Annotated in this window: 47 protein-coding genes, 5 tRNA genes and 1 other RNA gene; 17 read left to right on the top strand and 36 right to left on the bottom strand. The window is 70.5% G+C overall.

Annotation, left to right across the window (positions count from 1 at the left end; all coding sequences use genetic code 11):
• Nucleotides 1–903 precede the first annotated feature (903 nt).
• On the top strand, nt 904–1101 hold the full coding sequence (locus tag ACZ7M3_RS47175; protein ID WP_054235117.1) for a hypothetical protein: 198 nt from the start codon (nt 904–906) through the stop codon (nt 1099–1101).
• Between the two features lie 45 nt (nt 1102–1146).
• Here ACZ7M3_RS47175 and ACZ7M3_RS47170 read toward each other — a convergent pair whose 3' ends face one another.
• The 9 genes from ACZ7M3_RS47170 to ACZ7M3_RS47130 all read right to left on the bottom strand — a co-directional run bounded on the left by ACZ7M3_RS47170 (nt 1147) and on the right by ACZ7M3_RS47130 (nt 6790).
• A complete protein-coding gene (locus ACZ7M3_RS47170; protein WP_472072160.1) occupies nt 1147–1437 on the bottom strand; it encodes a hypothetical protein in 291 nt (96 codons plus the stop codon).
• Between the two features lie 495 nt (nt 1438–1932).
• Nucleotides 1933–2841, bottom strand: coding sequence for an RNA polymerase sigma factor SigF (locus tag ACZ7M3_RS47165; protein WP_472072158.1), 909 nt, complete (start codon nt 2839–2841; stop codon nt 1933–1935).
• Between the two features lie 244 nt (nt 2842–3085).
• Nucleotides 3086–3895, bottom strand: a complete 810-nt coding sequence (locus ACZ7M3_RS47160) for an RNA polymerase sigma factor SigF (protein WP_388400404.1) — start codon at nt 3893–3895, stop codon at nt 3086–3088.
• Nucleotides 3896–4226: 331 nt separating this feature from the next.
• The gene (locus tag ACZ7M3_RS47155) at nt 4227–4520 is read right to left on the bottom strand and encodes a Dabb family protein (protein ID WP_472072156.1); all 294 of its coding nucleotides are present in this window, start codon (nt 4518–4520) and stop codon (nt 4227–4229) included.
• A gap of 40 nt (nt 4521–4560) precedes the next feature.
• Nucleotides 4561–4740 carry a hypothetical protein gene (locus ACZ7M3_RS47150; protein ID WP_067377012.1) on the bottom strand — a complete coding sequence of 60 codons (180 nt, stop codon included), beginning with the start codon at nt 4738–4740 and terminating at the stop codon, nt 4561–4563.
• Between the two features lie 152 nt (nt 4741–4892).
• Nucleotides 4893–4977 (bottom strand) — tRNA-Ser (locus tag ACZ7M3_RS47145).
• Nucleotides 4978–5039: 62 nt separating this feature from the next.
• Complete coding sequence (gene tadA, locus ACZ7M3_RS47140; RefSeq protein WP_355309099.1) at nt 5040–5471, bottom strand: tRNA adenosine(34) deaminase TadA; 432 nt, start codon at nt 5469–5471, stop codon at nt 5040–5042.
• A gap of 166 nt (nt 5472–5637) precedes the next feature.
• Nucleotides 5638–6183 carry a tRNA adenosine deaminase-associated protein gene (locus tag ACZ7M3_RS47135; RefSeq protein ID WP_054235064.1) on the bottom strand — a complete coding sequence of 182 codons (546 nt, stop codon included), beginning with the start codon at nt 6181–6183 and terminating at the stop codon, nt 5638–5640.
• A 298-nt stretch (nt 6184–6481) separates the two neighbouring features.
• The gene (locus tag ACZ7M3_RS47130; RefSeq protein WP_472072173.1) at nt 6482–6790 is read right to left on the bottom strand and encodes a hypothetical protein; all 309 of its coding nucleotides are present in this window, start codon (nt 6788–6790) and stop codon (nt 6482–6484) included.
• Nucleotides 6791–6886: 96 nt separating this feature from the next.
• Here ACZ7M3_RS47130 and upp point away from each other — a divergent pair, with 96 nt between their 5' ends.
• Nucleotides 6887–7522, top strand: coding sequence for a uracil phosphoribosyltransferase (gene upp / locus ACZ7M3_RS47125; RefSeq protein ID WP_054235115.1), 636 nt, complete (start codon nt 6887–6889; stop codon nt 7520–7522).
• A gap of 209 nt (nt 7523–7731) precedes the next feature.
• On the opposite strand, the gene ACZ7M3_RS47120 is transcribed toward upp, so the two are convergent.
• Both ACZ7M3_RS47120 and ACZ7M3_RS47115 read right to left on the bottom strand, forming a co-directional pair.
• Nucleotides 7732–8376 carry a LytR C-terminal domain-containing protein gene (locus ACZ7M3_RS47120; protein WP_472072170.1) on the bottom strand — a complete coding sequence of 215 codons (645 nt, stop codon included), beginning with the start codon at nt 8374–8376 and terminating at the stop codon, nt 7732–7734.
• A 189-nt stretch (nt 8377–8565) separates the two neighbouring features.
• Nucleotides 8566–8862, bottom strand: coding sequence for a type II toxin-antitoxin system VapB family antitoxin (locus tag ACZ7M3_RS47115; protein WP_003999914.1), 297 nt, complete (start codon nt 8860–8862; stop codon nt 8566–8568).
• Nucleotides 8863–8967: 105 nt separating this feature from the next.
• Between ACZ7M3_RS47115 and ACZ7M3_RS47110 the strand changes: the two genes are divergently transcribed.
• Nucleotides 8968–10572: a helicase HerA-like domain-containing protein gene (locus ACZ7M3_RS47110; protein WP_472072153.1), complete on the top strand. Its 1605-nt coding sequence runs from the start codon at nt 8968–8970 to the stop codon at nt 10570–10572.
• A gap of 140 nt (nt 10573–10712) precedes the next feature.
• Here the strand turns inward: ACZ7M3_RS47110 and ACZ7M3_RS47105 are convergent, their stop codons facing one another.
• The 5 genes from ACZ7M3_RS47105 to ACZ7M3_RS47085 all read right to left on the bottom strand — a co-directional run bounded on the left by ACZ7M3_RS47105 (nt 10713) and on the right by ACZ7M3_RS47085 (nt 13540).
• A complete protein-coding gene (locus tag ACZ7M3_RS47105; protein WP_179436518.1) occupies nt 10713–10859 on the bottom strand; it encodes a hypothetical protein in 147 nt (48 codons plus the stop codon).
• Nucleotides 10860–10930: 71 nt separating this feature from the next.
• Nucleotides 10931–11221, bottom strand: a complete 291-nt coding sequence (locus ACZ7M3_RS47100) for a hypothetical protein (RefSeq protein ID WP_355309053.1) — start codon at nt 11219–11221, stop codon at nt 10931–10933.
• 176 nt (nt 11222–11397) lie between these two features.
• Entirely contained in the window at nt 11398–12042 is a 645-nt protein-coding gene (locus tag ACZ7M3_RS47095) for an HdeD family acid-resistance protein (protein ID WP_351531196.1), read from the bottom strand.
• Nucleotides 12043–12193: 151 nt separating this feature from the next.
• Nucleotides 12194–12778 carry an HhH-GPD-type base excision DNA repair protein gene (locus ACZ7M3_RS47090; protein WP_097225427.1) on the bottom strand — a complete coding sequence of 195 codons (585 nt, stop codon included), beginning with the start codon at nt 12776–12778 and terminating at the stop codon, nt 12194–12196.
• Between the two features lie 36 nt (nt 12779–12814).
• A complete protein-coding gene (locus ACZ7M3_RS47085) occupies nt 12815–13540 on the bottom strand; it encodes a siderophore-interacting protein (RefSeq protein WP_472072150.1) in 726 nt (241 codons plus the stop codon).
• Between the two features lie 77 nt (nt 13541–13617).
• Here ACZ7M3_RS47085 and ACZ7M3_RS47080 point away from each other — a divergent pair, with 77 nt between their 5' ends.
• Together ACZ7M3_RS47080 and ACZ7M3_RS47075 are read left to right on the top strand one after the other, a co-directional pair.
• Complete coding sequence (locus ACZ7M3_RS47080; protein ID WP_472072148.1) at nt 13618–16398, top strand: GNAT family N-acetyltransferase; 2781 nt, start codon at nt 13618–13620, stop codon at nt 16396–16398.
• Nucleotides 16399–16530: 132 nt separating this feature from the next.
• The gene (locus ACZ7M3_RS47075; RefSeq protein WP_472072146.1) at nt 16531–18477 is read left to right on the top strand and encodes a copper resistance CopC/CopD family protein; all 1947 of its coding nucleotides are present in this window, start codon (nt 16531–16533) and stop codon (nt 18475–18477) included.
• A gap of 18 nt (nt 18478–18495) precedes the next feature.
• Here the strand turns inward: ACZ7M3_RS47075 and ACZ7M3_RS47070 are convergent, their stop codons facing one another.
• Genes ACZ7M3_RS47070 through ACZ7M3_RS47060 form a run of 3 tightly spaced genes read right to left on the bottom strand, consistent with a single transcriptional unit; the run spans nt 18496 to nt 21246 of the window.
• Entirely contained in the window at nt 18496–19599 is a 1104-nt protein-coding gene (locus ACZ7M3_RS47070; protein WP_472072144.1) for a CU044_5270 family protein, read from the bottom strand.
• Nucleotides 19596–20252 carry an RNA polymerase sigma factor gene (locus ACZ7M3_RS47065; protein ID WP_261688622.1) on the bottom strand — a complete coding sequence of 219 codons (657 nt, stop codon included), beginning with the start codon at nt 20250–20252 and terminating at the stop codon, nt 19596–19598. Before ACZ7M3_RS47065 ends, ACZ7M3_RS47070 begins: the two co-directional genes overlap by 4 nt.
• A 58-nt stretch (nt 20253–20310) precedes the next feature.
• Nucleotides 20311–21246, bottom strand: coding sequence for a phosphorothioated DNA-binding restriction endonuclease (locus ACZ7M3_RS47060; protein WP_472072142.1), 936 nt, complete (start codon nt 21244–21246; stop codon nt 20311–20313).
• Between the two features lie 183 nt (nt 21247–21429).
• Here ACZ7M3_RS47060 and ACZ7M3_RS47055 point away from each other — a divergent pair, with 183 nt between their 5' ends.
• Nucleotides 21430–22416, top strand: a complete 987-nt coding sequence (locus tag ACZ7M3_RS47055) for an SMP-30/gluconolactonase/LRE family protein (RefSeq protein WP_472072140.1) — start codon at nt 21430–21432, stop codon at nt 22414–22416.
• Between the two features lie 43 nt (nt 22417–22459).
• On the opposite strand, the gene ACZ7M3_RS47050 is transcribed toward ACZ7M3_RS47055, so the two are convergent.
• The 3 genes from ACZ7M3_RS47050 to ACZ7M3_RS47040 form a co-directional block, all read right to left on the bottom strand.
• Nucleotides 22460–22942: a GtrA family protein gene (locus ACZ7M3_RS47050; protein ID WP_472072168.1), complete on the bottom strand. Its 483-nt coding sequence runs from the start codon at nt 22940–22942 to the stop codon at nt 22460–22462.
• A 304-nt stretch (nt 22943–23246) separates the two neighbouring features.
• Entirely contained in the window at nt 23247–23924 is a 678-nt protein-coding gene (locus tag ACZ7M3_RS47045) for a hypothetical protein (protein ID WP_472072138.1), read from the bottom strand.
• A 174-nt stretch (nt 23925–24098) separates the two neighbouring features.
• The gene (locus ACZ7M3_RS47040) at nt 24099–25484 is read right to left on the bottom strand and encodes an alpha/beta hydrolase-fold protein (RefSeq protein WP_472072136.1); all 1386 of its coding nucleotides are present in this window, start codon (nt 25482–25484) and stop codon (nt 24099–24101) included.
• A 260-nt stretch (nt 25485–25744) separates the two neighbouring features.
• On the opposite strand from ACZ7M3_RS47040, the gene ACZ7M3_RS47035 reads away from it, so the two are divergent.
• On the top strand, nt 25745–27154 hold the full coding sequence (locus ACZ7M3_RS47035; protein ID WP_472072134.1) for a hypothetical protein: 1410 nt from the start codon (nt 25745–25747) through the stop codon (nt 27152–27154).
• Nucleotides 27155–27166: 12 nt separating this feature from the next.
• Here ACZ7M3_RS47035 and ACZ7M3_RS47030 read toward each other — a convergent pair whose 3' ends face one another.
• The 5 genes from ACZ7M3_RS47030 to ACZ7M3_RS47010 form a co-directional block, all read right to left on the bottom strand.
• A complete protein-coding gene (locus ACZ7M3_RS47030; RefSeq protein WP_472072132.1) occupies nt 27167–27376 on the bottom strand; it encodes a hypothetical protein in 210 nt (69 codons plus the stop codon).
• A 1082-nt stretch (nt 27377–28458) separates the two neighbouring features.
• Nucleotides 28459–29448, bottom strand: a complete 990-nt coding sequence (locus ACZ7M3_RS47025) for a hypothetical protein (RefSeq protein WP_472072130.1) — start codon at nt 29446–29448, stop codon at nt 28459–28461.
• Nucleotides 29449–29470: 22 nt separating this feature from the next.
• Nucleotides 29471–30763, bottom strand: a complete 1293-nt coding sequence (locus ACZ7M3_RS47020; protein WP_472072128.1) for a WXG100-like domain-containing protein — start codon at nt 30761–30763, stop codon at nt 29471–29473.
• Nucleotides 30760–30927, bottom strand: coding sequence for a hypothetical protein (locus tag ACZ7M3_RS47015; protein ID WP_355487162.1), 168 nt, complete (start codon nt 30925–30927; stop codon nt 30760–30762). Before ACZ7M3_RS47015 ends, ACZ7M3_RS47020 begins: the two co-directional genes overlap by 4 nt.
• A 572-nt stretch (nt 30928–31499) precedes the next feature.
• A tRNA-Ser gene (locus tag ACZ7M3_RS47010) sits at nt 31500–31587 on the bottom strand.
• A gap of 71 nt (nt 31588–31658) precedes the next feature.
• On the opposite strand from ACZ7M3_RS47010, the gene ffs reads away from it, so the two are divergent.
• From ffs to ACZ7M3_RS46980, 6 genes are all read left to right on the top strand, one after another.
• Nucleotides 31659–31757, top strand: an RNA gene (gene ffs, locus ACZ7M3_RS47005) — signal recognition particle sRNA small type.
• 93 nt (nt 31758–31850) lie between these two features.
• Nucleotides 31851–34184, top strand: coding sequence for a DNA polymerase III subunit gamma and tau (locus ACZ7M3_RS47000; protein ID WP_472072126.1), 2334 nt, complete (start codon nt 31851–31853; stop codon nt 34182–34184).
• A gap of 97 nt (nt 34185–34281) precedes the next feature.
• Nucleotides 34282–35559, top strand: coding sequence for a phosphoribosylamine--glycine ligase (gene purD / locus ACZ7M3_RS46995; protein ID WP_472072124.1), 1278 nt, complete (start codon nt 34282–34284; stop codon nt 35557–35559).
• A 329-nt stretch (nt 35560–35888) separates the two neighbouring features.
• Nucleotides 35889–37754, top strand: a complete 1866-nt coding sequence (locus ACZ7M3_RS46990; RefSeq protein ID WP_472072166.1) for a hypothetical protein — start codon at nt 35889–35891, stop codon at nt 37752–37754.
• A gap of 186 nt (nt 37755–37940) precedes the next feature.
• Nucleotides 37941–39494 carry a N,N-dimethylformamidase beta subunit family domain-containing protein gene (locus tag ACZ7M3_RS46985; RefSeq protein WP_472072122.1) on the top strand — a complete coding sequence of 518 codons (1554 nt, stop codon included), beginning with the start codon at nt 37941–37943 and terminating at the stop codon, nt 39492–39494.
• Between the two features lie 126 nt (nt 39495–39620).
• Nucleotides 39621–40520, top strand: a complete 900-nt coding sequence (locus ACZ7M3_RS46980) for a phosphoribosylaminoimidazolesuccinocarboxamide synthase (protein ID WP_095853830.1) — start codon at nt 39621–39623, stop codon at nt 40518–40520.
• A 61-nt stretch (nt 40521–40581) separates the two neighbouring features.
• Here the strand turns inward: ACZ7M3_RS46980 and ACZ7M3_RS46975 are convergent.
• The 8 genes from ACZ7M3_RS46975 to ACZ7M3_RS46940 all read right to left on the bottom strand — a co-directional run bounded on the left by ACZ7M3_RS46975 (nt 40582) and on the right by ACZ7M3_RS46940 (nt 45347).
• Nucleotides 40582–40654 (bottom strand) — tRNA-Gly (locus ACZ7M3_RS46975).
• Between the two features lie 22 nt (nt 40655–40676).
• Nucleotides 40677–41333, bottom strand: a complete 657-nt coding sequence (locus ACZ7M3_RS46970) for a response regulator (protein ID WP_472072120.1) — start codon at nt 41331–41333, stop codon at nt 40677–40679.
• Complete coding sequence (locus ACZ7M3_RS46965; protein WP_472072164.1) at nt 41330–42646, bottom strand: sensor histidine kinase; 1317 nt, start codon at nt 42644–42646, stop codon at nt 41330–41332. The genes ACZ7M3_RS46970 and ACZ7M3_RS46965 overlap by 4 nt, the downstream gene beginning before the upstream one ends.
• 20 nt (nt 42647–42666) lie before the next feature.
• Nucleotides 42667–43485, bottom strand: a complete 819-nt coding sequence (locus ACZ7M3_RS46960; protein WP_472072118.1) for an ABC transporter permease — start codon at nt 43483–43485, stop codon at nt 42667–42669.
• Nucleotides 43482–44519, bottom strand: a complete 1038-nt coding sequence (locus ACZ7M3_RS46955) for an ABC transporter ATP-binding protein (RefSeq protein WP_472072116.1) — start codon at nt 44517–44519, stop codon at nt 43482–43484. Before ACZ7M3_RS46955 ends, ACZ7M3_RS46960 begins: the two co-directional genes overlap by 4 nt.
• 130 nt (nt 44520–44649) lie before the next feature.
• Nucleotides 44650–44725, bottom strand: a tRNA-Gly gene (locus ACZ7M3_RS46950).
• Nucleotides 44726–44804: 79 nt separating this feature from the next.
• Nucleotides 44805–44876, bottom strand: a tRNA-Gly gene (locus ACZ7M3_RS46945).
• A gap of 153 nt (nt 44877–45029) precedes the next feature.
• Nucleotides 45030–45347 (bottom strand): histone-like nucleoid-structuring protein Lsr2, encoded by a 318-nt coding sequence (locus tag ACZ7M3_RS46940; protein ID WP_060898437.1) that lies wholly within the window; start codon nt 45345–45347, stop codon nt 45030–45032.
• A gap of 361 nt (nt 45348–45708) precedes the next feature.
• Between ACZ7M3_RS46940 and purS the strand changes: the two genes are divergently transcribed.
• Genes purS through purL form a run of 3 tightly spaced genes read left to right on the top strand, consistent with a single transcriptional unit; the run spans nt 45709 to nt 48928 of the window.
• Nucleotides 45709–45972 carry a phosphoribosylformylglycinamidine synthase subunit PurS gene (gene purS, locus ACZ7M3_RS46935; RefSeq protein ID WP_060898438.1) on the top strand — a complete coding sequence of 88 codons (264 nt, stop codon included), beginning with the start codon at nt 45709–45711 and terminating at the stop codon, nt 45970–45972.
• Nucleotides 45969–46673, top strand: coding sequence for a phosphoribosylformylglycinamidine synthase subunit PurQ (gene purQ, locus ACZ7M3_RS46930; protein WP_261688641.1), 705 nt, complete (start codon nt 45969–45971; stop codon nt 46671–46673). Before purS ends, purQ begins: the two co-directional genes overlap by 4 nt.
• Nucleotides 46670–48928 carry a phosphoribosylformylglycinamidine synthase subunit PurL gene (gene purL / locus ACZ7M3_RS46925; protein ID WP_472072113.1) on the top strand — a complete coding sequence of 753 codons (2259 nt, stop codon included), beginning with the start codon at nt 46670–46672 and terminating at the stop codon, nt 48926–48928. Before purQ ends, purL begins: the two co-directional genes overlap by 4 nt.
• A 78-nt stretch (nt 48929–49006) precedes the next feature.
• Here purL and ACZ7M3_RS46920 read toward each other — a convergent pair whose 3' ends face one another.
• A complete protein-coding gene (locus ACZ7M3_RS46920) occupies nt 49007–49591 on the bottom strand; it encodes a Uma2 family endonuclease (protein ID WP_472072111.1) in 585 nt (194 codons plus the stop codon).
• Between the two features lie 204 nt (nt 49592–49795).
• On the opposite strand from ACZ7M3_RS46920, the gene ACZ7M3_RS46915 reads away from it, so the two are divergent.
• Nucleotides 49796–50593 (top strand): maleylpyruvate isomerase family mycothiol-dependent enzyme, encoded by a 798-nt coding sequence (locus ACZ7M3_RS46915; protein ID WP_472072109.1) that lies wholly within the window; start codon nt 49796–49798, stop codon nt 50591–50593.
• Nucleotides 50594–50820: the final 227 nt, after the last annotated feature.

Here is a 50820-nt window from a genome sequence, read left to right as displayed (position 1 = left end):
CCACCCCCCGGATCATCAACAACAGGAGGGGGAAGTCATGCCGGACCCGAAGGCCGGAGGCCCCATTGCGGAGCCACGAAGACGGTAACGGGGGGGGCGGGCTCCGGTCACCTGGGGGCGGGGCTGTGCGTCCGGCCTCCGTGGGGCTGCGTGTCCGACCCCTGCAGGGTCGAGCGTCTGACCCCTCTGACCTCTGCGGAGCCGAGCTCTGGTCACCTGCGGGGCTGTGCGTCTCACCCCTGCGGGGCTGCGCGTCTGGCCCCTGCGGGGTCGAGTTCTGGTCACCTGCGGGGCTGCGCGTCTGGCCCCTGCGGGGTCGAGCTCTGGTCGCCTGCGGGGCTGCGCGTCCAGCCTCCGAGGAGTTGCGCGCTTGCCCTCCCCCCGCGGGGCTTGCGCGTTCGACCCCCGCGGGGCCGCGCCCTGATCGGGCGGGGACTGTGCGCCGGGCTTGTGGTTGGGGCTGTTCTTCTGCGCCCTCGCTTCTGCCGCCTGCGGGGCCCGCGCTCGGCGTGCTCGCAGGTGGATGGGTCCCTGCTGCTCCTGCGGGGGCATGGCCTCGGGGTACGCGCTGGGTGGCGTACCACCCGGGCGGGGGCCGGGGGGCGGCTCCGTCTGGGGCCGCGGCTTCGCACTCGTGGGGCCGCCGTCCTGCTGGGCTGTGCGGTCTTGTCGAGTGGGGCGGGGGCCCCGGGCCGCCGGGCGGGTGACCGCGTCCGTCCGGACGTCTCCGGCTGTCGGCCGATGGGGGCTGGGCGCGCGGTTCCTCGCGTCCTTGGCGGGGCGCTGTCGGCGGGGCGTGCGGCATCCGGCTCGCCGCCCAGGCCATCCAGAACCGGGGGAACGGGAGAACGAGGGGAACCCGGCGCTTGGGTGGGGGGCATGTATTCGCTAGGGTCCTGGGCCATGGCAAACACCCAGGGCCCCGAGGGCAACTACGACCCCGCGGGTAGCACCCAGATGTTCCGCGCTTTCGTCGACGAGGGCCCCCAGGCCCGGCAGCAGCAGGCGGCCGCCCCGGCGGGCCCCCGCATCGGCCTGATCATCGGCATCGTCGTCGCCGTGGCGGTCGTCGCCGCCGTGGCGTGGCTCGCGCTGGCGTAAGGGCAACAACCCGCCCGCCCCGCCGGTAGGACCGGTGGAGGCGGGTCACTTCCACTGGACGGACACGTCCCGCGTCTCGATGTGCATGCCGAGTGGTACGCGCCAGTCGTCGACGCACACCGTCCAGGTCTTTGTGCTGCCCGCCCCGGCCTCGATCGGCACGGGCAGATCCCGCGTCGAATCGATCGTCGCCCAGTCGATGCCGAGCGCCCCGATGATGTGCGTCCCGAGGGTCACCGTGCCCGAACGCACCGCGCTGCCACCGGTGTTGCGGAAGGAGACCGTCACCTTCTCGCACCAGCGCTTGTCGGTGGCCTCCCGCATGGGCTCGCTCACGTCGAGAACAGCGGGGCCGATGGGACCGGGAGGGCTGGGGGTACCGGGGGGACCGGTACCTGCCGTGGAACCCGGGGTCGGCCGAGCGGAGGGCGCCGACGTCGCGCCCGAACCAGCACCCGTGCGGGGCGAGTTGTCGCCGCCGGTGTCCGTTGCCGTGCCGGGCGAAGCGGAGAGCGGGGACCGCGGGGGCGAACTGCCCTGCCGAGAGGCTCCCTTGACGGCGTCCGCGAGTGGCGTGGACTCGGGCAGCGGGGACAGCGAGACGTCCCCGGTCGGGGCCACCACGGGCCCCGAATCGGCCGGCGCCCCCACCGCCACGTATCCGCCGCCGCTCCCACCGTCCCCGCACGCGGCCAGAACCGCACCCAGGCAGACAACAGCCGTCGAGGCGCCCACCAGGGCGCCTCGACGGCCATGGAGCCAAGTCGCTCGACGCATCGCGCCAGTGTGGCTGACGATCCGTCAATTATGAAGGGTCGAGCGCGGGAGGTCTCAGTCGGAGATCAGGCCCTCGCGGAGCTGGGCCAGGGTGCGGGTGAGAAGGCGGGAGACGTGCATCTGCGAGATGCCGACCTCCTCGCCGATCTGCGACTGGGTCATGTTGGCGAAGAAGCGCAGCATGATGATCCGGCGCTCGCGGGGCGGGAGTTTGGCGAGCAGCGGCTTCAGTGACTCGCGGTACTCGACGCCCTCCAGCGCCGTGTCCTCGTAGCCGAGGCGGTCCGCGAGGGAGCCCTCGCCGCCGTCGTCCTCGGGGGCCGGGGAGTCGAGGGAGGAGGCGGTGTAGGCGTTGCCGACCGCGAGGCCGTCGACGACGTCCTCCTCCGACACGCCCAGGACCGCGGCGAGTTCGGCGACGGTCGGGGACCGGTCGAGCTTCTGGGAGAGCTCGTCGCTGGCCTTGGTGAGGGCCAGGCGCAGCTCCTGAAGGCGCCGCGGGACGCGGACGGACCACGAGGTGTCACGGAAGAACCGCTTGATCTCGCCCACGACCGTCGGCATCGCGAACGTCGGGAACTCCACGCCGCGTTCGCAGTCGAAGCGGTCGATCGCCTTGATCAGGCCGATGGTGCCGACCTGGACGATGTCCTCCATCGGCTCGTTGCGGGAGCGGAAGCGGGCCGCCGCGTACCGCACGAGCGGGAGGTTGAGCTCGATGAGGGTGTCCCGGACGTAGGCACGCTCGGGGCTGTTCTCGTCGAGTGCGGCGAGCCGCAGGAACAGGGAGCGGGACAGGGTGCGGGTGTCGATGGCTCCCGAGGTCTCGGGGGCCGCCGGGACGGCTTCGAGGGCCGGAGCGGCATCGGGGGCCGGGAGGGCCGGGACATCGTGAAGCGCGTCGGGCGCGGATTCGCTCTTCGTGAGCGTGAGCACCTTCGAGCTGCCCTGGTCTGCGGACATGCCACCCCCTTTGGGTCGCGGACGGTCGCGGCGGACGCTCCCGTCGGAGGAACGCAGCCTCCACCTGAATACCGGAGGCGGGGCTGCGCCAAACGCTCTTCCGGCAGAATGTCACATGTCGGCAACACGCTGTAGTGACATGTCGACATGGAGGGGGTGAATCGGCCCTGGAAAAGGGGGGTCTGACGGTTTTTCGACGCTGAACTGTCGGAAAAGGAGACGTTGAGCGATTCGCTCTTGCCGGTTACGCCTCGATCCTGTTTGCGGATCGAAGCCGTGCGAAGCTCCGGGCGAGCAGCCTTGACACGTGCATCTGGGAGACTCCCAGCTCGGCACTGATCTGTGACTGCGTCAGATTGCTGTAGTAGCGAAGGAGAAGGATCCGCTGCTCGCGCTCGGGCAGTTGTACGAGGAGATGGCGGACCAGGTCGCGGTGTTCGACCCCGTCGAGGGCCGGGTCCTCGTAGCCGAGCCGGTCGAGCAGTCCGGGCAGCCCGTCGCCCTCCTGGGCGGCTTCGAGGGAGGTCGCGTGGTACGAGCGTCCGGCCTCGATGCAGGACAGCACCTCCTCCTCGCTGATGCGCAGCCGCTCGGCGATCTCGGCGGTCGAGGGGGAGCGCCCGAAGGCCGTCGTCAGGTCCTCCGTCGCGCTGTTCACCTGCACCCACAGCTCGTGCAGCCGGCGGGGCACGTGGACGGTGCGGACGTTGTCGCGGAAGTACCGCTTGATCTCGCCGACGACGGTCGGCATCGCGAAGGTCGGGAACTGCACGCCCCGGTCGGGGTCGAAGCGGTCGATGGCGTTGATCAGGCCGATGGTGCCGACCTGGACCACGTCCTCCATCGGCTCGTTGCGGGAGCGGAAGCGGGCGGCCGCGTAGCGCACGAGCGGCAGGTTCGCCTCGATGAGCGCCCCGCGTACGCGGTCGTGCTCCGTGGTGCCCGGCTCCAGCGTCTTGAGCTGGCCGAAGAGCAGCTGGGTGAGGGCCCGGGTGTCGGCGCCGCGGCGTCGCTCAGGGGTGACCTGCTCAGGGGTGACGCGTTCGTGGGCGATGTGCTCCGGGGCGAGGGGTTCCGTGGCGGTGCGTTCCGTGGTGACGCGTTCCTGGGCGAGGGGTTCCGTGGCGATGTGTTCCTTGGGGATTTCCTGTGGCGGTGCTTGAGGCGCAGTACTGGCCGGCACGGTCAACTCCACCTCTATGATCCGTCAGATCCATCAACTCATCCGTCAAAAGCGGTCATAGCATCACAAGACATGTGCACTGTGTGCAAGCACCGTATAACCCCGTGTTGAACAGGATTTAGGGAGAGTTGGGGCATAGGAAACAGAAAAGCCCCCCGCCGGTTTCCGGCGAGGGGCTCAGAGCGTGTCGGCTCGGATCGGTTCAGAACGGATAGTCGGCGATCACCCATGTCGCGAACTCGCGCCACAGCGCGACGCCCGTCTGATGCGCGGGATGCTCCAAGTACCGCTTCAGGGCGTCGGTGTCGTCGACCGCGGAGTTGATCGCGAAGTCGTACGCGACGGGCCGGTCGGTGATGTTCCAGCCGCACTCCCAGAACCGCAGCTCGGGGATCCGGTCGCCGAGCGGGCGGAAGGCGGCCACGCCCTCGACGACGCGGGGGTCGTCACGCTCGACGCCTTCGTTGAGCTTGAAGAGGACCAGATGGCGGATCACGGGTACTCCCTGGTGGTACGGGCCGTGCGGGGGCGGCCGGTCAGTTCTTGGCCCCGTCGGCGATCCACGTCATGAAGTCGCCGATGGACCGGGCGGCGGTCGAAATGCCCTCGAACCCTATCTGGACGTAATCGGCCGCCTTCGCCGGATCCGTGATGATCACGTAGAGCGCGAAGACCACGAGTATGTAGACGGCGATCTTCTTCGAATTCACCGCCATCGCGGCCTCCCTGTGACTGCTGCGCCCACTGGGCCCCCTGTGCCGGCGGCGAGTGTAACCTTCACCCCACTTTTTTGGACCAACGGCCCGCTGGCCGAAGTCCTTTGCCGTACGCACGAAGGGCCCCGTCTCGCGACGGGGCCCTTCTCAAGCGGTAGCGGAGGGATTTGAACCCTCGGTGACTTGCGCCACACTCGCTTTCGAGGCGAGCTCCTTCGGCCGCTCGGACACGCTACCGAGGGAGACCCTACCCCAAGGTGGGCCGTGGTCTGAAATCCGTTTCCCGCCGCTCCGTGGAGTCAGCGGTCGCGGAAGAAACGCGTGAGCAGACTCGCGCACTCGTCCTCTAGTACGCCCCCGATCACCTCGGGGCGGTGGTTGAGCCGGCGGTCGCGCACGAGGTCCCAGACGGAACCGACCGCGCCTGCCTTCTCGTCACGGGCACCGTAGACGATCCGGTCCACCCGGGACTGGACGAGCGCGCCCGCGCACATCGTGCAGGGCTCCAGGGTGACGACGAGCGTGCACCCGGTCAGCCGCCACTCGCCGAGCCGCTGGGCGGCCCCGCGGATCGCGAGCACCTCGGCGTGCGCCGTCGGATCGCCCGTGGCCTCGCGTTCGTTGTGTCCGGTCGCGAGCACCGTCGTACCGTCCGTGGACAGCACGACGGCGCCGACGGGAACATCCCCGCCCTGGACGGCCCGGTGGGCCTCGTCCAGGGCGAGCCGCATCGCGGCCCGCCAGCGGTCGCGTACCGGATCTGCTGGAAAGGTCTCTTTTGTCGGGCTCACCCGGGAAATCTATCGGGCTCGCCAGGGAAACCGCCTCCCCCGGAACCGCGGGAGCCGGGCCCTGCCTGCCGGATCGGGTCCTGGGGCCCGTCCGGCGGATCAGGCCCTAGCGGACGGTCTCCAGGACCTCTGCCGCTCCCAGGGCTTCGGCGATCGTGCTGAGCGCGTCGCCTTCGTCCAGGGCGAGCAGTTCCTTCTCGCTCACACCGAGGTCGGCGAGGATCTCGCGGTCCCCGACGGGGCTGTGCGAGACGATCTCGCCGGAGACGCTCTCCTCCTCCTCGTCGTCCTCGGAGTCGTTTGCGTCGTCGGGTTCACCGTCCTCGGTGCCGTCCAGGTCGAGGGAGTCCAGGTCGGCGTCGTCGTCGCCGGGCTCCCGTCCTAGTAGTTCGTCCGTGAGCAGGATCTCGCCGTACGAGCTGCGGGCAGCGGCTGCGGCGTCCGAGACGTAGATGCGAGGGTCCTCCTCACCGTCCACGCGGACGACGCCGAACCACGCGTCCTCCTGCTCGATGAGTACGAGCACCGTGTCCTCCTCCGAGGCTTCACGGGCCAGATCGGTCAGATCCGACAGGGTCTCCACATCGTCGAGCTCTGTGTCGCTCGCTTCCCACCCGTCTTCGGTGCGCGCGAGCAGTGCGGCGAAGTACACCGTGACTCTCCCACTGGTCATAGGCGTGCCGGTTGGGGGTCCCCCCGGCGGAGGTCGATTGGGCGGGGAGTGCTGCTCCGAGACCCCACCCACTCGGAATCGTGGCAGAAACAGAGCGTTCAGGGGACGTCTTCGGCCTGCTGTGTCTGCCTCTTTTGATCGCTAACAGCGGATCGTACGCGGCCCTCGGCGTCGTGTGTGCATGTCTCCGCCCTCACGGCGTGGGCGGGACACCAAGGAGCTACCGAAGGACTACCGAAGGACTACCAAAGGACTACCGACGGAGCCACCGGCGGAGCTACCAACGGAAGGTGCGCATGCGCATGGCGTGACGGAGGCGGGCGACCTTGGCGCGTCGGGGCTGGACGCGGTCGCGCAGCTCGCGCGCCTCGGTCAGGTCCCGGAGGAACTGGGCCCGGCGCCGCCGGCGCTCGGCGTCCGTCTCCGGCTGCCCGATCCGGTCGGGCCGTTCGGGCCGTTCGGATTGTTCGGATTGTGCGACGCGGCGAAGTCGTCCGGCCCGTTCGGCCCCATGGGCCCATTCGGCCCCCTCGGCTCGTCCGAGTCGTTCCAACTGCTCCGGGGACTCCTTTTCCCGGTCCGGCATAGGCCCACCACCCCAGGTACGTCCCTACCGCCTTCCCTCCGACGGGCGGTTTGATGCCAGCGCATGGGACACGGGGGCACGGTTACTGTTATGGGCATGCGTCTCCACGTCGTCGACCACCCCCTGGTCGCCCATAAACTCACCACCCTGCGCGACCGGCGCACCGACTCCGCGACCTTCCGGCGGCTCGCCGACGAGCTGGTCACCCTGCTCGCCTACGAGGCCACCCGGGACGTGCGCACCGAGCAGGTCGACATCGTGACCCCGGTCGCCCCCACAACGGGCGTCAAGCTGTCCTACCCGCGCCCGCTGGTCGTGCCGATCCTGCGTGCGGGCCTCGGCATGCTCGACGGCATGGTGCGGCTGCTGCCGACCGCCGAGGTGGGCTTCCTGGGCATGGTGCGCGACGAGGAGACGCTCCAGGCGTCCACGTACGCGACCCGGATGCCGGACGACCTCTCCGGGCGCCAGGTGTACGTCCTCGACCCGATGCTGGCCACCGGCGGCACGCTCGTCGCGGCGATCCAGGAGCTGATCAAGCGCGGCGCCGACGACGTCACCGCCGTGGTGCTGCTCGCCGCGCCGGAGGGCGTCGAGGTCATGGAGCGCGAGCTCGCGGGCACGCCGGTGACGGTCGTGACCGCGTCGGTCGACGAACGGCTCAACGAGCACGGTTACATCGTGCCGGGGCTGGGCGACGCGGGGGACCGGATGTACGGGGCGGCCGAGTAGGTTCCCGCACCTGCGCGGCACCTGCCACGGTCCCACGGGACCGTCGCGGCCGAACGGGGCCCCTCGGTCGTCCCTCGGGCCCTCAGTGGCCTTGCCGGGGCCATCCAGGGGTTTCAGGGCCTTCGGGGCCCAGTGGTCGGTTCCGAACGATCAGCGGTCCCACGAAGGCTGTCTGCGGTCCCTACGGGGCTGCCGGCAGCCTTCGTCGTTCAGCAGCTCTTCGGAGAGGCGGACGCGGTCGGTTGGGGCCCGGACAAGGTGGCCAGGGCCTTGTCGGCGTCCTCCTTCTTCGCGAGGCTCTTGAAGGCGGTGCCGATGATCAGGTCGACCCGGTCGGCCTGGGCGCGGCCGTCCGTCTTCACCTCGGCGCCGGACAACTGCGTGCCCAGCACCGGCAGCGCGGCCTGTGCGGCTCCCTTGGCGCCCAGCAGTATCCCGGCGCCGTTGACCTTCTTGTCGTACGTGGCCGTCGCGTTGCCCACGTCGCCGATGCGGAACCCGCGCTTCTTCAGCTCGTCCGCCGTCTGCTTGGCGAGCCCGCTGCGCGGCGTGGCGTTGAGGACGTTGACGGTGATCTGCCCGGGCCTGGGCAGCGTCCCGGCGGCGGTGGACGTCGTGGACGTCGTGGTCGCCTTGGCCGACGGGCCGGCCTTGGAGGTGCAGTCGCCCTTCGTACCGGCCGCCGTGGCCTTGTCGCCCTTGCCCGTGAAGACGTCGATGAGCTGCAGGGTTCCCCACCCGACCAGCCCGAGCGCGGTGACGGAGGCGACGACCAGGAACACGAGCCTGCGACGCCCTCGGCGTCGGCGCATCCGTGGGTATTTGTCCCCCGTGATCCGGTACTGGCCGCCCATGCCAGGGGGAGTGAGCATGCTCATGGGCGCAGCGTAGTGTGCCGCGGCGGTGATTCCTACAAAATGATCATCGGTCGAGGTTCAGTCCAACCCAAAAGGGTCAACGAGCGGGGATCTCGGGCCTCGAGGAGGCCCTCGTGTCCCAGGCGCCCGGTCCCGGCCGAGTCCGTCTCGGTCGAGTCGGCCGAGTCAGTCGAGTTCGAGCACACGTGCGTGGAGCACCTGGCGCTGTTGCAGCGCGGCGCGTACGGCGCGGTGCAGGCCGTCCTCGAGGTACAGGTCGCCCTGCCACTTCACTACGTGCGCGAACAGGTCGCCGTAGAACGTGGAGTCCTCGGCGAGGAGGGTTTCCAGGTCCAGCTGGCCCTTGGTCGTCACGAGCTGATCGAGGCGGACCGGGCGCGGCGCGACGTCCGCCCACTGCCGGGTGCTTTCCCGGCCGTGGTCGGGGTACGGCCGTCCGTTTCCGATGCGCTTGAAGATCACACGGAAAGCCTACCGGCCCAGACCTTCCGGGCGCAGCCATGGCGACGTAGTGCGACGCTGGAAAAGACGCCTTAAATCAGTGCAAACCGGGAACAGGGACCTGATATGAGCGACAGCGAAGCACCTCCCGCGGTGGCACCCGAAGGTGTGAGCGGCGCCCGCGGGCTCCCCCAGGAGGCCCTGGAGATCGCCTCCGGTTACGCGTTCGCCGGACCCGCGCTCGACCTGGGCGTCCTGCTCTGGGACGGGCGGTGTCTGCCGGACGCCCGGATCCGCATTCCGCTGCCCGTGCTCAACCGGCACGGGCTGCTCGCCGGAGCCACCGGCACCGGCAAGACCAAGACGCTGCAGTTGATCGCCGAACAGTTGTCCGTGCAGGGCGTGCCGGTGTTCCTCGCCGATATCAAGGGCGATGTCTCCGGGATCTCGGCGCCGGGCGTGTCGAACGACAAGGTGCTGGCGCGTGCCCAGGAGGTCCACCAGGAGTGGACGCCGACCGCCTGCCCGACCGAGTTCTACGCGCTCGGCGGCATGGGCAAGGGCATCCCTGTACGGGCGACGGTCACCAGCTTCGGCCCGGTGCTGCTCTCCAAGGTGCTCCAGCTGAACCAGACCCAGGAGCAGTCGCTCGCCCTGATCTTCCACTACGCCGACCAGAAGGGTCTGGAACTGTTCGACCTCAAGGACCTGCGGGCCGTCGTCACCTTCCTGACCTCGGACGAGGGCAAGCCGGAGCTGAAGGGCATCGGTGGCCTGTCGCCCGCGACGGCGGGCGTGATCCTGCGCTCCCTGACCGCCTTCGAGGCGCAGGGCATGAGCCCGTTCTTCGGGGAGCCGGAGTTCGACACGAGCGAGCTGCTGCGGACGGCGTCGGACGGGCGCGGGACGGTGTCCGTCCTCGAACTCCCCGAGGTCCAGGACAAACCGCAGCTCTTTTCGACCTTCCTGATGTGGATGCTCGCCGATCTCTTCCACGACCTCCCGGAGGTCGGCGACCTCGACAAGCCGAAACTGGTCTTCTTCTTCGACGAGGCGCACCTGCTCTTCACCGGCGCGTCGAGGGCCTTCCTGGAGTCGATCACCCAGACCGTGCGGCTCATTCGTTCGAAGGGGGTCGGCGTCTTCTTCGTGACGCAGACCCCGAAGGACGTGCCGTCCGACGTCCTCGCCCAGCTCGGCAACCGCGTCCAGCACGCGTTGCGCGCCTTCACGCCGGACGACCAGAAGGCGCTGAAGGCCACGGTGAAGACCTTCCCCAACTCCGTGTACGACCTGGAGGAGGTCCTCACCGGCATCGGCACCGGCGAGGCCGTGGTGACCGTGCTGAGTGAGAAGGGCGCGCCGACGCCGGTCGCGGCGACCCGGCTGCGGGCCCCGCAGTCCCTGATGGGCCCCGTCGATCCGGCCGCGCTGGACCGGGCGGTGCAGGCGTCCCCGTTGTACGGGCGGTACGCGCAGGCGGTCGACCGCGAGTCCGCGTACGAGAAGCTCGCGGCGCGGGACGCGGCAGCCGCGCAGGCCGCCGCCCAGGCGGCCGCGGAGGCCGGGCGGGCGCCCGCGAAGGGCGGTGGCCGGGCGAAGGAGGAACCCTCGGTCGTCGAACAGGTCGTCGGCAGCGGGATCTTCAAGTCCCTGGCACGGTCGATGGGCACGCAGATCGGCAGGGAGATCACCCGCTCCCTCTTCGGGACGGCTCGGCGCAGGCGGTAGCCGGTAGCCGGTAGCCGGTGGTTGTCATCTGTCATCTGTCATCTGGCGGCTGTGAGCTGTGAGCTGTGAGCTGTGAGCCGGCAGGCGGTGAGGCGACCGCCCTGTCCACGGGCGGGACGGTCGCCTCACCGTTCCCTGTGCTAGCTGTTTCCGTGCTCCTTGGGCGGGGGCGCCTGCATCTGCGGGGCGTCCGGTGCGGGCCTGGGCTCGGGCTGCGGCTTGGGCGTGTTGCGGACGGCTTCCGCGCGCAGCAGGGCGCGCAGGACCGCGTACGGGTCGGTGGGCATGGCTGTGTCCTTGCGTTCGCTTGGTTCACTGACTGGCTGGTGGGGACGGTCCGGAGGCCGGGCCGGGCCTGTCAGCAGCGCAGGACCACGGAGCGCAGGGCGTGCAGCGTGCGGGAGGGCGACGGCGGTACGTGACGGGGGTGGGGCGCCGGCTCCGGGCAGTCGGGAGCGGTCGGCGCGGGGCGCAGCGGGGCGAGGGGGCGGTGGTCCTGCCGGGCGGGCGGGCGAAGGGCCGTGTCGAGTACGTCGTGTTCGGCGCCGCAGCCCGCTTCGGCGGAGGCCACGTCGGCGGTCGGGGCGAGGGCGTCGACGTGGGCGCCCGCCGCGAGGATCGTGACGACGAGGAGCGTCAGAACCCGCATCCACGCGTGCCGGTGCGGCGGACGCGGCCGACGGTGCGGAGAGGAGCTCATAGAGGTCGTGTCCCCATCCGGAGTGGGTGGTTCATCGGGTCGGCGGCCAGATCCGTCCTCATGGGCTACGGGGGAGGCGCGGAGTTGACGTACGGCGTGGACGCGTCGTGCGGTGGGGCGTGCGGTCAGACGACGGCCGGGATGTGCTTGGCGCGGCCGCGGATCACGAACGCCGTGACGATTTCCGTGACGCCGACCGCGATGAGCCAGCAGCCGCCGACGAGGGTGAGGACGGCGACCGAGGTGAACGGGGACACGATGAGGACGATCCCCGCGAGGAAACTGACGATCCCGAGGAAGATCTGCCAGCCGCGGGCCGGCACGGTCGGGTCGGACGCGGCGGCCAGGGTCTGGGTGATGCCGCGGAACAGCCAGCCGATGCCGATCCACAGGGCGAGCAGGAGGATCGACTGCATCGGGCCGCGGAAGCAGAACAGGCCGAGCAGGATCGAGAGGGCGCCGCTGATGAAGGCCATGACGCGCAGCGAGGTCGCGGCGTGGGTGCCGAACGCGGCGACGAGCTGGAGTACGCCGCTGAAGAGCAGGTAGAGGCCGAAGAGCACGCCTGCGGCCAGCAGGGAGGCGCCCGGCCAGACCAGCACCAGCACGCCCAGGACGAAGGCCGCGATGCCGGCGAGCAGGACGGCTTGCCAGGCGCTGCGGGCGATGAAGTGCAGGGGGCCTTCGGGGGTGACGCGTGGTTCACGGTCGTGGACGTGGCGGTCGTCGTACTGCGGGCCTTGGTGGGAGGCGTTCGGTACCTGGCTCATGTTTCATGCTTTGGCCGCGTGGGGCCGCTCTGCCACCGCGGTGACCCATCCGACGGACCCGCGCCCCCGCCCGACGGGCACGGGGAACTGCGCGACCGGCCTCCGCCATCCCGCAGCCGACAAACTCACCCCGGCGTCGGGAAGTGGCGGGCTACTTGCCGGAGGCCTTCGCCTGGGCCTTCATTTCCTGCTTGTGGGCGCGGACCTTCGCCAGGGACTCCGGGCCGGTGATGTCGGCGACGGAGCGGAAGGAGTCCGGCTCGCCGTACGCCCCCGCCGCCTCGCGCCAGCCCTTGGGCCGGACACCGAACTGCTTGCCGAGCAGAGCCAGGAAGATCTGGGCCTTCTGGGCGCCGAACCCGGGCAGTTCCTTGAGCCGCCGCAGCAACTCCTCGCCGCTCTTGACGCCCTCCCAGACCTTGGCCGCGTCCCCGTCGTAGTGCTCCACGAGGTACTGGCACAGCTGCTGGATCCGCTTGGCCATGGACCCGGGATAGCGATGCACGGCCGGCTTCGCGGTGAGCAGCGCGGCGAACTTCTCCGGGTCGTACGCGGCGATCTCGTGCGCGTCCAACTCGTCCGCACCCATGCGCGAGGCGATCGTGCGCGGCCCCTTGAACGCCCACTCCATCGGCACCTGCTGGTCCAGCAGCATCCCGGTCAGGGCGGCGAGGGGGCTGCGGCTGAGCAGCGCGTCCGCTTCGGGATCCTGGGCGATGTGAAGGCTGACGTCCATGCCTCGATGATCCCGCGTGAGGGTGCGGAACGCCTCTCAGGCCTCCGTGCGCCAGTAGCCCATCGCGTTCACCCGTTGCCTCGGGACGGCGAGTTCCTTGCGGACGTACGTCGTGAGGGCGCGGGTCGTGGTGGTGTCGCAGGCGATCCAGACGTAGGGGGCGGACTGGTCCTTGAGGAGGTCAGGGAGGGACTCCTTGACCCGGGTGACGAGAGGGGCGCCCCGGCGCGGGACCGGGCGCAGGTCGTGGAGTGAGGGGCGGGTGCGCAGCGGGAGCCCTTCCGTGCCGTGGTCCGTCTCGAACCAGATCGTCGCCGGGGCCGTACCCACCGCGTCCAGGAGGGAGTTGAGGGCGGGGAGGGAGGCCGAGTCGGCGACGGCGAAGACGTGGGACGGGGCCGGGTCCGGCTCGGTGAACGCGGTGCCGTGGACCGTGGCCTCGATGGTGTCCCCGGGCTTCGCCGCCCGTGCCCAGTCGCTCGCGCGTCCCTCGTGCAGCGCGAACTCCAGCCCGAAGGTGCCGTTCGCGGGGTCGGGGTCGACCAGGGTGTACGCCCGCTGGTGCGGCTTGCCCGCGTTGTCGAACCACAGCCGGACCCACATGGTCGGGTGCACCCCGGTCGCCGCGAGCATGCCGCCGTCGGTCAGGCGCAGGCGCCGGTAGCGCGGGGTGATGTCTTCGGCTCCGGTCACCGTGAACTCGAAGTCCTTGCCGCGCAGCAACTTGAGTACCGCGCCTTCCCAACCATGCCCCTGGGCCATTCGCCCTCCACCCCTCACGTACGATTTCGCACAATGGAAGTTAGGTTAGCCTAACCTGATAAAAGTGGGGATGGATTGTGACCGCCGAGCTCTACCGTGACCCTTGGGGGATCCCCCACCTGCGCGCCACCGACGCCCGCGCCCTCGCCCGTGCCCAGGGCCGTGTCACCGCCCTCGACCGTGCCTGGCAACTGGAGGTCGAACGGCACCGCGCGCAGGGCACCTCCGCCGCGTTCCTCGGCGCCGAGGCCGTCGGCTGGGACCGGTTCGCACGCCGGGCCCGGCTCGACGACACCGCGAGACGTTGCTTCGCGGCGCTGGAGAGACGGGATCCGGAGACCGCCGACTGGGTCGTGGCGTACGTCGACGGGGTCAACGAGGGGCTGGCCGAAGGCGCCCGGCGCACACCGGAGTTCGCGGCGACCGGGCTCGCCCCGGGACGCTGGGAGCCCTGGACCCCGCTCGGCGTCTGGCTCGGCGCGCACATCCTCTTCGCCGGTTTCCCCGCCAAGCTGTGGAGGGAGGAGGTCGTCCGCCGGATCGGACCGGAGGCCGTGGACCTCTTCGCCGCCGACGGTCCCGGCACCTCCGGCAGCAACGGCTGGCTCGTCACGGGCGAGCGGACCGCCACCGGGCAGCCGGTCATCGCGGGCGACCCGCACCGCTTCATCGAGGACCCCGGCGTCTACCAGCAGATCCACCTCTCCTGCCCCGAGTTCGACGTCGTCGGCCTCGCCGTCCCCGGCGTCCCGGGCATCGCCCACTTCGCCCACACCGGCACGGTCGCCTGGGCCATCACCAACGCGATGGCCGACTACCAGGACCTGTACCGGGAACGACTGCGACGCGTCGGGTCCCAGGGACCGGAAGGACCGGAGCGATCGGAAGGACCCGAGGGATCGCGAGGATGGGAGGCGCTCGACCCCGACGGCGAGTGGCGGGCCGTCGCCCGGCACGTCGAGACGGTCGAGGTGGCGGGCGGTGAACCCGTCGAGGTCGAGGTCGTCGAGACCCCGCGCGGACCGGTCGTCATCGGGGGAGCGGAGCAGACCGAGGGCGTCGAAGCCATCAGCCTCCGCTATCCGCCCCGCGTCACCGAAGACCTCGGCTTCAGCGCGCTCCTCTCGCTCCTCCGGGCCCGCGAAGTCGCCGACGTCGACCGGGCGTTCGACCACTGGGCCGAGCCCGTGAACGTCGTCCAGGCCGCCGACACCGCGGGCGGCGTACTGCACCGGGTCGCCGGCCGGGTCCCGCTCCGCGACGCGGACAACCGCACCCGGGTCGTCGCCGCCTGGGAGCCCGGGCACGAATGGCGGGGCTGGCACGAGATGCCGTACGGGACGCTCGAGGACGGCGTCGCCGTGATGGCGAACCAGCGCGGCCCCGCCGGCCCGCTCGGTGTCGAGTTCGCCCCGTTCCACCGGGCCGCCCGGATCCGGCAGCTCCTCGACGAACGGCCGAAATGGTCGGCCCAGGACATGGCGGACATCCACATGGACACCCATCTCGCCTCCGCCGCGCCCTTGATGGACCACCTCGCCGCGCTCGAGGAACTCAGCATCGAGGCGACCGCCCTGCGCGACTGGCTGCTCGGCTGGGACCGCCGGATGACGGCCGACAGCATGGCGGCGGCCGCCTACTCCGCGGTGCGCGGCGCGGTCGTACGGCGGCTCGCCGCGCACCCCGCCTTCGCCGCGCTGGCCGACCCTCCCGCGTACCCCGAGGTCTTCCGCCCCTGGCTCGCCCTCCTCCCCCGTGTCGGCTTCGCCCTCGAACACCTGCTGAAGGCCGAGGAGTTGTACGGCATCGATCGCGCCGCCCTCGTCCGCGAGGCAGTCGAGGAGGCGGCCGCGCAACCGCTCGGCGTCTGGGGCGACACCCACCGGCTCGCGCCCTGGCGCGCGCTCCCGACCACCTCGCAGGACGAACCGGGTCTCTCCGGAGACCACGACTGCGTGCTGTGCACCTCGGCAGTCCCCGGCCTGACCGACCTGAGCGCGCGCGGCCCTGCGGCCCGTTACGTCTGGGACCTCGCCGACCGCGACCAGAGCCTCTGGGTGGTCCCCTTCGGCGCCTCGGGCGTCCCGGGCTCGGCCCACCACCGCGACCAACTCCCCTTGTGGCTCAAGGGAGAACTGGCCCCGGTCAGCACCGACTGGAGCCGACTGACACCGGAGCAGGAGACAGAGAACGGTGAGGACACCATGAGCAGTGGGCCGTACGCCGCCGACCGCGAGGCCGTGCACGAGGAGAAGCTCGACGGCTACGGGACCGTGCGCGTCCTGCGCGTCGACCCGCACGCCGACCTGGACGTCATCCACCGCTGGGTGAGCGAGGAGCGTGCCGTGTTCTGGGGCATGAACGGGCTCACGAAGCAGCAGGTGCTCGAGACGTACGTCCATCTGGACTCCCTCGACACCCACCACGCCTTCCTCGCGGTCAAGGACGGCGAGCCCGCCGCGCTCTTCCAGACGTACGAGCCCGAGGCCGACCGGGTCAGCGAGTGCTACGCCGTCGAACCCGGTGACATCGGCGTCCACCTGCTGATCGGCCCCGCGGGGTCCGGAGGCGGCCGGCCGGGCTGGTCGTCCGCGCTGCTGAACGCGTTCACCATGTACGTGCTGGTCGGCCTCGACCGGCAGCGGGTCGTGGTCGAACCCGACGCGCGCAACGAGAAGGCGATCGCGCGTCTGGTCCGGCAGGGCTTCGTACCCGGCCCGGAGATCGTGCTTCCCGAAATCGACCTTCCCGGGGTCTACTTGCCCGAGAAGCGGGCCCGGCTGGCCTTTCTGACGAGGGAGACGGCCCTCCCAGGGGCTTTCCCGGCGAGTTCCTCGCCGGGTTCCCCAGTGGGCTGATCGGTGGGTTCCTCGCCGGGGGAGTGAGCACGGCGCCGGATTCGTCCGTACGTATCCGTGACTCTGGAAGCGCGGACCGGGCGGACCGGAACGCGGAGACCGCAGGGACGACGGAGACGACGGAGACGGCGTGTGAGCGGACGTGGAGCCGGACAGCGGGAGCGACGGCGGATCGCCCAGGGGCTGGCGCTGCTGGGCACGGTGCTGGTCCTGGTGCTGTTCGGCGGAGTCGGCGGCGCGTCCGCCCACGCCGCGCTGACCGGCAGCGATCCCCAGGACGGCAGCGTGCTGAAGACGGCGCCCACCGAGGTGACGCTGTCCTTCAGCGAGTCCATCGGGCTCCTCGACGACTCCTTCCGCGTGCTCGACCCGGACAACCGACGCGTGCACACCGGCGAGCCGGGGCACGCCGGCGACCGTTCCGACACCGCCCGTGTGACCCTGCCGAAGGGTCTGGGCACCGGCACGTTCACGGTGGCCTGGCGGGTCGTCTCGGCCGACAGCCACCCGATCTCCGGCGCCTTCACGTTCTCCATCGGCAAACCCTCCGCGACCCCACCGCCGGTGCCCGTCGACCCCGCCGGGGGCACCGTCGCGAGCACGCTCTACGACGCCGCCCGCTACCTGGCGTACGGCGGTCTGGCCCTCCTCATCGGCGCGGCCACCTTCGTCCTGGTCTGCGGTTTCCCGGACGCGGTACGGCGACTGCTGTTCACCGGCTGGTGGGTCCTGCTGCTGTCCACGGCCGCGCTGCTGCTCCTGCGCGGACCGTACGAGCGCGGCAGCTCCCCGACGGACGCCTTCGACCCGTCCGTCCTCAACGAGACCCTGACCAGCAGGCCGGGGCTGGCCCTGCTGGCGCGGCTGGTGCTGCTCGGGGCGACGGTGTTCTATCCGGTACGCGAGCAGGTGCGGGGGCGGCTCGTCCTCGCGCTCGGCGGGCTGCTCACCGTCTCCCTCGCCGTCACCTGGGCCGTCGCCGAGCACGCGTCCGCCGGGATCCAGGTCCCGGTGGCGATGGTCTCCTCCGTACTGCACCTGCTGTCGATGGCGGTCTGGATGGGCGGCCTCGCGGCCCTGCTCACCACGCTGTACCGGTCGGCCGAGCCGATCCCCGCGGCCGTCGTCAACCGTTTCTCCCGCCTCGCCCTCACCTCGGTCACCGTCCTGGTCGTCACCGGCGTCTACCAGTCCTGGCGCGGCCTCGGCTCCTGGGACGCGCTGACCTCCACCTCGTACGGCCGGCTCCTCCTCGCCAAGCTGGTGGCGGTGCTGGTGCTGCTGGCGGGGGCGGGGGCCTCGCGGCGCTGGACCGGGCGGCTGATGCTCGCGGCGGACGAAGCACGGACAGCGGCGGCGGTGCCGGTGGAGGAGCGGGTGCCGCAGACGGTGGGGGCCTCGTCCGCCCCCATCGATGTACGGGTCGGGAGGGCGGACGGCCCCTCGGACGGCGGTGCATCGGACGGCGGTGCATCGGACGGCGGTGCATCGGACGACGGCGCGCCGGATCCGGATCACGAGCCCTCGGAGAAGGCCTCCGACAAGAGCTCGGGCAAGATCTCCGACGAGGCCTCCGACGAGGCCGACCGGTACCGGCGGGCGTTGCGCCGTTCGGTGCTGGTCGAGGTCGTCGTCGGCATCGTCGTGCTGGTGATCACCACCCTGCTCACCGGTACCCAGCCGGGCCGCGCGGCCACCGAGGCCGCGGCGGCCTCCGCCACCGCGGCCGCCGGGGAGACCACGGCCTCGACGACGACGATCCCGTTCGCCGTCGGCACGGAGGGCGGACACGGCAAGGTGCAGATCCAACTGACACCGAGCCGGGTGGGCGAGAACTCCGTGCAGGCCGTGATCTACGGCTCCGACGGCGGCTTCGCCACCGTGCCCGAACTGCGCCTCACCTTCACTCTGGAATCCCAGCAGATCGGCCCGATAGACGCCGAGCTGACGGACAAGGGCGGCTACTGGACCGCGGACGGCGTCACCCTGCCGGTGGCCGGCACCTGGACCATGAAGGCCACCGTCCGCACCACCGACATCGACCAGGTCACGGTGTCGAAGACCGTGAAGATCGGCTGACGGGACCACCGCGTCGGCTCACGGGGTCTGCTTCATGCCGTCGACGACGGCCCGGGTGATGATGGCGTTGGTGAAGGTCACCGTGCCGGGCTTGATCAGAGCGTCCTCGCCGGTGCTCGCGGTCACCTTGACCGAGCGGTCACCCAGGAAGACATGGGTCTTCTTGTCGAAGATCCACTCTTCGCGTTCGCCGCTGGTCTCGTCCAGCCGGGCCACCGCGATCCCGTGCCGGCCCACCGCGTCCACCGCGTCGTTCACCACGACGACTCCGGGGATCTTCGCGGCGGCCTTGAACAGGGCCGAGTACATCTCCGCCGGCGGGTAGCTCTCGACGAGCAGGTCGCCGATGGTGGTGAACGCCTGCTGGTCGGGGGTGTTGCCCTGGCCCTTGGTCTCCTTGTAGATCTTGGCCAGGATCTTGTCGGGGTCGGTGGTCAGCTTGGCCAGGTAGTCGTACGTGGGGTGGTTCAGGCTGCCGACCGGGGTGTTGCCCTGTTCGTCGGGCAGGCTCAGGGTCTCGCCCTCGGAGCTGTCGTTGACGGCCGGGTCGATCAGCCAGCCCTTGGTGCCGTCGGAGGACATCCAGACCTGGCGGCGGTGCAGCGCGTGGCTGGCGAGGCTGCTCTTGTCGCCGACGGTCCTCACGAACGAGTCGGCCGTCTTGGACTCTATGTAGACGTACTGGCCGGGCTTGACGGCCGGGTGGCCTCCCCCGGTCTCGGCCGCCGCCAGTGAGATCTGGCCCAGCAACTGGGGGACGCCCTTGGTGGTCGCGGCACCGATGTGGGTGGTGAGGGCGGGTCCGGTGGCGACGCCGCCGTCCCTGACCCCGCCGCCGTCGTTCATCGCCACTCCGGCGACGACCGTACCGGCCAGGGCGGCGGCCAGCGCGGGCAGCGTGATCGCCGGACGCGGCAGCCGCAGCCGCCGGGTCCGCGCCGGGGCCACCGCCTCCGCGGCCGCCGTGCGCTCTTCCTGCTGGATCTGGTGAATCTGGGCCATCAGGCGCTCCTTGTGGAACTGGTGACGGCCCGCCGGGAGGTCGCGCGCCGTGCGGAACAGGAGCTGCTGGGCGCTCTCGTCCTGCTCGGCCGGACTCTGCCGGGGCGTGTTCGCGTTCATCGGTTTCCTTCCTGTGCGGGCCGGATCACTTGGGTGCGATCGCCTGTTATCTGTCGGGCGCGGAGGCTGCCTTCCCGTCTTCCGCGAACTTTTTTCAGCGGCGGTTCGGGTTCTTGGCGCGCCGGTCCGGGGTCGGTGAGGGTGCGCAGCTTCTTGCGGGCGCGGGAGAGCCGGGAGGCGACCGTGCCCACCGGAATCCCCAGCGCCTCGGCCGCGGCCTCGTAGTCCAGGCCCTCCCCCAGGCAGAGCGCGATGACCTCGCGCTCCGGGGGACGCAGCGTCGCGAGGGCGGTGAGGGCGGTCGCGAGGCGGCGCCGGTCGTCGACCCGCCCTGCCACGTCCTCGGCGTGGTCGGGCACCGACAGCTCGGCCGCGGCGGCGGCCTGGGCCGCCTGCCGGTAACGCCGGTTGCTGCGGTACTGGTTGCGCGCGGTGTTGGTGGCGATGCCCAGCAGCCAGGGCCGCAGCGAGCCGCCCTCGGGGTCGACCCGGTCGCGCAGCCGCCATGCCTCCAGGAAGGTCGCGGCCATCACGTCCTCGGCCGTCGACCAGTCGGCGGTCAGCCGGAAGGCATGGTTGTAGACCGCGCGCGCATAACTGTCGAAGAGCTCCGCGAAGGCGCTCGATTCCCCGGCCCGTACCCGGGTACGCATATCAATGCTCACCCCTATGAGCTGTCCGGCACCCGACACCGACTTCCCGTGACCTGCGTCACACCCCTCCGTGTGCGGTGGAGGCCGGCGCGGCAGGGCGCGGAGCTCCGTGAAACACCTGCCGGGTATGCCAGTCCCGGTGGTGCGCGGCGACGGGCGCGGTGCCCGGCTGGGGACCGGTCAGCGGACGGCCCGCCAGCGCGATGACATGGTCGCGGGCCGCCGGGCTCCGTCCGACGAAGCGCTGCGACACCAGGATGCGGTGCCCGTCCCCGATACCGAGGACGCCCTTGTCGAACAGCTTGTGGTGCAGCGAGCACAGGCACAGACCGTTGTCGATGTCGTCCGGCCCGTCGAACGCCCACCAGCGCACATGCGCGGCCTCCAGCCCGACCGGCACCGCCCCGATCCGACCGTCGTATCCGCAGAACGCGCACTGGTACTCGTACGCCGTCAGGACCAGCTCCCGCATCCGCCCGTCGCGTCGGCGCCGGTCCCGCGGCCCCGCGTCCGACAGGGGCACCGACCCCTCCGGCTCCCACTCCCACTCCAGGCCCACGGCCTCGCACAGTTCGTCGTGGAGCGAGGGCGGGAAGTGCAGGTCGAGCAGGATCCGGGCCATCCGGCCGAGGAGCGAGGGATCGCGCCGCAGCGTCGCCCGCAGCTCCGGTGCCAGCCGTCCCGCCGCGCCCGTCGACCGCAGTTCCCGCACCCCGCTGCCGGGGCTGCCGGGCCCACGATCGGTCCGCACCTCCCACACCCCGTCGCCGACCAGATGGTGGAAGGGGTACGCCGGTGTCGTCCGGTTGGCCGGACCGTACTCGGCCAGCAGCCGCTTCAGATCGTCCTCGACCACGCTGTAGCGCAACTCGCCGTCGGCGTCCCGCTGGAACCGGCCGAGGGCGTAGAGGAGGAGCAGGGGCTTGTGCGGGGCGCGGACCCCGTTGCCGGTCCACTGCCTCAGCTTCGCCGCGCGCTCCAGCCAGTCCTCCATGACGGGTGATCGTACGGGTGCGGCCGGGTGATCGGACCGGTGGCTTGATGGGAAGGGCGGACGGGGTGCGGGGGAAGGGGCGGACGGGGTGCGGGGGAACTCCGGTGGCCGACAACTCGTTGCGCCCGTCGAGTCGTTGAGTCCGAGGACATCCACCCCCACTTCGCATGGAGGCCCGGAACCATGACAGCCCAGCCCCACCACCGGCTCCACTCCCCCGACCGCCCTTCCCGGCGTGCGCTTCTCGGCGGTGCAGCCGTGGCCGCGCTCGCGGTGGCGACCGGGGCAGGCCAGGCGAGCGCCACCTCCACCTCCGCCTCCTCCATATCCGCCGCCACCTGGCCGACCGAGTTCCCGCTCCCCGACGGGTTCCTCCCCGAGGGCATCACCATCGGCGCCGAGCCGTATGCCTACATGGGCTCGCGGGCCAACGGCGCCGTCTACCGCACCGACCTGCGCACCGGCGAGGGCAAGGTCATCCACGAGGGCGGCACCGGCCTGGTGTCGGTCGGCATGAAGCTGGACCGCGACGGCCTGCTCTATACGGCCGGAAGCACCGGGGTCGCCCGGGTCCTCGATGTCCGCACCGGCGAGCTCGTGACCACACACCGACTGACCGACCCGACCGGCCACTTCATCAACGACGTGATCCTGCTCGGCGAGCGCGCCTGGTTCACCGACTCGCGCGACGCCGTCCTCCACGGCATACCGCGCGGCCGACGCGCGGGCGGGATCCGCGCCCTGCCGCTCGTCGGCGACTGGGTCCAGACGCCCGACGTGAACAACGCCAACGGCATCGTCGCCACCCCCGACGGCCGCGGCCTGATCGTCGTCAGCAGCTCCCCCGGCCGCCTCTACAACGTGGACCTCAAGACCGGGTACGCCACCGAGATCGCGCTGATCGGAGCGGACGACGTCGTCAACGGCGACGGTCTCGTCCGTATCGGGCGCACGCTGTACGTCGTACAGAACCGTCTGAACCGCATCAGCGTGTTCGATCTCGGCGCCGGGGCCACCACCGCCACCCTGCGCCGCACACTCACCGACCCCCGCTTCGACGTCCCCACCACCGCCGCCCGCTGGCGCGACCGCCTCTACCTGGTCAACGCCCGCTTCACCAGTCCCCAGACGCCGGACACGACGTTCGACGCGGTCGCGGTGACCCTCTGACTCTCCGGGGCGGCGGGGCCCAGGGCCAGGCCAGGGTCCGGGCCTAGGCCCAGGCCAGGGCCCGCTGCGGCCGGCGTGCCGGGCTGTTCACCCGTACCGGTTCCGTGGCCCTGGTCCGTCCGCCGGCGAAGACGTAGAGGCGCAGGAGGAGGAAGCGTCCGATGCCGGCGAGGCCGGAGGCGCTGAGGTAGACGATCTGTTCGGTGAGCATGCTCGGGGAGGTCTGGAGGGTGTGCAGGACGAGGACGGCGACGGAGGTGACGGCGTAGGCGGCCGCGGCTGATCCCGCGGACTGCCAGTGCCGGCGCCATCCGGCGTGCTTCCCGCTGCCGAAGGTGAAGCGCGCGTGCAGCTCGGTGCAGAGGAGGGTCGACGCGACGGTGATGACCGCGTTGGCCACCGCCCAGGGCATCAGTCCGGCGACGAGGGGGACGGCGAAGCTGGAGAGGACGCCGATGCCGCCGCCGCAGAGGACGAACCGGGCGAAGGAGGCGAGCGGACCGGGGGCGGCGGGGGCCGTCGGTATCCGGCGGGCGTCGTGGTCGTCGGTCCCGGTCGGCTCCGCACTCCGCACCGCGGACTCCGTCTCCGTGCCCGCTTCCGTGCCCGTCTTCGTGCCCGTCTCCGTGCCCGTCTTCGTGCCCGTCTCCGTCTCCGGCTTCGACGAGAGCAGCGCGTTCATGGGGCTTTCCTTCCGGACGGCGGAGCTGTGAACCTCTGGGACCAGCTGGGTTCAACGATGCCGTCGTCCGTGCGCCGAAACGATGAGGTGCACTCCCGGACCGGGGGTGTAGCCAGCTGCACTCCCGCCCCGGGGGAGAGCGGGATGTTCAGAAGGGGGAAGCGTCCGGGTGGGTGGGTGAACGATCGGCGCCCTTCAGCAAGTTGACGACGCGCTCGTGGACATCGCCGACCCGGTCCACCACACGCACCCGCACGTACACGCTCTCCAGCTCGCGCATGGCCTTCTCGGTGAACCAGCCCAGAAACAGCTGTCCCTGCCCCTGCCCGGGGATGGGGTAGCCCCGTCCGACAAGGTTCAGCTGAAAGTCCTGGCGCTCCGCCAGCGCACGGCTCACGATCGCCGCTGACGCCTCCGGCTGGCTCATCCACTCCGAGGAGTCGACGGCGCCGGCGGCGCGTCCCGCGGAGGTGTACTCGATCCAGTAGCTGGTGTCCGCGGTGATCGCCACCTCCTGCCCGCCGTTGAGGAGCTTGCACATCCAGGCCAGCCGCTCGTTCGGGGCCGTGTTCGCGACGACGCGGCCCCCGTATCCGATGGCGGGCCGCACCGTCCGCGCGTACTGGGCCCGGGCCAGCGCGGCTCCTCCCGTACCGAGCACCGCCGTGACGGCGCTCTGTATGTCCAGCAGCTTGAGCTTCCAGGGCCAGTCACGGGTCAGCCGTGCCGACAGGTTCTCCCTGAACAGGCTGTAGCCGAGCAGCAGGACCGCCGCACCCACCAGCACGACCAGCAGCCGTGAGAACAGCCCACTCCGGTGGATCACACGCTGCGCCGACTCCATACCCGCCCACCCCACCCCGCTCGCCCGTCACTCCGACGAGACTGTATGCGCAGGGAGTTGACGGGGTGACAGGGCATCGGCTCCCGCCAGGAGGAAGTCGGCACAGCGCTCAGCGATCACGACCGGGGCGTCCGCGACGCGCGGGCCCGGCGCGGCTCAGCGGGACTGGCGCATGATCCAGTCGCGGATGCCGGGGATGGTGTAGGCGACCTGCCAGGTGGCCATGTGCGCGCTGGTGGTGGAGCCGGACGGCACGACGGTGCCGGTCTCGAAGGCGGCGAAGTTCACCGGGGTCCGCTGTGCCTTCATGCTCCGGACGTCCGCGGCGAACTCGGCGTCCGTGGACCGGCCGTCCCACAGGGCGGTGCTGACCTGCGTGCCCTGGTCCCGGATCACCTCGGTGATGGCCTGCTCGCCGGGGTAGGCCTTGGTGTCGTCCGCGGAGACGAGGATCCACAGCTTCTTTTGGGCCAGCGGCGCGGCCTGGGTCTCCGGCCACTGGCCGGCGACGATGAACGCGGTCGCGAACAGGTCGGGGTACCTGATGTTCAGACCCAGCGACATCATCGCGCCCATCGACTGCCCGGTCGTGTAGAGCCGGTCCGGGTCGATGCTGTACTCCTGCGTCACCGACCAGACGAGGTTGGCGGTGGCCTCGAACAGCGTCGACGGCTCGTAGTTGTCGTCGATCACCACGGAGCCGTATTCGGGGGCCAGGACGAAGGACTCGTGCCGGGCCTGGTCTTCCGGGCTCGCCCAGCACACGGCGCCGAGGCCCTGGACCAGGGGGCCTTGCGTCGCGACGTTGACCACGCTCGCGTCGTGCATGAACAGGACCATCGGGTAGCTCTTGCGGCGGTCGTAGTTCCTCGGGACGAACAGGTTGTACCTCAGGGTCTGCCCGGTCACGGGGTCGCTGAACGAGAGCTGCCGGAAGTCGTCGACGATCAGGTTCACCACGGCGTCGGTGGACCGCGCCGTGCTGTCCGCGGCGTAGCGGCGACCGCGGGTCGTGGTGACGGTGCCCGGCTGGGTCAGCGTGGCCTGCGCCGCGACGATGGTTCCTCCCGGTGTGGTGTCGCCGACCACCGGGCCCCCCGCCCCGGGCCCGCCGTCGTCGTCGCCGGACCCGCCGCCCGACCCGCCACCGGGAGGAGTGCCGGGACCCTGCTGTGTCACCCACAGGGCCGCCGCGGTGTCGTCCGGAGACAGCTCCACGATGACGTAGCGGCCGTTCCTGCCCCGCCGCGCGAGGTCGGCCGTCCTGTTCGTGTAGACCTTGGTCACGGTGCGGTCGGTGACCGCGAACGTCGACGTCGAAAGGGTCGAACCGTCGATGTCGCTGTCGTACTCGACCGCCACCGCGACCAGTTTCTGCCCGGAGCCGAAGACCTGCGTGATGGCGGTGACGCTCCGCACGTGGTCACCCCCCGAGCCCGTCCGGCCCGCCTCGTCGGCCGAGCCGGGGGTCGCGCTGCCGAGCACCGCCAGGGCGCCGGCGGTCGCAGTCGCAGATCCGGCCATGAACGTACGCCTGTCCATGAAGATGAGCTCCTTCGAGAGTGATTGCCAGGGCTACTGAGCGCCCACTGTTTCGCCCCATGCTGTGAAGCGCTTCGAGAAAACAGCCCTTTTTTCACAGGCTACGCAGAGGTTTCCTGGTCGCGTACGTGAATTCGCGGCGCGCAATCTTAGATAACGCGCCGCAATTGTTGACGTCCTCAATTCACGGTGTGAGGATCCTCGAAAATTCACAGAACTCTGGCTGATTACCGCGTGTCTTGAATATGAAGGAGAAAGCTGTGGTTCCCAAGAACGTGAACGCGGACAGGAACGAGAACACCCGGCTCGGCAGCCCGCTGCATCGGCGGTCGTTCCTGAACGGCTCCATCGCCGCGGCGGTGACAGCCACTGCTCTGGGGGGCGCCACGGCGGCGCAGGCGGCGGACGCCGAACCGGTACTGAAGGAACCGGTACTGAAGGCGGGGGCCGGCCGGGCCGCGATCGACATCGCGTCCGCACTCCTGCCGCTCGACGGTTTCACGACGGTCCACGACGACCTCTACGTGCGGATCCTCCTGCTGGAGAACGGCTCGCGGCGCGTCGCTCTCGCCGTGCTGGACCTGACGTCGATCAGCGCCGAGGCGATCGCCGCGATGAGGACGACCATCACGAAGGCGTCCGGCGTGACGACGGCCGACATCGTCGTGACCGTGACGCACACGTTCTCCGCCCCGCACGTGCAGGCGACCACCTCTTCGCCGGCAGCGACTCAGTACGTGCGGCAGATCACGAAGGCCACCGCGACCGCGATCGCGGCGGCGGTCGAGGGGCTCAGGCCCGCGCGGGTCGGTTTCGGCACCGGCACCTGCGACGTCAACGTCAACCGGGACGTCCTCACCGCCGACGGCTGGTGGCTCTGCACCGGTGAGAGGGGCTCGTCCGACAAGAGCGTGGGCGTCACCCGCCTCGACGACCTGGACGGCAACCCCATCGCCGTCCTCATCAACTACGCCGTCCAGTCCTCGGTCATGATGGAGTCGGTCATGGCGGGCGGCGACCTGCCGATCACGGCCGACCTGGCGGGCGCTGCGGTGCAGCACGTGGAGAAGCAGTACGACGGCGAGGTCGTCGGGTTCTTCCTGGTCGGCTCCTGCGGGGACCAGGCGCCGGCGTTCAGGTCGAAGCGGTACACGATCGACAAGGACAAGAAGTGGTCCCAGGTCGATGCCCAGGACGCCGGCTGGCTGCTTCTCACCGTGCAGGGCGAGCGGCTGGGCACCGAGGCCGTCCGGGTCAGCGAGACCATCAGGACCTCCGGCGGCGGTTCGGGCTCGACCGTGCGCCTCCTCACCGACACCGTCACGGTCGCCACGATGGCGATGGGACACCCGACGGGACCGACGAAGACGTACGACTTCACCCCGACCGGCACGGCCGACGTACCGGTCTGGATCCTCCAGCTCGGGAACGGCGTGTTCGTGGGGGTCGAGCCGGAGCTGTCCACCGACACCGCGCTGGCCATCAAGAAGCACTCGCCGTTCCCGCACACCGCCGTCATGTCGATGCTCGAAGGCGGCTCGAAGAACATGGCCGAGGCGCAGAGCTACGCCCGGATCACGTACGAGGCGATGGACTCGTCGTACGCCCAGGGCTCGGCCGAGACGGTCGCCGCAAAGATCGGCACCCTGCTGCACTCCCTACGCGCCTGACCCCGCCCGCCGCTAACCGGGAGGGTCGATGGTCTTGGCCCATCCCACCGAGAGTCCCCAGGACCCACTCGTCCTGCTGGTGACCGAAACGGCGATGTTCTTGTAGCTGTGGCTCATAGCTACTTCGTTGAGCTGCCCAGGATCGTCGTCCGCGCAGACGACGCCGTAGCTCACGAGAGAGCCGACACGGACGTCGATGGTCCCGGAACCCGAACAGATCACCGCGACTTCCAGAGTTCCCCGCTGGATTTGAGGGAGCACCGGAAATGAGTGAGGCCCTTTCTTCCCACCTGTTGTGATGAACGTTTTCTGCGCGTCCGGAAGTCGGGGCGGAAAGCGAGGGTCTGCGGTGACGGAGGGTGTGGCGGAAGGGTGGGCTGCGGGTGTACCGGACGAAGCCGTGTCGCCCGGCATACCACTCGCAGCCGTTCGACCCTCCGTTGACGCCGTACTGGTGCACCCGGTCAACGAGAGGAGGACTACCGGAACGACTATCCCTATTCGTCCCATGTGCACCAGCCGACATACATGGAGCCCCCTGGGTGGGTGGAAATGGTTGGTCAGACCGTTGATCGCGGAGCCTAGGGATCAAAAAGTATGGTGTGCGCAAAATTGAGCGAACCTTGAGGCTGCTCACGGGGGCTACCCCTGCCTCTCCTGCCCCGCGATCACAAGTCCACGAAGTCGCGGACGCGGCCCCGCACGATCGGTCTGCCGGATCACGGGCGACTTCATGACGCTGACCCGAACTGAGACCACGGTGCTGCATCGTTCGACCAGCACAGGCACCCTGTCCGCCGTGCGGGCAGGCACCTCTCAGTGGTCATCGGCGCAGGTTTGGCATCGTCGTACGGCGACGCGGTGCGACTCGCGGTGGGGACCCGTTCGACGGGCAGGAACAGCCGGCGCCGACGATCAGTTCGCATCGCTCGCAGCGTATGTCGCCCATGGCCGCGCCTTACCTCCTGGCACTGTGTCCAGCTGTCTGCACCGTGGCAGCCGCTCAATCGACTGCGACGGTACCGGAGCCCGGACGCACGACCGGGACCGGTGCCGAAGACGAGTTCGGCGCTACAGGCCGCTGGGCTTGAAGAGCCGCATACGGGCGCCCCGTCTTCACTCCGATGGTGCAGGCACAAACGAGACGAGCGCGGAGCATGTAGGTACCAGTCGAGGCACCCGACTGCGCCGGTCAACTCACGGTCCAGTACGTTCTCTGCCCTGCGGCCGTCCGCGAGGGGTACCCCGCCCTCATCTCTCTTCTTGAAGCAGCGTGAGCGGGGCCTGCTAGGACATTCGAAGGTTCACACGCGGTGGAAGACGTCGAGTGGGCCGTAAGCAGTCGGCTTGCTGTTGGCCAGCTCAGGGTGGTTGCCGACGCGGTCCCGGAGGATGCCGATGGTGTCGGGCCATACGGTGAAGTGTGCTCCGTTGCCCGTGAGGATGCGGTCCCAGTCCTGGGAAGCCGAGACGCCGGTTCGGTCGATGACGAAACCGCGGCACTCGGTTGCGTCCTGGTCGAGCGTGCGCACCAGTGCTGCTACGGCCTCCTCGCGGTCGGGTGCTGGGACGTCGGTGAGGCGCAGTGTGATGCTCTGCGTCGTCTCGTCCGTGCGTCGCACGATGCCGGTCAGGGACTGGTCGTAGCCCTTCCAGCAGGCGAACTCGGCTTTCGAGTAGCGGTCGTCGGCCAGGGCGGCGGCGAGGGCTGTGCCATCACCCATCAGGGGCTCGCGGTCTCCGGTCGGCGTCTCGCGGAATCCGAAGAGGGCGTTTGTCAGGGGGTGTACGGGGGAAAGTCCCGCGTTCTCCAGATGGGCGAGGAGCTGATGGGCGCTCGTGCTGGTCAGCTTCGGCACGTACCAGGTGAAGAAGCCGACGGACTTGGGAGAGGCCGCTGCGGGGGCGTTGTCCGGGAACTCTTCCTGAAAGACTTGCCTGGCCCGCTCGTCGGATACGGCGGAGGCGGTGTAGCTGTTGGCCCGGATGTGCTCCAGGAACTCCTGCGGTAGGGCGACATGGTGACGGCGCACGTAGTGCACGAGGTCGATCGGCCAGATCCAGGTGCCGTCGGTCAATAGGGACTCGGAGCCCGCGATCCACTCGTCGCCGGCGAGGGCGTCGCGCTGAGCGCCCATCGTGGTGTAGATCTCCCGAGCCGATTCCAGGTAGGCGACGATGCGGTCCTCGTCCCAGGGCCCGCTGCTTCGCACGTCATCGCGCAGGGACGGCGCATCGCCTGCTGTGGCATCCGGGCCGCTGATCTCCTGGTAGAAGCCCGCTCGCTTTGTCATCTTCACTCCCGTGGGCCTGCCGTCAGTGGGCCATGGGCAGGTAGGTGCGCCAGTAGCCATTGTTCCCGATGGTGGGGGTCTGGTTGAGTCCGAGGTCGGGGGACGTGCCCACCTTGCTCGTGGGTGCGGTCACGGGTACGCCGAGCTCGTTGGCGACGGACTGAGCGAGGGGCAGCTCGGGAGGTCTCGCGTCGGCGCCGGAGTAGCAGGAGATGAGGCGTACCGGTTCGCCGTGGTAGTTGGGATTGCTGTGGATGGCATCCGCGATGTGGTTGGGATGCACTTCGAAGTCCGTCAGGGTCTTTCCCGCGGCATTGATGCGACCGGGTACGAACACTCCCTTGTCCGTGCCGTGGATGACCACGTCGTGTACGCCGGGGATCCGGGCGACCCGCTGCAGGTTGTTGAGGGTGCGCTCGTCGTAGCCCACCGTGGTGGTGGTCCTACCGAAGTAGACCGGGTCGCCCGAGATGAGTTCGTAGTCGCCTGCCTTCACCGGCGCTACGGGGATCTTCGAGTCCGGGGCCTGGATCAGCTTCCAGGTACGGGACTTGCCCATCTCGTCGAGGGCCGCGCTGTTCAGCCGGAAGCCGTTGAACAGGCCCTCCATCCCGCCGTTCTCGGTGACGATTCGGGCTGTGCTTCCGCCTGCTCCGAACGCGCCGCCGAACGCCATGCCGTAGAGGGCGGAGTCACTCACCTCGTCGAGGCTCAGGCCCTTGCTCTCCCCAGTGGCCATCGCAACGGGCTGGGTGACGGCCAGGTCGACGGTGATCGATTCGAGTCCGCCGATGGCGGCGGTGGCGAGTGTGGTGCCGGCGATGGTGGCGATCTCGGTGGAGACGGTCACGCCGAGGGTGGCGGACAGTTCCAGGATCGAGGCGGTGGCGGCGGCTGCGGCGCCTTCGGAGATGCCGAGGGTGAAGACCGCGAGGGCGGTGCCGGCGACGATGGTGGCGCCGACGATCTCCAGCTCGTGTTCCAGATGCTTGACGGCCTTGTGGACGACATCGGCGTACTGGTCGAGGGCCTTGGCCATGTCGCGGGCGCCGTCGATCATGTCCTGGAGCCAGCCGTGGCCGTCGTAGTAGTAGCGGCGCCAGAACGGGTCGTCGAAGGCGGATATCGCCTCGCCCTTGTTGTGCTCGATGATGCCCCGGGCCGACTTGTTCGCGGCGGCCGTGACCTCTTCGAGGTCGTCGGCAAAGTCCCGCCACGCCTTGGCCGCGTCCCGCAGACCGCCCTCGTCGGCATCCGGCCACCACATGCCGGTCATGTCCTGGACGATCTTCTTGGCCTTGTCGGTTGCGCTCACTGCGCGGTTCCGTCGCCGTCGTGCGGAGCGGGCTGGATCTTGCTGAACATCGAGCGGACGAGCAGTTCGTTGTCGATATGGCCGTCCGCCATGTCGGTCATGGCCGCCTCGATGCTGGCCAGGCCGAGCGCCAGGATTCCGGCGGCTTCTTCCATCTTCTTCACGTGCGGGCCGTAGTGCTCGTGGAACTTCTGGCCCTGCTCGTCGTCGCCCCACGGTGAACCGGCTGCCGCCAGGCCGGTCTTGAGCTTGGTCAGCGCCTTGGCCAGGTCGGAGCTGTGCGTGTGGAAATGCGGGGGCTGTCGCCTTCAGATCGGCGATCTTGATGTCGAGTATCTTGCCGTCGCTTTTGTCGCCCATGGCGTCGTCTGCTCCCCCTGAGTCGGCTGACTGGCCCGAAGACGCTAGTTCACCGAGCAGGTTTGCTGTCGCGATCTTGGTAAGGGGGCGGCAAAGTTCCGATCAAGGTGGGCAGAAGGTGAGGGCTGTGCGGCCTGTATTTGCTGACTTGCTTCCGTCGGTGCGAGGGCGCAGCTGCGTGTCCGCCACCGATGTCGGCGGTGACGCGGCGGGCGAGCTGGAGACAGTGACGTCAGCGAGTCGGCCGGCGAAGGTGCCCTTTTTTGCCTGTCCGAGGAAGCCCACGGCTGACCGCCCTGCGTAACTGAGACCACGCAACGTCGAAGGGCCCCACCGCAAGCGGTGGGGCCCTTCGACATCGTGCCCGGTGAGGCACTGGCGGAGGATACGAGATTCGAACTCGTGAGGGGTTGCCCCCAACACGCTTTCCAAGCGTGCGCCCTAGGCCTCTAGGCGAATCCTCCGCGGCAAACAATACAAGACGTTGAGGAGTGCTCGCGAACTCGTTCCCCCCTCGCGGATCAGGTACTCTGTGCGGAGCCCCTCACGTGGCGCTATCTGACTGAACTCCCCCAGGGCCGGAAGGCAGCAAGGGTAGGTTGGCTCTGGCGGGTGCGTGGGGGGCGCTTGCGTTCGTGGGGCGGGATGCGCACGGGGTCCGGCCGCCGGGCGCCCGGGGCTCAGTGAGCGGTCCCTGTTGTCAGTGGGCGCCTATAACCTCGTATGTGTGTCGTCTCTCGCGCTGTACCGCCGCTATCGCCCGGAGTCGTTCGCCGAGGTCATCGGGCAGGAGCATGTCACCGACCCGTTGCAGCAGGCGCTGCGGAACAACCGGGTCAATCACGCGTACCTGTTCAGCGGGCCGCGCGGATGCGGGAAGACGACCAGCGCGCGGATTCTGGCCCGGTGTCTGAACTGCGAGCAGGGGCCGACGCCGACTCCTTGCGGGGAGTGCCAGTCCTGCAGGGACCTCGCGCGGAACGGGCCGGGGTCGATCGACGTCATCGAGATCGACGCCGCCTCGCACGGTGGTGTCGACGACGCTCGTGACCTGCGGGAAAAGGCCTTCTTCGGGCCCGCGAGCAGTCGGTACAAGATCTACATCATCGACGAGGCCCACATGGTCACCCCGGCGGGCTTCAACGCCCTGCTGAAGGTGGTCGAGGAGCCGCCCGAGCACCTCAAGTTCATCTTCGCCACGACCGAGCCCGAGAAGGTCATCGGGACGATTCGGTCGCGGACCCACCACTATCCGTTCCGGCTCGTGCCGCCGGGGACCCTGCGGGGGTACCTGGGCGAGGTCTGCGGGCGCGAGGGCATTCCCGTCGAGGACGGCGTGCTGCCGCTGGTCGTGCGGGCCGGCGCCGGCTCCGTGCGTGACTCCATGTCCGTCATGGATCAGCTCCTCGCGGGGGCGAGCACCGACGGTGTGACGTACGCCATGGCCACCTCGCTGCTGGGGTACACGGACGCGTCGTTGCTCGACTCCGTGGTCGAGGCGTTCGCCGCGGGCGACGGCGCCGCGGCCTTCGAGATCGTGGACCGCGTCATCGAGGGGGGCAACGATCCCCGGAGGTTCGTCGCCGACCTGCTGGAGCGGCTGCGCGATCTGGTGATCCTGGCCGCGGTTCCCGACGCGGCCGAGAAGGGGCTCATCGACGCCCCGTCGGATGTCATCGAGCGCATGCAGGCCCAGGCCGGGGTCTTCGGCGCCGCCGAGCTGAGCCGCGCCGCCGATCTCGTCAACGAGGGGCTGACGGAGATGCGTGGCGCCACCTCGCCGCGACTGCAGCTCGAGCTCATCTGCGCGCGTGTGCTGCTGCCCGCGGCGTACGGGGACGAGCGATCCGTCATGGCCCGCCTGGACCGCATCGAGCGCGGGGTGAACTTCTCCGGTGCCGGCGCGGGCGCCCCCGCCATGGGGTACGTACCCGGCCCCGAAGCGCATGGAGGGGCGCAGGCCGCGGCCGCTCCGATGGCCCCGCCGGGCGGCGGGGTCGCCGCGGCCCGGGCCGCGGTGCGGGCCACGGGTCCCGGCGGGCAGGGACCGGCGAACGAGGGGTACGGGGCCGGTGGTGCCGGCGGGGTTGCCGCGGCGCCGGGTGCGGGGGCTGCTCCTGCCCCTGCCTCTGCCCCGATGCCCGCTCCGGGTCCCGCCGCTGCCGCTGCCGCGCCCGCGGCTCCTCCGGCCGCCGCCACGGCCCCGCCCGCGTCCCCGTCCGGAGCAGCGCCCGGCGCCTGGCCCACCGCGACGGCCGTGGGCAGTGGTCGGCGTCCGGGCGGCTGGCCGACCGCGACACCCGCGGGCGGGGGACAGGCCCCCGCCTCCCCCGGCGCACCCGCACCCGCTGCTGCGCCGACGGCGTCCACCCCCGGCCCGGGCCCCGGCCCCGCCTCCGCACCGGCCCCCGCCGCCGGTGGCGTCGACCCCCGCATGCTCTGGCCGAACATCCTGGAGGCAGTGAAGAACCGCCGCCGCTTCACCTGGATCCTGCTCAGCCAGAACGCGCAGGTCACCGGCTACGACGGCACGACCCTGCAGATCGGCTTCGTCAACGCGGGCGCGCGCGACAACTTCGCGAGCAGCGGCAGCGAGGAAGTCCTGAAGCAGGCGCTGTCCGAACAGTTCAATGTGCAGTGGAAGATCGAGGCGATCGTCGACGCCTCCGGTGGCTCGGCACCGTCACCGATGTCGGCCTCCGGCCCTGGTCCCGGGTTCGGTGGTGGCGGCAGCGGCGGCGGTGGCTATGGCGCTGGTGGGGGTGGTGGTGGCGGTTACGGCGGAGCTCCGGCCGGCTCGCGCCCCGCGTCTCAGCAGCCCCCGGCCCCGGCTCCGCGCCCCGCCGCGTCCCAGGGCCCGCCCGCGGGCCAGGCCTCGGCCGCGCCCGCCTCGACGCCCGCCCCGCCAGCCCCGACCGCCTACGAGCCGCCTCCGGTGGCTCCCGAGGACGACATCCCCGAGGACGACGACCCCGACCTCGACGAGTCCGCCCTCTCGGGCCACGACCTGATCGTCCGCGAACTGGGCGCGACGGTGGTGGAGGAGTTCTCCAACGAGTGACACCCGGGCCCCTCTCGGAGGATCGCACCAACTCTCCCCACCCCTCGCTTCGGAAGCCCCCACAAAGGCACCCGGCCCCGACGGTTAGGCTGACCCCGTGAAGGTCCTCGTCATCGGTAGTGGCGCCCGTGAACACGCCCTGTGCCGTTCCCTGTCCCTCGACCCCCACGTCACCGCCCTGCACTGCGCCCCCGGGAACGCAGGCATCGCGGAGACGGCCGAGCTGCACCCGGTCGACGCCCTCGACGGTGCCGCCGTGGCCGCGCTGGCCACGGAGCTCGGCGCCGAGCTGGTGATCGTGGGCCCGGAGGCGCCGCTCGTCGCCGGGGTCGCCGACGCCGTGCGCGCGGCGGGCATCCCCTGCTTCGGCCCCTCCGAGGAGGCCGCGCAGCTGGAGGGCTCCAAGGCCTTCGCCAAGGATGTGATGGCAGGGGCGGGCGTCCCCACGGCACGTTCGTATGTCTGCACGACGCCCGAGGAGGTCGACGAGGCGCTCGACGCCTTCGGCGCCCCGTACGTCGTGAAGGACGACGGACTCGCGGCCGGCAAGGGCGTCGTCGTGACCGACGACCTCGCGAAGGCCCGCGCGCACGCCATCGCCTGCGACCGTGTCGTCATCGAGGAGTTCCTCGACGGCCCCGAGGTCTCCCTCTTCGCGATCACCGACGGCGAGACGGTCGTCCCGCTCCAGCCGGCCCAGGACTTCAAGCGCGCGCTGGACGGCGACGAGGGCCCGAACACCGGCGGCATGGGCGCCTACTCGCCCCTCCCGTGGGCGGACCCGAAGCTGGTCGAGGAGGTCATGGAGACCGTCCTCCAGCCCACCGTCGACGAGCTGCGCCGCCGCGGCACCCCGTTCTCCGGCCTTCTCTACGCGGGTCTGGCGATCACGAGCCGCGGTGTACGGGTGATCGAGTTCAACGCGCGTTTCGGCGACCCGGAGACCCAGGTGGTCCTGGCCCGGCTGAAGACCCCGCTCGCGGGCGTCCTGCTCGCTGCCGCCGAAGGCACCCTCGCCGATCTGGCGCCGCTGCGCTGGAGCGACGACGCGGCGGTCACCGTGGTCGTGGCCTCCCACAACTACCCCGACACCCCGCGCACCGGCGACCCGATCACCGGGCTGGACGAGGTGGCGGCGCTGGACGCCCCGTACGCGTACGTCCTGCACGCCGGGACGAAGCACGACGGCGACGCGGTCGTCAGCGCGGGCGGCCGGGTGCTCTCCGTCACGGCGACCGGCACCGACCTCACCGAGGCCCGCGCCCGCGCGTACGCGGCGGTCGCCCGCATCGGCCTCGACGGTTCGCAGCACCGTACGGACATCGCGGCGAAGGCGGCGGCGGACGCCACGACCGACGCCACAGCCGAGGCGTAGAGCCCCTGACGGAGGCGCAGCCCCCACCCCCGCACGTACCACTGGGCCCCGGATTCTGTATGGAATCCGGGGCCTGATCCTTGCCCACGGTCATCCACCTTTCCCCAAAGCCATTCCATCGAGTGAGCGATGCCCCATCCGGCTGACGGGGGCCGAGGCCCCAACTAGGGTGCGGCGAAAGCGTTCCGGCACTTGGCCCACCGGCATTGCGATGTCGGTGGTGGGTGCCACAGTGGGGGAGTGAGCAACACCAGGGCATCCTTCGGCGCGGGCTGCGAGACAGCCCGGGCCGGGCCGACAGCAGGGGGTGACATCCGGTCGTGACCGGTATGGGTGTGGAGGTGGGCGCGCAGGCCGCGCGCTCCCGGGCGCTCGCCGTGCTGCGTGTCCGCAGCAGGGCGCTGGCCGTCGCCCTGCTGCCCGCGGCCGTCGCCGTCGTGCTGCTCGTCGGCGGCTCGACCGGGCACATCACCGGCGGAAGCTGGCCCGTCACTCGCTGGATCGTGACGGGCCTCGCCGCCCTCGTGCTGCTCGCCGCCGCGGGCATCGCGCTCGTCGTCGCCCGCGCGCGACCCGCCGTGAGCCCCACGGTCCCGATCGCGGAGGCGTCCGCTCCCGACCTCTACCGCCTGGTCCGGGATCTGGCCGACCGCCTCGACGTCCCGCCGCCCTCGGCGATAGCTCTGACCCCGGACTGCGACAGCTGGCTGGAGGACCGCACCCACCCGGCGCACGGTCCGCCGCCGCCCGAGCACCGCGACGAAATAGCGGGCGCACGAGGGATGGGAGGCGGAGCCGGGCGTCCCCGCCGAGCCCCAGCGGCTCCCGTCCTCGTCATCGGCTCGCCCTTCCTGTGGTGGATGCGGGTCGGGGAGCTGCGCGCGGTCCTCGCCCCGGTCGTCGCCGGTACGGGCCCTTCGGCGCACCCCGACATAGCCGCGGCCCGCCGTTTCGTACGGGGTCTGGACGCGGCCGTGGCCGTGACCTCCGAGCCCGCCCGCGGCCCCCTGGTCCGCACGGTCCTCGCCGGGGTCGGCTGGGTGACCCGCCTGCTGCTGCGCAGCTGCCGGGGTCATGCGGCCGAGATGGAACGGGGAGTGGCGGCTGCCGCCGCCGAGCGTGCACAGGCTGTGGACTACGGCCTGCGGATCGTCGCTCAGGAACAGGTCGGCCTGGCGTACGCGGGCTGGGACCGGCTGCTGACCCGGGTCGCGCTGCCCGCCTGGCGGATGGGCCGCTGGCCGGCCCGGCTGGACGCGGGTGTCGTCGCGGCCCTCACCGAGTTGTCGCGCCGTGACCGGCTGGCCGAGGGCTTCGCCTCCCGCCTCGGCGAGCGTCCTGCCTGCGACCTGCTCGAAGAGCCCGGTTCGGTGGACGAGGCGGCCTCGCTGCTCGCCGCGCGACTCTTCCACGGCGGGCCCGCGGAGCCCGGGCCCGACTGGGCGCCGGTGGACTGGCAGGAGTATCCGGACGAGGTCGTCGACCGCACCTGGCGCACCGAAGCGGCCCGGCTGCACCGGGTGCTGGACGCGCTGGGCGTCCGCCACCCCACGGATCCGACCCAGCCCGACCCGGGTGGCCCGACGCTGGCACGCGTGCTCGACCATCTGACCGCGCCTGCCGCGCCGGCCACGGACGACGCCGACCTCTCCGTCGATCGGCGCGAGGCGTACGGGGAGAGGGGCACGGGCGTGAGCCTGAACGAGACAGAGACAAACGAGACAGGGGTCGAGGTCGAGGTCGAGGAGGAGGTCGGGGAGGACGGCGAGCCCGTGCTCGGGAGTGAGCGGACGGTGGCCCTCGCGGCCGGGCTCAGCGCGGAGCTGGCCCGTGAGGAGGCGGCGGCGCCGGCCGTCGCGTCCGGGCCGGGCGGGGGTGCGGAGCAGCCGGGCCCCGACTGGTCGTTCTGGGACGACGGGATGCTGCCGCTCTTTCCGCTTCAGCCGCCGCGCAGTGGGCGTGAGCTGTTGGCCGACCATGTCACCGCGATGGTCTGTTGTGCGGCGATGGACACCGCCGGGGCGGCGCCGGGGCTCGACTGGCTCGATGGCCCCGCCCTTCTCGTCGACGGGGTGCGGGCCGCCGATCTGGGGCCGCGGGTCCTGACCCTCGTCGAGGACGGTGACCCGGAACCTCTCCGGGACTGGCTTCGCCACCTGGGCGTCCGCCCCGAGAAACCGGTCCGCCTGGTCTGACGCCGCCACCACCGTCCCTACTCCCAGCCGCCCATATCCGCCTCTTCAATCGGAGCTCCGCGTTCCGTTCACGTCAATTCGCGACGAACGGTGACGGAGTGCGTGCGTAATGTGATGTGCTGGGACCGATCGCGTGCAGGGCAGAGGCTTACAGAACTGACGGGGGCACGAGGGAGGGGAGCAGGCATGGGGTCGGAGCAGATCCGCCGCTGGGAGTCGGGCGCACTCGCGCACGCCGTGACGGACCCCTTCGGCCAGGGTCCCGTTCCCTGGCTCAGGGGCGACGAGCAGTACTTCGACGACACGGGCCATGTCGTCCCGTGGTACATCGATCACATTGATCACGTCGATCAGGCGGGTCGGGCCGGTCAGCCCGGTCAGGCCGGGGGTCCCGGTGGCTCCGCCACCCTCCAGGGCTCCCGCAAGCCCCCCATCCCCCACCCCCGCGCCGGCGGCCCCCGCCCGGCCGACGACGTGCACCGCCAGATCAAGGGCTTCGTCTCCAACGGCGCGGCCGCGCCGGGCGAGGCCATCGACTTCCACGTCACCGTCGACCCGCCCCAGGAATTCAGCGTCGACATCTACCGCATCGGGCACTACGGAGGCGACGGGGCCAGCAAGATCACCACCAGCCCCCGCCTGTCGGGCATCGTCCAGCCGCCGCCCCTCACCGCCGACAGAACCGTTTCCTGTCATCACTGGTGGCTCTCCTGGCGCCTGCAGATCCCGAGCTACTGGAACATCGGCGCGTACGTGGCCGTACTCACCACGGCCGACGGCTACCGCTCCCACGTCCCCTTCACCGTCCGCGACAACCACCCGGCGGACCTCCTTCTCCTGCTCCCGGACATCACCTGGCAGGCGTACAACCTCTACCCGGAGGACGGGCACACCGGCGCCAGCCTCTACCACGCCTGGGACGAGAACGGCCGTCTGCTCGGCGAGTCCGAGGCCGCGACGACGGTCTCCTTCGACCGCCCGTACGCCGGCGCGGGCCTTCCCCTCCACGTCGGCCACGCCTACGACTTCATCCGCTGGGCCGAGCGCTACGGCTACGACATCGCCTACGCCGACGCCCGCGACCTGCACGCCGGCCGCGTCGACCCCACCCGCTACCGCGGCCTGGTCTTCCCGGGGCACGACGAGTACTGGTCGTCGGCCATGCGCCGCACCGTGGAACTCGCCCGCGAAAGCGGCACCTCCCTGGTCTTCCTCTCCGCCAACACCATGTACTGGCAGGTGGAGTTGGCCCCGTCGCCGTCCGGCGTCGCCGACCGCCTGCTGACCTGCCGCAAGCGCAGAGGCCCGGGAAGGCCGGCGCTGTGGCGCGAAATCGACCGTCCTGAGCAGCAGCTCATCGGCATCCAGTACGCGGGCAGGGTCCCGGAACCCCACCCGCTGGTCGTGCGCAACGCCGACCACTGGCTGTGGGAGGCGACCGGCGCGCACGAGGGCGACGAACTCGCCGGCATGGTCGCGGGCGAGGCCGACCGCTACTTCCCACGCACCCCGCTGCCCGAGCACCAGGGCCGCATCCTCCTCGCCCACTCCCCCTACCAGGACAGCGAGGGCGCCACCCGCCACCAGGAGACCTCTCTCTACCGGGCCCCCTCCGGCGCCCTGGTCTTCGCGGCCGGGACGTTCGCGTGGTCCCCGGCCCTGGACCGCCCCGGCCACGTCGACGCCCGTGTCCAGCGAGCCACCGCGAACCTCCTCGACCGCATCTGCAAACGGGACTGAGGAACCCCCTGGCCGAAGCCGCTCTCCGTATACGGGAGAATCGAGCCACTTGTCCCACCCGTCGCCCACCACCACCCTATTCGGGCCCTACGGGCGTCCCTTTTTCTTCAACCACGGGGAGGAACCGTGTCCGGATTCGTCGAAAAGCCCGAGCCCCTCCAGGTCCCGGGTCTGGTACATCTGCACACCGGCAAGGTGCGCGACCTGTACCAGAACGAGGCGGGCGACCTCGTGATGATCGCCAGTGACCGCATCTCCGCCTACGACTGGGTGCTGCCCACCGAGATCCCCGACAAGGGCCGGGTCCTCACCCAGCTCTCGCTGTGGTGGTTCGACAAGCTCGCCGACCTGGTCCCCAACCATGTGCTGAGCACCGAGCTGCCGCCGGGCGCCCCCGCCGACTGGGAGGGCCGCACCCTCATCTGCAAGTCCCTGCGGATGACGCCGGTCGAGTGCGTCGCGCGCGGCTATCTCACCGGCTCGGGCCTCGTTGAGTACGACGAGTCCCGCACGGTCTGCGGCCTCGCCCTCCCCGAGGGCCTCGTCGACGGCTCGGAACTCCCCGCGCCGATCTTCACCCCCGCCACCAAGGCCGCGGTCGGCGAGCACGACGAGAACGTGTCGTACGAGGAGGTCGCCCGCCAGGTCGGCGCCGAGACGGCGGCTCAACTGCGTCAGACGACCCTCGCCGTCTACGGCCGCGCCCGTGACATCGCGCGCGAACGCGGCATCATCCTCGCGGACACCAAGTTCGAGTTCGGCTACGAGGGCGAGACGCTCGTCCTCGCCGACGAGGTGCTGACCCCGGACTCCTCCCGCTTCTGGCCCGCCGACGTGTGGGAGCCGGGCCACGCCCAGCCGTCCTTCGACAAGCAGTTCGTCCGCGACTGGCTGACGTCTCCCGAGTCGGGCTGGGACCGCAGGAGCGAGCAGCCCCCGCCGCCGCTGCCACAGCACATCGTGGACGCGACCAGCGCCAAGTACATCGAGGCGTACGAGCGCCTGACCGGCACCAGCTGGAGCTGAGGACGCGAAGGAGCACACGAAGAAGCCCCCGGCCCTGAAGGGCCGGGGGCTTCTTTCTCCGAGCGGACGACCAGGTTCGAACTGGCGACCTCAACCTTGGCAAGGTTGCGCTCTACCAACTGAGCTACGTCCGCATGCGCTGTGGTGCGAGGACAACTATACCCAACCTCGCTCCCGTGCGAGACGCACCGCCGCGTGGCGGTTCTCCGCCCCGAGCTTCGAGACGGCCGACGAAAGATAGTTGCGTACCGTCCCCTGGGACAGGGCCGCCCGCTCCGCGATCTCCGCGACGGGCGCCCCGTCGGCGGCGAACTCGAGCACCTCGGCCTCGCGCGCGGTCAGCGGCGAGTCCCCGGCGGAGATCGCGTCCGCGGCCAATTCCGGGTCCACATAACGGTTTCCCGCATGCACGGTACGAATGATCTCCGCGAGCCGCTGTGCGCTCACCGTCTTCGGGACGAACCCGCGCACACCTGCCGCGAGCGCTCTCTTCAGATGCCCCGGCCGCCCGTGACTCGTCACGATCAGCACCTGGCAGCCGGGCAGTTCGGCCCGTAGCGATGTGGCCACCCTCACACCGTCCGCCCCCGGCATCTGCAGATCCAGAACGGCGACATCGGGCTCGTGCGCCAGTGCCATCGCCAGCGCCTCGGGCCCGGTCGCGGCCTCGGCGACCACCACGAGGTCGTCCTCAAGGCCCAGCAGCGCGGCGAGCGCACCCCTGATCAGGTGCTCGTCGTCGGCGAGCAACAGCCGCACGGGAGGTGCGGATGGGACGGATGGGACGTATGAGGCGGGTGGGGTGGACGTCATGAAGTGACCTCGCTCACAGGGTGGGGGACGGGTCGGGGCGAGCCACCCGGTTCCGGGGCCGGAGCCTGTTCCGGGACCGAGTCAGGGGGCAGCGGCACCTCGGCGGTCAGACGGAACAGGTCATCCCCGGCGGGCCCGGCCCGCAGCACCCCGTCCACCTCCCTGAGCCGCTCCCGCAGCCCGGCGAGCCCGGACCCCCTTCCCGGCTCGGCGGTCTCGGTATCGGTACGGGAACCGGTACCGATACCGGGCGCCCCGTCGTTCTCGACGGTGAGGGTCACCCGGCCCTCCGCCACCCGCAGGGACACCGCGCACCTTCCGGCGTCCCCGTGCCGCAGCACGTTCGTCGTCGCCTCCCGTACGACCCAGCCGAGCGCGGACTGGATCTCCGCGGGCAGTCCCGTCACCGGGCCGCTGACCTCGCAGTCGATGCCGGCGGCCGTCAACACGCCCTGGGCCCCCGCGAGTTCGGTCCGGAGATCGGCCTCGCGATAGCCGCGTACGACCTCGCGGACCTCCCGCTGCGTCTCCCGCGCTATCCGCTGGACCTCGATCATCTGCTCCACGGCCTCCGGCCGTCCGCGCCGGGCCAGTTGCACGGCGAGCTCGCTCTTCAGCGCGACCACCGCCAGGTTGCGGCCCATCACGTCGTGCAGATCGCGCCCGAAGCGCAGCCGTTCCTCGGCGACGGCGAGCCGGGCTCGGGTCTCACGGGCCTCGTCGAGTTCGTAGACGGCGTTCAGCATCCAGACGGAGAAGGCGGAGGTGAAGGTGAAGAAACCGGCGGCGAGGACGGTCGCACCGGCGGCGACGGCGGCGGCGGGCGCCGGGACACCCGCCGGGACGGCCACGGCGCCGGCACCCAGGGCGGCGCCGAGCACGCCGTACACCATGCGTCGCGTCTCGCGCACCGAGAGCGCCAGAGTGCCGATCCCGAACGACAGGACACCGACGAACACCGTGCCCGCCGCCGCTCCGTTGTCCGCGCCGCGCGGGCCGTGCAGCGCGACCACCAGGCTCACGACGGCGATCACCACGGTGGCGGTGCCCAGCGCCCAGAGCAGCCGTACCGGCAGGGGGCGGCGGCCGCGGGTCCAGTCCAGGGTCAGCGAGGCGGTCACCGCGCCGAGCGCGGCGTGCGCGCTCACCAGCAGGAACAGGATCCAGTTCACCGGGGCGGGCACATATCCGAAGGCCGGCAGCGCGAAGGCGGCGACCTCGACGAGCGGGAAGGTGTGGAACGACCACCGTGTGTACGTCTCGACCTTCGCCGGCGTGCTCTTGCCGCGCCACCAGCCACCGCGCCCGCTCATGCCCATCACCGAGTCCCTGGTCAACGCCGCGGTTCCCAGCGGAACCACCGCCGTACAGCAAACACCGAGAGCACGATCCAGGCCACCGCCGTCCCGAGCGCGCCCAGGGTGTCGTGCGCGGAGAGGTCGCCGGTCCAGCCGCCGCGTATCAGCGTGACCACCGGGGTCAGGGGCAGCAGTTCGCAGGCCGAGGCCAGCTGGTCCGGCATGATCTGGAGGGGGAAGAAGGTGCCGGAACCGAACAGCGACACCAGCATCAAGGGCATGGTGGCGACCTGGGCACCCTCCATGCTCTTGCTGAAGTTCGCCGTGATCGCCGCGAGCGGGGGCCACATCGCCAGGCCCAGGAGCAGCCCCAGGACGGCGAGATGGGGTGCCCGGGGCGCGCCGACGTCCAGCAGCGCGGCGCACGCGACCGTCAGGACCAGGCACTGCACCAGGCCGATCGCGACCGAGGGCAGGGCCGCACCCGCGAGGATCTCCGCGTCCCGCAGCTCCCCGGTGCGTAGCCGTTTGAGGACGAGCTCCTCGCGGCGGGCCGCGTACACGCTCACCAGCGAGCTGTAGACCGCGAAGAGGAGTGAGAAGCCGACGGAGGACGACAGGACGACCGAGCCGACCGAGAGCCCGGCGCCCTTCAGGTCCATCTGGCCGACCGTCGAGCGGAGGCTGAACGGCAAGAGCAGCGGCATGAGCACGGCGGCGGCGAGGGTCGCCTTCGAGCGGCTCAAGAGGGTCAGTTCGGCGCGCGCCAGGGCGGCCATCCGCCCCGCGGCCGTCGTCGTTCCCGTCCTCGCACCCGCACCGGTTTCCCCGGTCGCCGGGACTGTCGCACTCATGCCGCCGTCCCCCTTTCCTGCTCCCGCGCACCCGCACCCTGCACACCCGCACCCCGTACTTCCGCGTCCCGCGCACCCGCACCCCGGCCCGCAGCGTCCCGCGCTATCCGCAGGAACGCCTCCTCCAGTGAGGCCGACCGCACATCGAGCCCCCGCAGCTCGACCTGCTTCTGGTGGGCCCACACCAGCAGCGCGGTGGCGGTGCGCTGGAGCTCGTCGGTGCGCAGCCTGACGGCACGGCCCGCCGTCTCGTGGTCGGTCACGCCGAGTCCGGCGAGCGGGGGCAGATCTCCGAGGAAGTAGCCGTCGGGCAGTTCGAAGGAGATCCGGGACGGTGAGGACGCGGTCACCTCGGCAGGGGTGCCGGAGGCCGCGATGTGCCCTTCGCGGAGGATCGCGAGCCGGTCGGCCAGCTCCTCCGCCTCCTGCAGGTAGTGCGTGGTCAGCACCACGGTCGTACCGCCGTCGCGCAGCTCGCGCACCAAGTCCCAGGTGTCCCGGCGGCCTTCGGCGTCCAGGCCGGTCGTCGGTTCGTCGAGGAAGAGGACCTCGGGGCGGCCGAGGAGCGCGAGGGCCAGGTCCAGGCGCCGTTTCTCGCCCCCGGACAGCTGCTTCACCCGTACCCCGGACCGCCGGGTGAGCCCGACCATCCCCAGGGCCTGACCGGTCGGCCGGGCTCCGCTCGTGCAGCCCGCCCACATCCGTACGGTCTCCGCGACCGTCAGTTCGGAGGGGAAGCCGCCCTCCTGCAGCATCACGCCGATCCGGGGCCGGACGGCCGCGCGCTCCTCGTACGGATCGTGCCCGAGGACCCGCACCCGGCCGGCCGCCGGAGGGGCGAGGCCCTCCAGCAGCTCGACGGTGGAGGTCTTGCCGGCGCCGTTGGTCCCCAGCAGCGCGAAGAGCTCACCGCGGCCCACGGAGAAGGTGATTCCGCGCACGGCCTCGAAATCTCCGCCGGCTCCCCGGTCTCCCCCGTACACGCGCCGCAGATCAGTGACCTCGATCACGTCATCTTGCTCGTTCGTGTTCATGAAATCAGCGTCCCCGCGGACGGGACCCGACAGCAGTGCGCGGTGTCATCACTCCGCATGACAAATGTCAGGGGACGCTAGGACGCGCACACGAGAAAGACCCCGGTCGATGACCGGGGTCTTTGCTTCCTGGAGCGGACGACGAGGCTCGAACTCGCGACCTCAACCTTGGCAAGGTTGCGCTCTACCAACTGAGCTACGTCCGCATTGCCTCCGACCAGCTTTCACCGGTCGGTGCGAGCACCACCCTACCTGATGCACAAGCGTGATCGGTAAGGGCTGCAGAGCGGGTGACAGGAATTGCACACTGCGCCTTCCCCCTGGAAGGGGGATGTTCTGCTACTGAACTACACCCGCGTGACTCCTCGGGGTCCGACCTTTTCGGCCTTGCCCCTCGGCGTGCTCCAGACTCTAGCTGATCAGCAGGGGGTCAGCGCAAGTCGGTTGCGCGCGGGGGCGGATGGCCGGCCGGAGCGGGACCCCGGCGAGCCGTCCGGCGGACCCTCGGACTCAGTGCGCCTCGGCGAACGCCTCGTAGACCTTCTTGGGGATCCGGCCGCGCGGCGGCACGTCCAGCTTGTTGGAGCGGGCCCAGGCGCGGACGGCGGCCGGGTCGGGGGTCAACGCGGTGTGCGTGTACGCCTTCCCGGACTTCGACTGCTTGCGGCCGGCCTCGAGGTAGGGCGCGAGCGCCTTACGCAGTTTCTTGGCATTGGCTGGATTGAGGTCGATCTCGTACGACTTGCCGTCGAGTCCGAAGGCGATCGTCTCCGCCGCTTCCGAGCCGTCGATGTCGTCAAAGAGAGTGACCACGACACGCTGCGCCACGAATATCGGTCCCTTCGTGCGGCACCTCTGCGATCGCCCCCCATGACGTGCGTGGACGTCACGGAGTTGTCGGGGAGATGTCGACTGTCCGGCTGTTATTGGGCAAAGTATCGGCTATTGCCAATTCCTTTGTACAGTGCCGGGCATTGCATTGTGAAGCCCGACTAAAACCTTCCGCGTGTCCGAAGGTAATGGGGCCCAGCCGCTCTTCTGCGATTTTTCCCAGGATTTTCCGTACAAGCCCCCGCGTCGATGCGGGATCGTGATCGGGCTCACGTAGGATTCTACGAATCTACGCGAGTAGAAATTTTGTGCGGGTAGTCTGAAGCGACCTGCTCAGCACCACACACCGGGAGTGCCAGTGGCACGCGTCGTAGTCGACGTCATGCTCAAGCCGGAGATCCTCGACCCCCAGGGCCAGGCGGTGCAGCGTGCACTGCCGCGCCTCGGTTTCGACGGTGTCTCCGACGTACGTCAGGGAAAGCGATTCGAACTGGAAGTGGACGGACCGGTGGACGACGCCGCGCTCGCCCGCATCCATGAACTGGCGGAATCCTTCCTCGCCAACACCGTGATCGAGGACTTCACCGTCAAGGTCGAGGAAGTCGCGGAGGCAGGAAAGTGACCGCTCGTATTGGAGTCGTCACCTTTCCGGGCAGCCTCGACGACCGGGACACGCAGCGTGCGATCAGGCTCGCCGGTGCCGAACCCGTCGCCCTCTGGCACAAGGACAAGGACCTGAAGCAGGTCGACGCCGTGGTGCTGCCCGGCGGTTTCTCGTACGGCGACTATCTCCGGGCCGGTGCCATCTCGCGCTTCTCGCCCGTGATGGAGACCGTGATCGAGCAGGCGAAGTCCGGAATGCCCGTCCTCGGCATCTGCAACGGCTTCCAGGTCCTCACCGAGGCGCACCTCCTCCCCGGCGCGATGCTCGGCAACAACCACCTCCACTTCATCTGCCGCGACCAGAAGCTGCGGGTGGAGAACGCGGAGACGTCCTGGACGGCCGACTACGAGTCCGGCCAGGAGATCCACATCCCGCTGAAGAACATGGACGGGCGGTACGTCGCCGACGAGCGCACCCTGGACATGCTGGAGGCGGAGGGCCGGGTCGTCTTCCGGTACGTCGCCCGCGGCGCAGCCGCCGATGGATACGGCAACCCCAACGGCAGCCTTCGGGACATCGCCGGGATCACGAACGAGGCCGGCAACATCGTCGGCCTGATGCCGCACCCCGAGCACGCGGTCGACCCCCTCGTCGGCACCGGCCGCACCGACGGCCTCCCCTTCTTCACCTCGATCCTCAAGAAGCTGGTCACCGCATGAGCCGCACGCCTCTGGACACGGTCGAGAACGCGGCCGCGACTCCCGACGTCGAGCTGCCCTGGGCCGAACTGGGCCTGAAGAAGGACGAGTACGAGCGGGTCGTCGAGATCCTCGGCCGCCGCCCGACCGGCGCGGAACTCGCCATGTACTCCGTCATGTGGTCCGAGCACTGCTCGTACAAGTCCTCGAAGGTTCACCTCCGCCAGTTCGGCGAGAAGGCCCCGCAGTCCGACGCCCTCCTCGTCGGCATCGGCGAGAACGCCGGTGTCGTCGACGTCGGCCAGGGCTACGCCGTCACCTTCAAGGTCGAGTCGCACAACCACCCGTCGTACGTCGAGCCCTACCAGGGCGCGGCCACCGGCGTCGGCGGCATCGTGCGCGACATCATCGCGATGGGTGCCCGCCCGGTCGCCGTCGTCGACCCGCTGCGCTTCGGCGCCGCGGACCACCCCGACACCAAGCGCGTCCTGCCGGGCGTCGTCGCGGGCATCGGCGGCTACGGCAACTGCCTCGGCCTGCCCAACATCGGCGGCGAGGTCGTCTTCGACGCCTGCTACCAGGGCAACCCCCTCGTCAACGCCGGAGCCATCGGCGTCATGAAGCACGAGGACATCCACCTCGCGAAGGCGTCCGGCGCGGGCAACAAGGTCATCCTCTACGGGGCCCGCACGGGCGGCGACGGCATCGGCGGCGCCTCCATCCTGGCGAGCGAGACCTTCGACGACGCCAAGCCGTCGAAGCGTCCGGCCGTCCAGGTCGGCGACCCCTTCCAGGAGAAGCTCCTCATCGAGTGCACGCTCGAGGCCTTCGCCGAGAAGCTGGTCGTCGGCATCCAGGACCTCGGTGCGGCCGGTCTGTCCTGCGCCACCTCCGAGCTGGCCTCCAACGGCTCCGGCGGCATGCGCGTCACCCTGGACGACGTACCCCTGCGGGACTCGACTCTCTCTCCCGAGGAAATCCTCATGAGCGAGTCGCAGGAACGCATGTGCGCGGTCGTCGAGCCGGAGAAGGTCGACCGGTTCCTGGAGATCTGCGACAAGTGGGACGTCATCGCCACGGTGATCGGTGAGGTGACGGACGGCGATCGCCTCGAGATCTTCTGGCACGGCGGCAAGATCGTCGACGTCGACCCGCGCACGGTCGCGCACGACGGCCCGGTCTACGAGCGCCCGTACGCCCGCCCCGAGTGGCAGGACGCCCTCCAGGCCGACGACGCGAACAAGCTGCCGCGCCCGGCGACGAGCGAGGAGCTCAAGGACCAGGTCCTCAAGCTCGTGAGCTCGCCGAACCAGGCCTCCAAGTCCTGGATCACCTCCCAGTACGACCACTTCGTGCAGGGCAACACGGTGCTGGCGCAGCCCGAGGACTCGGGCATGATCCGCATCGACGAGGAGACCGGGCTCGGCGTCGCCATCGCCACGGACGGCAACGGCCGCTACGCCAAGCTCGACCCGTACGCGGGTGCGCAGCTGGCGCTCGCCGAGGCCTACCGCAATGTCGCGACGACCGGCGCCAAGCCGCTCGCCGTCTCCGACTGCCTGAACTTCGGCTCGCCCGAGGACCCGGCCGTCATGTGGCAGTTCGCCGAGGCCGTCCGCGGTCTCGCCGACGCCTGCCTGCAGCTGGGCACCCCGGTGACCGGCGGCAACGTCTCGCTCTACAACCAGACGGGCGAGGTCGCCATCCACCCGACCCCGGTCGTGGCCGTGCTGGGTGTCATCGACGACGTCGCCCGCCGCACGCCGGTCGCCTTCCAGGAAGAGGGCCAGCTCCTCTACCTGCTCGGCGACACCCGTGAGGAGTTCGGCGGTTCGGCCTGGTCGCAGGTCGTCCACGACCACCTCGGGGGCCTGCCCCCGAAGGTCGACCTGGAGCGCGAACGTCTCCTCGGCGAGATCCTCATCTCCGCCTCCCGCGACGGCATGATCGACTCGGCGCACGACCTGTCCGACGGCGGTCTGATCCAGGCCGTGGTCGAGTCGGCGCTGCTCGGCGGCAAGGGCGCCCGGCTGGTCGTCCCCGACGGTCTCGACGCCTTCACCTTCCTCTTCTCGGAGTCGGCGGGCCGCGCGGTCGTCGCCGTCCCGCGCTCGGAGGAGCTCCGCTTCAACGACATGTGCGGTGCGCGGGGTCTGCCGGTGACGCGCGTCGGTGTCGTGGACGGTGATTCGGTCGAGCTTCAGGAGGAGTTCACGCTGACGCTGGAGGAACTGCGGTCGGCGCACGAGGGGACGATCCCGTCCCTGCTGGCGTAGCCGGTCCAGGTCACGTACGGGCCGTACAGCGACGGAGCCCCCATCCGGAGTCACGTCTCCGGGTGGGGGCTCCTCGGCTCATCGGACGTAGTTCTTGAGGATCTCCGTGTCGAGTTCGATGCCGATCGGGCCGGGGAGGGAAACCTTCTCGCCGAACTTCGCCGTGTGAAGGGTGCGATAGCCCCCGACCTTCCGGTCCGGCGCGCTGTGCACGGCGATGGTGCAGGAGTCCCGGTCGATCAAGAGGTACACCGGGATTCCGGCCTGGCCGTACGCGGCCGGCTTCTCGTGCCGGTCCCGTCGGTCGGTGTCGGACTCGTATGACGTGACCTCGACGACCATGAGCGTGCCGTCCGGGTCGGCCCATTCGCCCGCACCCGCGAAGTGGGCTTCGGGAGTGAGCACCGCGTCCGGTTTCGCCCTGCCCTCTCGATACGCCTCCACCCGCAGCCCTTGACCCTGATACAGGTCCAGGTCGGGCCTGGTCCGCATACAGCGCCGGGCCAGCCAGGCCACGATGGTGTTGTGGTCTCCGTCGGTCACCTTCTTGACCCCGATCCGTCCGTTGATGAACTCCAACGTGACGGTCTCGGGAGCGGCGAAGGCGATCGTTTCGAACTCCTCCACCGACATCTGAGACGTGCGCTCGGCCATAACCGTCATGCTGCACCCCCTTCCAGGCGAAGACCAGGGTTGTCCGGGTCCGGCGGCGCGGGGCGGTTTCCGCCGCCGATCACACTTACGGGTGCCCTCGGTCGTCCGATGCGCGCAAGTCAGGCACGCGTACTCGTTCCAGCCCGGCCCCGTGTCCGGGTGGACCGTGCGCCGGGCCTGAACGAGCACGCCGTGAGGCATAGGCTCACCTCCATGCCGCCGGCCAGGAAACGCACACGGACGTACGACCCCGCCAAGACCCGTGCCGCGGTTCTCGCACAGTTCGGGCACATACGGGAGGCCGTCCGCGCCCTCACGCCCGAGCGGCTCGCGCTGCCCACCCGGCTGGGGGACTGGACGGTGCGTGAAGTGGTCGCGCACGTCGGCACGACTCTCGCGGGTGTCGCCCGGCTCCTCGACCAGCCGGAGCCCGTGAAGCAGGAGGCCACGGTCCTCGACTGGCCGTTCGCGACCTCCGTCAACTCCGAGGCCATCGCGGACATGGCCCACCGACTGGCCGGGGAGCACCCCGACCTGGTGGCCTTCCTGGCCGACGTGGAGCGGGACTTCACCGCCCATGTCGACGCGCACTCCGGCTCCCGGCTGCTCGCCACCAGTGCGGGCGCGATGCCGCTGGCCGACTGCGTCGTCACCCGCACCGTGGAACTCGTCGTCCACACCGACGACCTGAACGCCGCCGTGCCGGGTCTCGACATCCCCCTCGACCGCCAGGCCCTCGCCGCCTGCACCCGGCTGCTCGCCGACGCGCTCGCCGTGAAGGCGCCCGGCGCGTCGACGGAGGTGCGGATCCCGCCGTACGCCGTCGTGCAGTGCGTGGAGGGCCCCCGGCACACCCGGGGCACACCGCCGAACGTCGTGGAGACCGACCCGCTGACCTGGATCCGGCTGGCGACGGGACGTACGGAGTGGAAGACCGCGCTGGACGAGGCGAAGGTCAGCGCGAGCGGTGAGCGGGCCGACCTCGGCAGCCTGCTGCCCTTGATGGGCTGACCCCACCCGGCGGCTCCACCGGCTGGCTCCGCCCGCTGTCCTCACCTGCTGATCCCACCGGCCGACTCCACCCGTCGACTCCACCGGCTGGCTCCGCCCGCTGTCCTCACCTGCTGATCCCACCGGCCGACTCCACCCGGCGGCTCCACCGGCTGGCTCCGCCCGCTGTCCTCACCTGCTGATCCCACCGGCCGACTCCACCCGTCGACTCCACCGGCTGGCTCCGC

It is taken from the genome of Streptomyces sp. NPDC111656 (assembly GCF_055656965.1).
This window is presented reverse-complemented; position numbering and strand designations above follow the sequence as displayed.

Bases quoted from the DNA above. Each gene is read 5' to 3' on its own strand.
- ACZ7M3_RS46965 (WP_472072164.1), bottom strand. From the start codon at position 42,646: ATGAGCGGGCGCGGTGGCTGGTGGCGCGGCAAGAGCACGCCGGCGAAG.
- ACZ7M3_RS47065 (WP_261688622.1), bottom strand. From the start codon at position 20,252: ATGCGTACCCGGGTACGGGCCGGGGAATCGAGCGCCTTCGCGGAGCTC.
- ACZ7M3_RS47120 (WP_472072170.1), bottom strand. From the start codon at position 8,376: ATGGGCGGCCAGTACCGGATCACGGGGGACAAATACCCACGGATGCGC.
- tadA (WP_355309099.1), bottom strand. From the start codon at position 5,471: ATGCGGCTCGCCCTGGACGAGGCCCACCGGGCCGTCCAGGGCGGGGAT.
- ACZ7M3_RS47090 (WP_097225427.1), bottom strand. From the start codon at position 12,778: ATGGACGTCAGCCTTCACATCGCCCAGGATCCCGAAGCGGACGCGCTG.
- ACZ7M3_RS46970 (WP_472072120.1), bottom strand. From the start codon at position 41,333: ATGACGTCCACCCCACCCGCCTCATACGTCCCATCCGTCCCATCCGCA.
- ACZ7M3_RS47085 (WP_472072150.1), bottom strand. From the start codon at position 13,540: ATGGCCCAGGGGCATGGTTGGGAAGGCGCGGTACTCAAGTTGCTGCGC.
- ACZ7M3_RS46960 (WP_472072118.1), bottom strand. From the start codon at position 43,485: ATGAGTGCGACAGTCCCGGCGACCGGGGAAACCGGTGCGGGTGCGAGG.
- ACZ7M3_RS46990 (WP_472072166.1), top strand. From the start codon at position 35,889: ATGGGTGTGGAGGTGGGCGCGCAGGCCGCGCGCTCCCGGGCGCTCGCC.
- ACZ7M3_RS47055 (WP_472072140.1), top strand. From the start codon at position 21,430: ATGACAGCCCAGCCCCACCACCGGCTCCACTCCCCCGACCGCCCTTCC.
- ACZ7M3_RS47105 (WP_179436518.1), bottom strand. From the start codon at position 10,859: ATGCCCACCGACCCGTACGCGGTCCTGCGCGCCCTGCTGCGCGCGGAA.
- ACZ7M3_RS46915 (WP_472072109.1), top strand. From the start codon at position 49,796: ATGCCGCCGGCCAGGAAACGCACACGGACGTACGACCCCGCCAAGACC.
- ACZ7M3_RS46955 (WP_472072116.1), bottom strand. From the start codon at position 44,519: ATGAACACGAACGAGCAAGATGACGTGATCGAGGTCACTGATCTGCGG.
- ACZ7M3_RS47025 (WP_472072130.1), bottom strand. From the start codon at position 29,448: ATGACAAAGCGAGCGGGCTTCTACCAGGAGATCAGCGGCCCGGATGCC.
- purL (WP_472072113.1), top strand. From the start codon at position 46,670: ATGAGCCGCACGCCTCTGGACACGGTCGAGAACGCGGCCGCGACTCCC.
- ACZ7M3_RS47150 (WP_067377012.1), bottom strand. From the start codon at position 4,740: ATGGCGGTGAATTCGAAGAAGATCGCCGTCTACATACTCGTGGTCTTC.
- ACZ7M3_RS47100 (WP_355309053.1), bottom strand. From the start codon at position 11,221: ATGCGGGTTCTGACGCTCCTCGTCGTCACGATCCTCGCGGCGGGCGCC.
- ACZ7M3_RS47130 (WP_472072173.1), bottom strand. From the start codon at position 6,790: ATGCCGGACCGGGAAAAGGAGTCCCCGGAGCAGTTGGAACGACTCGGA.
- ACZ7M3_RS47175 (WP_054235117.1), top strand. From the start codon at position 904: ATGGCAAACACCCAGGGCCCCGAGGGCAACTACGACCCCGCGGGTAGC.
- ACZ7M3_RS47060 (WP_472072142.1), bottom strand. From the start codon at position 21,246: ATGGAGGACTGGCTGGAGCGCGCGGCGAAGCTGAGGCAGTGGACCGGC.
- ACZ7M3_RS46985 (WP_472072122.1), top strand. From the start codon at position 37,941: ATGGGGTCGGAGCAGATCCGCCGCTGGGAGTCGGGCGCACTCGCGCAC.
- ACZ7M3_RS47165 (WP_472072158.1), bottom strand. From the start codon at position 2,841: ATGTCCGCAGACCAGGGCAGCTCGAAGGTGCTCACGCTCACGAAGAGC.
- ACZ7M3_RS47095 (WP_351531196.1), bottom strand. From the start codon at position 12,042: ATGAGCCAGGTACCGAACGCCTCCCACCAAGGCCCGCAGTACGACGAC.
- ACZ7M3_RS46920 (WP_472072111.1), bottom strand. From the start codon at position 49,591: ATGACGGTTATGGCCGAGCGCACGTCTCAGATGTCGGTGGAGGAGTTC.
- upp (WP_054235115.1), top strand. From the start codon at position 6,887: ATGCGTCTCCACGTCGTCGACCACCCCCTGGTCGCCCATAAACTCACC.
- ACZ7M3_RS47040 (WP_472072136.1), bottom strand. From the start codon at position 25,484: ATGGACAGGCGTACGTTCATGGCCGGATCTGCGACTGCGACCGCCGGC.
- ACZ7M3_RS47070 (WP_472072144.1), bottom strand. From the start codon at position 19,599: ATGAACGCGAACACGCCCCGGCAGAGTCCGGCCGAGCAGGACGAGAGC.
- ACZ7M3_RS47110 (WP_472072153.1), top strand. From the start codon at position 8,968: ATGAGCGACAGCGAAGCACCTCCCGCGGTGGCACCCGAAGGTGTGAGC.